The 55,004-nt window shown below is 66.1% G+C and carries 53 protein-coding genes and 3 pseudogenes; 34 read left to right on the top strand and 22 right to left on the bottom strand.

All coding sequences use genetic code 11. From position 1 onward, the window contains the following. Positions 1–26: 26 nt before the first annotated feature. Positions 27–575: a hypothetical protein gene (locus ACFFII_RS04010; RefSeq protein WP_377697609.1), complete on the bottom strand. Its 549-nt coding sequence runs from the start codon at positions 573–575 to the stop codon at positions 27–29. A 344-nt stretch (positions 576–919) separates the two neighbouring features. Here ACFFII_RS04010 and ACFFII_RS04005 point away from each other — a divergent pair, with 344 nt between their 5' ends. Continuing rightward, the gene (locus ACFFII_RS04005; protein WP_377697608.1) at positions 920–2,053 is read left to right on the top strand and encodes a recombinase family protein; all 1,134 of its coding nucleotides are present in this window, start codon (positions 920–922) and stop codon (positions 2,051–2,053) included. 69 nt (positions 2,054–2,122) lie between these two features. Further along, the gene (locus ACFFII_RS04000) at positions 2,123–2,671 is read left to right on the top strand and encodes a hypothetical protein (protein WP_377697607.1); all 549 of its coding nucleotides are present in this window, start codon (positions 2,123–2,125) and stop codon (positions 2,669–2,671) included. Between the two features lie 662 nt (positions 2,672–3,333). On the opposite strand, the gene ACFFII_RS03995 is transcribed toward ACFFII_RS04000, so the two are convergent. Continuing rightward, complete coding sequence (locus tag ACFFII_RS03995) at positions 3,334–5,892, bottom strand: GcvT family protein (RefSeq protein WP_377697606.1); 2,559 nt, start codon at positions 5,890–5,892, stop codon at positions 3,334–3,336. Between the two features lie 2 nt (positions 5,893–5,894). Beyond that, positions 5,895–7,931: an oxidoreductase gene (locus tag ACFFII_RS03990; protein WP_377697605.1), complete on the bottom strand. Its 2,037-nt coding sequence runs from the start codon at positions 7,929–7,931 to the stop codon at positions 5,895–5,897. Between the two features lie 151 nt (positions 7,932–8,082). Here ACFFII_RS03990 and ACFFII_RS03985 point away from each other — a divergent pair, with 151 nt between their 5' ends. The 4 genes from ACFFII_RS03985 (at position 8,083) to ACFFII_RS03970 (ending at position 11,817) form a co-directional block, all read left to right on the top strand. Further along, complete coding sequence (locus ACFFII_RS03985; protein WP_377697613.1) at positions 8,083–8,754, top strand: TetR/AcrR family transcriptional regulator; 672 nt, start codon at positions 8,083–8,085, stop codon at positions 8,752–8,754. 78 nt (positions 8,755–8,832) lie between these two features. Beyond that, positions 8,833–9,831, top strand: a complete 999-nt coding sequence (locus ACFFII_RS03980) for an ABC transporter substrate-binding protein (RefSeq protein ID WP_377697604.1) — start codon at positions 8,833–8,835, stop codon at positions 9,829–9,831. A 77-nt stretch (positions 9,832–9,908) separates the two neighbouring features. Further along, positions 9,909–10,799 (top strand): ABC transporter permease, encoded by an 891-nt coding sequence (locus ACFFII_RS03975; protein ID WP_377697603.1) that lies wholly within the window; start codon positions 9,909–9,911, stop codon positions 10,797–10,799. Next, complete coding sequence (locus tag ACFFII_RS03970) at positions 10,792–11,817, top strand: quaternary amine ABC transporter ATP-binding protein (protein WP_377697602.1); 1,026 nt, start codon at positions 10,792–10,794, stop codon at positions 11,815–11,817. Before ACFFII_RS03975 ends, ACFFII_RS03970 begins: the two co-directional genes overlap by 8 nt. An 81-nt stretch (positions 11,818–11,898) precedes the next feature. Here the strand turns inward: ACFFII_RS03970 and ACFFII_RS03965 are convergent, their stop codons facing one another. Beyond that, entirely contained in the window at positions 11,899–12,966 is a 1,068-nt protein-coding gene (locus ACFFII_RS03965) for an FAD-binding oxidoreductase (RefSeq protein WP_377697601.1), read from the bottom strand. Further along, the gene (locus ACFFII_RS03960) at positions 12,956–14,209 is read right to left on the bottom strand and encodes an aromatic ring-hydroxylating oxygenase subunit alpha (protein WP_377697600.1); all 1,254 of its coding nucleotides are present in this window, start codon (positions 14,207–14,209) and stop codon (positions 12,956–12,958) included. The genes ACFFII_RS03965 and ACFFII_RS03960 overlap by 11 nt, the downstream gene beginning before the upstream one ends. Before the next feature lie 146 nt (positions 14,210–14,355). Here ACFFII_RS03960 and ACFFII_RS03955 point away from each other — a divergent pair, with 146 nt between their 5' ends. Genes ACFFII_RS03955 through ACFFII_RS03940 form a run of 4 tightly spaced genes read left to right on the top strand, consistent with a single transcriptional unit; the run spans position 14,356 to position 16,979 of the window. Next, a complete protein-coding gene (locus tag ACFFII_RS03955) occupies positions 14,356–15,303 on the top strand; it encodes a LysR substrate-binding domain-containing protein (protein WP_377697598.1) in 948 nt (315 codons plus the stop codon). Between the two features lie 24 nt (positions 15,304–15,327). After that, positions 15,328–15,936 (top strand): dimethylsulfonioproprionate lyase family protein, encoded by a 609-nt coding sequence (locus ACFFII_RS03950; protein WP_377697597.1) that lies wholly within the window; start codon positions 15,328–15,330, stop codon positions 15,934–15,936. Next, complete coding sequence (locus ACFFII_RS03945; protein WP_377697596.1) at positions 15,933–16,721, top strand: pyrroline-5-carboxylate reductase family protein; 789 nt, start codon at positions 15,933–15,935, stop codon at positions 16,719–16,721. The genes ACFFII_RS03950 and ACFFII_RS03945 overlap by 4 nt, the downstream gene beginning before the upstream one ends. A 51-nt stretch (positions 16,722–16,772) precedes the next feature. Beyond that, on the top strand, positions 16,773–16,979 hold the full coding sequence (locus ACFFII_RS03940; protein WP_377697595.1) for a GntR family transcriptional regulator: 207 nt from the start codon (positions 16,773–16,775) through the stop codon (positions 16,977–16,979). A gap of 474 nt (positions 16,980–17,453) precedes the next feature. Here ACFFII_RS03940 and ACFFII_RS03935 read toward each other — a convergent pair. Beyond that, a pseudogene (locus ACFFII_RS03935) lies at positions 17,454–18,421 on the bottom strand (IS5 family transposase). Positions 18,422–18,536: 115 nt separating this feature from the next. Beyond that, positions 18,537–18,854, bottom strand: a complete 318-nt coding sequence (locus ACFFII_RS03930) for a hypothetical protein (RefSeq protein ID WP_377697594.1) — start codon at positions 18,852–18,854, stop codon at positions 18,537–18,539. Between the two features lie 472 nt (positions 18,855–19,326). On the opposite strand from ACFFII_RS03930, the gene ACFFII_RS03925 reads away from it, so the two are divergent. The 8 genes from ACFFII_RS03925 (at position 19,327) to ACFFII_RS03890 (ending at position 22,378) form a co-directional block, all read left to right on the top strand. Further along, positions 19,327–19,746: a hypothetical protein gene (locus ACFFII_RS03925; RefSeq protein WP_377697593.1), complete on the top strand. Its 420-nt coding sequence runs from the start codon at positions 19,327–19,329 to the stop codon at positions 19,744–19,746. Further along, complete coding sequence (locus ACFFII_RS03920) at positions 19,743–20,258, top strand: cupredoxin domain-containing protein (RefSeq protein ID WP_377697592.1); 516 nt, start codon at positions 19,743–19,745, stop codon at positions 20,256–20,258. Before ACFFII_RS03925 ends, ACFFII_RS03920 begins: the two co-directional genes overlap by 4 nt. Before the next feature lie 22 nt (positions 20,259–20,280). Beyond that, positions 20,281–20,709 (top strand): sigma-70 family RNA polymerase sigma factor, encoded by a 429-nt coding sequence (locus ACFFII_RS03915; protein WP_377697591.1) that lies wholly within the window; start codon positions 20,281–20,283, stop codon positions 20,707–20,709. Further along, complete coding sequence (locus ACFFII_RS03910) at positions 20,691–20,999, top strand: sigma factor-like helix-turn-helix DNA-binding protein (protein WP_377697590.1); 309 nt, start codon at positions 20,691–20,693, stop codon at positions 20,997–20,999. Before ACFFII_RS03915 ends, ACFFII_RS03910 begins: the two co-directional genes overlap by 19 nt. Positions 21,000–21,033: 34 nt before the next feature. Beyond that, positions 21,034–21,168: a hypothetical protein gene (locus tag ACFFII_RS03905; RefSeq protein WP_377697589.1), complete on the top strand. Its 135-nt coding sequence runs from the start codon at positions 21,034–21,036 to the stop codon at positions 21,166–21,168. Beyond that, positions 21,168–21,533, top strand: coding sequence for a patatin-like phospholipase family protein (locus tag ACFFII_RS03900; RefSeq protein WP_377697588.1), 366 nt, complete (start codon positions 21,168–21,170; stop codon positions 21,531–21,533). Before ACFFII_RS03905 ends, ACFFII_RS03900 begins: the two co-directional genes overlap by 1 nt. Then, positions 21,533–21,754, top strand: a complete 222-nt coding sequence (locus ACFFII_RS03895) for a patatin-like phospholipase family protein (protein WP_377697587.1) — start codon at positions 21,533–21,535, stop codon at positions 21,752–21,754. The genes ACFFII_RS03900 and ACFFII_RS03895 overlap by 1 nt, the downstream gene beginning before the upstream one ends. A 288-nt stretch (positions 21,755–22,042) precedes the next feature. Next, positions 22,043–22,378, top strand: a complete 336-nt coding sequence (locus ACFFII_RS03890) for a 4a-hydroxytetrahydrobiopterin dehydratase (RefSeq protein WP_377697586.1) — start codon at positions 22,043–22,045, stop codon at positions 22,376–22,378. Between the two features lie 101 nt (positions 22,379–22,479). Here the strand turns inward: ACFFII_RS03890 and ACFFII_RS03885 are convergent, their stop codons facing one another. From ACFFII_RS03885 to ACFFII_RS03870, 4 genes and pseudogenes are all read right to left on the bottom strand, one after another. Beyond that, entirely contained in the window at positions 22,480–23,715 is a 1,236-nt protein-coding gene (locus ACFFII_RS03885) for an RNA polymerase sigma factor (protein ID WP_377697585.1), read from the bottom strand. 196 nt (positions 23,716–23,911) lie between these two features. Next, the gene (locus ACFFII_RS03880; RefSeq protein ID WP_377697584.1) at positions 23,912–24,328 is read right to left on the bottom strand and encodes a YciI family protein; all 417 of its coding nucleotides are present in this window, start codon (positions 24,326–24,328) and stop codon (positions 23,912–23,914) included. 536 nt (positions 24,329–24,864) lie between these two features. Beyond that, positions 24,865–25,066: pseudogene (locus tag ACFFII_RS03875) on the bottom strand (transposase); the annotation flags it as partial. Between the two features lie 695 nt (positions 25,067–25,761). After that, complete coding sequence (locus ACFFII_RS03870; protein ID WP_377697582.1) at positions 25,762–25,950, bottom strand: hypothetical protein; 189 nt, start codon at positions 25,948–25,950, stop codon at positions 25,762–25,764. A 669-nt stretch (positions 25,951–26,619) separates the two neighbouring features. On the opposite strand from ACFFII_RS03870, the gene ACFFII_RS03865 reads away from it, so the two are divergent. The 7 genes from ACFFII_RS03865 to ACFFII_RS03835 all read left to right on the top strand — a co-directional run bounded on the left by ACFFII_RS03865 (position 26,620) and on the right by ACFFII_RS03835 (position 35,823). After that, positions 26,620–26,910: a 4a-hydroxytetrahydrobiopterin dehydratase gene (locus ACFFII_RS03865; RefSeq protein WP_377697581.1), complete on the top strand. Its 291-nt coding sequence runs from the start codon at positions 26,620–26,622 to the stop codon at positions 26,908–26,910. 317 nt (positions 26,911–27,227) lie between these two features. Further along, positions 27,228–27,812: an ANTAR domain-containing response regulator gene (locus ACFFII_RS03860; RefSeq protein ID WP_377697579.1), complete on the top strand. Its 585-nt coding sequence runs from the start codon at positions 27,228–27,230 to the stop codon at positions 27,810–27,812. Continuing rightward, complete coding sequence (locus ACFFII_RS03855) at positions 27,809–28,936, top strand: CmpA/NrtA family ABC transporter substrate-binding protein (protein ID WP_036719282.1); 1,128 nt, start codon at positions 27,809–27,811, stop codon at positions 28,934–28,936. Before ACFFII_RS03860 ends, ACFFII_RS03855 begins: the two co-directional genes overlap by 4 nt. Positions 28,937–29,199: 263 nt before the next feature. Beyond that, entirely contained in the window at positions 29,200–30,429 is a 1,230-nt protein-coding gene (locus ACFFII_RS03850) for an MFS transporter (RefSeq protein WP_377697577.1), read from the top strand. Between the two features lie 23 nt (positions 30,430–30,452). Beyond that, positions 30,453–32,888 (top strand): nitrite reductase large subunit NirB, encoded by a 2,436-nt coding sequence (gene nirB, locus ACFFII_RS03845; protein WP_377697576.1) that lies wholly within the window; start codon positions 30,453–30,455, stop codon positions 32,886–32,888. Next, on the top strand, positions 32,885–33,220 hold the full coding sequence (nirD, locus tag ACFFII_RS03840) for a nitrite reductase small subunit NirD (RefSeq protein ID WP_036719273.1): 336 nt from the start codon (positions 32,885–32,887) through the stop codon (positions 33,218–33,220). The genes nirB and nirD overlap by 4 nt, the downstream gene beginning before the upstream one ends. Next, positions 33,217–35,823 (top strand): molybdopterin-dependent oxidoreductase, encoded by a 2,607-nt coding sequence (locus ACFFII_RS03835; RefSeq protein ID WP_377697575.1) that lies wholly within the window; start codon positions 33,217–33,219, stop codon positions 35,821–35,823. Before nirD ends, ACFFII_RS03835 begins: the two co-directional genes overlap by 4 nt. A 202-nt stretch (positions 35,824–36,025) precedes the next feature. On the opposite strand, the gene ACFFII_RS03830 is transcribed toward ACFFII_RS03835, so the two are convergent. The 5 genes from ACFFII_RS03830 to glnH all read right to left on the bottom strand — a co-directional run bounded on the left by ACFFII_RS03830 (position 36,026) and on the right by glnH (position 40,095). Next, the gene (locus ACFFII_RS03830) at positions 36,026–36,949 is read right to left on the bottom strand and encodes a MurR/RpiR family transcriptional regulator (protein WP_377697574.1); all 924 of its coding nucleotides are present in this window, start codon (positions 36,947–36,949) and stop codon (positions 36,026–36,028) included. Next, on the bottom strand, positions 36,906–37,925 hold the full coding sequence (locus ACFFII_RS03825; protein WP_377697573.1) for a C45 family autoproteolytic acyltransferase/hydrolase: 1,020 nt from the start codon (positions 37,923–37,925) through the stop codon (positions 36,906–36,908). Before ACFFII_RS03825 ends, ACFFII_RS03830 begins: the two co-directional genes overlap by 44 nt. Further along, the gene (gene glnQ / locus ACFFII_RS03820; protein ID WP_446686931.1) at positions 37,915–38,643 is read right to left on the bottom strand and encodes a glutamine ABC transporter ATP-binding protein GlnQ; all 729 of its coding nucleotides are present in this window, start codon (positions 38,641–38,643) and stop codon (positions 37,915–37,917) included. The genes ACFFII_RS03825 and glnQ overlap by 11 nt, the downstream gene beginning before the upstream one ends. Beyond that, complete coding sequence (gene glnP / locus ACFFII_RS03815) at positions 38,640–39,296, bottom strand: glutamine ABC transporter permease GlnP (protein WP_377697572.1); 657 nt, start codon at positions 39,294–39,296, stop codon at positions 38,640–38,642. The genes glnQ and glnP overlap by 4 nt, the downstream gene beginning before the upstream one ends. Positions 39,297–39,357: 61 nt before the next feature. Beyond that, positions 39,358–40,095 (bottom strand): glutamine ABC transporter substrate-binding protein GlnH, encoded by a 738-nt coding sequence (glnH, locus tag ACFFII_RS03810; RefSeq protein WP_377697571.1) that lies wholly within the window; start codon positions 40,093–40,095, stop codon positions 39,358–39,360. A 133-nt stretch (positions 40,096–40,228) separates the two neighbouring features. On the opposite strand from glnH, the gene ACFFII_RS03805 reads away from it, so the two are divergent. From ACFFII_RS03805 to ACFFII_RS03795, 3 genes and pseudogenes are all read left to right on the top strand, one after another. Beyond that, complete coding sequence (locus tag ACFFII_RS03805) at positions 40,229–41,557, top strand: aspartate aminotransferase family protein (RefSeq protein ID WP_377697570.1); 1,329 nt, start codon at positions 40,229–40,231, stop codon at positions 41,555–41,557. Next, on the top strand, positions 41,554–42,315 hold the full coding sequence (locus ACFFII_RS03800; protein ID WP_377697569.1) for a beta-keto acid cleavage family enzyme: 762 nt from the start codon (positions 41,554–41,556) through the stop codon (positions 42,313–42,315). Before ACFFII_RS03805 ends, ACFFII_RS03800 begins: the two co-directional genes overlap by 4 nt. Positions 42,316–42,361: 46 nt before the next feature. Beyond that, positions 42,362–43,138: pseudogene (locus tag ACFFII_RS03795) on the top strand (IS5 family transposase). A 171-nt stretch (positions 43,139–43,309) separates the two neighbouring features. Here ACFFII_RS03795 and ACFFII_RS03790 read toward each other — a convergent pair. From ACFFII_RS03790 to ACFFII_RS03770, 5 genes are all read right to left on the bottom strand, one after another. Further along, entirely contained in the window at positions 43,310–44,044 is a 735-nt protein-coding gene (locus tag ACFFII_RS03790) for an MgtC/SapB family protein (protein WP_377697568.1), read from the bottom strand. Between the two features lie 388 nt (positions 44,045–44,432). Then, positions 44,433–44,711 (bottom strand): hypothetical protein, encoded by a 279-nt coding sequence (locus ACFFII_RS03785; protein WP_217330355.1) that lies wholly within the window; start codon positions 44,709–44,711, stop codon positions 44,433–44,435. A gap of 221 nt (positions 44,712–44,932) precedes the next feature. Continuing rightward, on the bottom strand, positions 44,933–45,739 hold the full coding sequence (locus ACFFII_RS03780; RefSeq protein ID WP_217330361.1) for a YsnF/AvaK domain-containing protein: 807 nt from the start codon (positions 45,737–45,739) through the stop codon (positions 44,933–44,935). 660 nt (positions 45,740–46,399) lie between these two features. After that, positions 46,400–47,134 carry an aquaporin Z gene (gene aqpZ, locus ACFFII_RS03775; protein WP_377697611.1) on the bottom strand — a complete coding sequence of 245 codons (735 nt, stop codon included), beginning with the start codon at positions 47,132–47,134 and terminating at the stop codon, positions 46,400–46,402. 162 nt (positions 47,135–47,296) lie between these two features. Then, positions 47,297–47,911, bottom strand: coding sequence for a hypothetical protein (locus ACFFII_RS03770; RefSeq protein ID WP_377697567.1), 615 nt, complete (start codon positions 47,909–47,911; stop codon positions 47,297–47,299). 1,371 nt (positions 47,912–49,282) lie between these two features. Between ACFFII_RS03770 and ACFFII_RS03765 the strand changes: the two genes are divergently transcribed. The 5 genes from ACFFII_RS03765 to ACFFII_RS03745 are packed head-to-tail and all read left to right on the top strand — an operon-like array spanning position 49,283 to position 53,056. Then, positions 49,283–49,642 (top strand): ArsR/SmtB family transcription factor, encoded by a 360-nt coding sequence (locus ACFFII_RS03765; protein WP_377697566.1) that lies wholly within the window; start codon positions 49,283–49,285, stop codon positions 49,640–49,642. A gap of 2 nt (positions 49,643–49,644) precedes the next feature. Beyond that, complete coding sequence (gene arsC, locus ACFFII_RS03760) at positions 49,645–50,070, top strand: arsenate reductase (glutaredoxin) (RefSeq protein ID WP_377697565.1); 426 nt, start codon at positions 49,645–49,647, stop codon at positions 50,068–50,070. A gap of 15 nt (positions 50,071–50,085) precedes the next feature. Beyond that, positions 50,086–51,162 carry an ACR3 family arsenite efflux transporter gene (arsB, locus tag ACFFII_RS03755; RefSeq protein WP_377697564.1) on the top strand — a complete coding sequence of 359 codons (1,077 nt, stop codon included), beginning with the start codon at positions 50,086–50,088 and terminating at the stop codon, positions 51,160–51,162. After that, a complete protein-coding gene (gene arsH / locus ACFFII_RS03750) occupies positions 51,159–51,866 on the top strand; it encodes an arsenical resistance protein ArsH (protein ID WP_377697563.1) in 708 nt (235 codons plus the stop codon). The genes arsB and arsH overlap by 4 nt, the downstream gene beginning before the upstream one ends. After that, positions 51,866–53,056 (top strand): MFS transporter, encoded by a 1,191-nt coding sequence (locus tag ACFFII_RS03745; RefSeq protein ID WP_377697562.1) that lies wholly within the window; start codon positions 51,866–51,868, stop codon positions 53,054–53,056. Before arsH ends, ACFFII_RS03745 begins: the two co-directional genes overlap by 1 nt. Positions 53,057–53,230: 174 nt before the next feature. On the opposite strand, the gene ACFFII_RS03740 is transcribed toward ACFFII_RS03745, so the two are convergent. Then, positions 53,231–53,545, bottom strand: coding sequence for a YdeI/OmpD-associated family protein (locus ACFFII_RS03740; protein WP_377697561.1), 315 nt, complete (start codon positions 53,543–53,545; stop codon positions 53,231–53,233). Between the two features lie 311 nt (positions 53,546–53,856). On the opposite strand from ACFFII_RS03740, the gene ACFFII_RS03735 reads away from it, so the two are divergent. Beyond that, the gene (locus tag ACFFII_RS03735) at positions 53,857–54,489 is read left to right on the top strand and encodes a tyrosine-type recombinase/integrase (RefSeq protein WP_377697560.1); all 633 of its coding nucleotides are present in this window, start codon (positions 53,857–53,859) and stop codon (positions 54,487–54,489) included. Positions 54,490–55,004: the final 515 nt, after the last annotated feature.

Raw genomic sequence — 55,004 nt, 5'->3', positions numbered from 1 at the left:
CCTTCGTCCTCCATCTGGCTCGAAAGCTACTTCAGGGAGGACCACTTTTCAGGGGGCAGACCAAGCCGCCGGGCCAGGCTCTCGCCGGCCATCCGCGACAGCCATGGCGCCAGTTCGCTGAGCAGCGAAAGGCCCGGCGCGTCGCAATCTTCGGCACCTCGCAGACGCCTGCCGAGGCACTCGATCGAAGGCATCAGGGCCCAGACCCACAGTGCCAGGGTTTCCCGAAGCCGAACCTCCACGGCATCGAGTTGACGACGACCACGGGGGTTGTCGGGAGCGGGACGGGCCAGGATCCCTTGAACGAAGTAGCCGAACTCCTCGAACTGCTTCCGGGACCAGGGCGCGAGGAGGGGCAGGTCGGCCAGCTGGCCCGGGGACAACGCAATCTCGCGGCGATGCGGCCGGGCCAGAAAGCGGCTGCGGACCGCGTGGGGCAATTCACGCAGATTACCGGAGATGCGCGCCGGGTCCACGAACAGGAGGCAGGGCGCCACGTCGGCATGAACAGTCGCCTTACGGCGACCATCGACTGCCGCGCGCGCGGCGGCCTCTTCCCGCCACGCATTCAGCATCTCCTCATAGCCCGGGAAAATTTTTCATTTGATTGCTGCAGGTTACAAAATGTCCGATTTGCCTCCAAACAGCGGAGACGCGCGCGCCGCACACTGCCTGCATCGAGTGTGACAGGCGAATGCACGATGGCAAGGCGGAACAGGAACAGGGGGGTTGAGGAGGGATCGCGGGATCGCGGCAGCCGGACGGGGCTTGCAGAGAGCATGCCCCGCCCCTACCCTCAGGCACTCCTCGATCTCATCCGTGCCCTTGCCCTTGCCCTTGCCCATGCTCAGGCCCGGGCGGACCATGTGGACGCCGCCGCAGACGGAATGCCGAACCGCAACCCCGGGGTGACCGCTCCATGACCTCTCGCGCCGTCCTCTACGCCCGCTTCTCCTCGGATCTTCAACGTGACGCCTCGATCGAGGACCAGCTGCGCAGTTGCCGCGACTACGCCGCGAGCAAGGACTTCGAGGTGAAGGAGGAGTATTACGACCGCGCGGTTTCTGGGGCGAGCCTGATGCGCACCGGCATCCAGAAGCTGCTGGAGGACGCCCGCGGCGGCGGCTTCGACGTGGTCATCGCCGAAGCGCTCGACCGGCTCAGCCGCAACCAGGCCGACATCGCCAGGCTCTTCGAGCAACTGCAATTTCATGGAATCCGGATCGAGACCGTGAGCGAGGGGCAGGTCTCCGAACTGCAGATCGGTCTCACCGGCACGATGAACGCCCTCTTCCTCAAGGAGCTCGGCAAGAAGACGCACCGGGGTCTGAAGGGCCGGGCGCTCGCAGGCAAGTCGGCCGGCGGGCTAACCTATGGCTACACGGCGGTGACACAGTTCGCCCCTGACAGGGCGCCGATCCGCGGCGACCGGGAGATCGACCCTGCCGAGGCGGCGGTTGTACGGCGGATCTTCGCGGATTACGCTAAGGGGATCTCGCCGAGGATGATCGCGGAAGCCCTGAACTTGGAGAAAGTCCCCGGTCCCCAAGGCGGGCACTGGGGCACCTCGACGATCCACGGCAACCGCGAGCGCGGCACCGGGATCCTGAACAACGAACTTTACATCGGCCGGCAGGTCTGGAACCGGCTCCGCTATGTCAAGGACCCGGGCACCGGCAAGCGGATCTCCCGCCTCAACCTGGAGGCCGAGTGGGTGATCACCGAGGTGCCGGGAATGCGGATCATCGACGACGAGCTGTGGGAGCAAGTGCGGAGCCGCCAAGGCGCCCTGGTGTCGAAGAACACGGGCGTTCCGGTCTGGGACCGGCGGCGGCCGAAGTTCCTGTTCTCGGGGCTGATGAACTGCGGCTGCTGCGGATCCGGGTTCTCGAAGATCTCGAAGGAGGCCTTCGGCTGCTCGGCCGCGCGCAAGAAGGGACCGGCGGTCTGCACCAACATGTCCACGATCCGGCGCCAGGACTTAGAAGGAGCGGTGCTCGACGCACTCGAGAACCACCTGATGGACGAGGAGGCGGTGGAGATCTTCTGCTAGGAATACGCGGCCGAGCGGAACCGGCTGCAGGCCGAGGGGGACGCGGGCGGGGCAGGCCTGGAGAAGGAATTGCGCCAGGTCACGGCCGACCACAAGAAGCTGGTGGACGCGATCATCGCCGGAGTGCCCGCGGAGCAGGTGAAGGACCGGATGATCGAACTCGATGCCCGGAGGAAGGAACTGGAGCGGCTGCTCTCCGCGGCCCCTGCCCCCGATCCGGTCCGCTTCCATCCGAGTATGGCGAAGACCTACCGGACCCGGGTCGGTCAACTGATCCAAGGCCTGTCCAATGCGGACGACCAGGAGGAGGCGAAGGAAGCCCTTCGCTCCCTGGTCGACAAGATCGTCCTAGTGCCGGAGGCAGGCGAGGACGACGGCACGCGGCTGGCGATCGACCTGCAGGGTGCGCTGGCGGGCTTGCTGTGCCTAGCAACGGGCTGGCCGCTCCCGCAGGTGCTGGTGTCCAGACATGCGAACGCACCCGCCGCGGCAGGTGATGAGGGCTTTGATATGTCTAAAGAAACAGTGTTGGTTGCGGGGACAGGATTTCAGAAATACTCGCCTTTGTACCAGGCTAACTGCCCAGGTCCCGCAGCCCTTACCGCATGGCCTGCCTAGCCGGGAATCTTTGCATCCGGAATGGACGAATCTTGAGAGGCAGGACCAACTCGGCTTAGGTTTTCCGTTGAAACCAGGCCACAAGAACCATCCCTTGCGGCCTGTGGACTGGGCGGGTCACCGCGATCGAACATGTGGTGGAGGGTAAACCGGACGGGAGCGCTTGGAGGATCGGGAAACAGTCGGGGGCCGTTTCCCGGCCACGCCGAACATCATCCACGAGTTCAGCAAGCCGTCCCTAAGGCTCTGCAGAGAGGCGTTCTCCCGCCCGTGCTGCCTGGAGATATGCGAGGCAAGCCGAAAGCTCACGAGCCAGAGGTGTCGAGGACAGCATGAAGATTGATGCGGCCCATTCCCTGAGGCTGCTGACCAAGAATGTGCCGACTAACAGGACCACGCTCCTGCGCTGAACTCGACAGCTACATCTGTTTGCCCTGCCTGGATTTGCGGGGCAAAGGCAGGGCAAATGTGAGAGCCAGACCAGCGTCGGCGTTCTTCACAAGGACGAAGCACTGGTTCTCTTCCGAAGAAATTGCCGCAGCAGGAGCCCGTGGATCGGTAGCGCCATGTCCCGGCGGATCAGCGCGCCGCGGTCCAGACGCTGCAGTTCAGGACCAAACTTCGCCATTTTCAGCGGTCCGGATCATCGGCGACATGGAGGTTCAGCTTCGCGGCTTTTGATTTTCAGGATCATAGAGCGCCATGTTTCCCACCGCCGCGACCTCGACCGCAAAGGTCTCGCCCATGTATTCGACCGCCAGCCTGCGGCCTTCCTGGCAATAGGACCAAGGCAGATAGGCCAGGGCGATATTCTTGCTGATGGTCGGGCCGTAGGCGATGGAGCTTGTCCAGGACCGCCGCCCGAGTTCATCCACCAGCGTCTCGCCGCTGTCGGGGTCCAGCACCGGCAGGATGCCGACGGGATAGCGGGCAATGCCGTTGCCGTCGATGTTGTCGGTCATCACCAGAGTACAGAGCATCGCCGGCTGGTGGGCCCGCGCGGCATATTCGAGATGCTTCGCCTTGCCGCGGAAATCGGCCTCCTTGACTTTGGGTCGCGCCAGCCCTGCCTCGAACAGGTTGTATTCCGTCCGCAGGTCCGCGTTCTGCAGGCGCAGGCTCTTCTCCATCCGGCGCGAGTTCGCATAGGTTTCGATCCCGACCGCGATCGCGCCGGTCGAGCGCAGGGCGTCCCAGACGGCCAGCCCGTCGTCATAGGGCATGTGCAGCTCCCACCCCTGTTCACCGACATAGGAGATGCGGAAGGCCGTGACCTCCCTGCCCGCGATCCTGACGGGGCGGATGGCGGCGAACGGAAAGGCGTCGGGTTCCAGTGCTGCCGGGTCCTCAACCACTGTCCGCAGCTTCGCGCGGGCCTCCGGCCCCCAGAAGCCGATGGTGATGCGGTCCTCGGACGCGTCGGTCAGAGTGACGTCGAGCCCCCGGTCCTGCGCCACGCGGCGCATGTAGGTCAGGTCGCGCGGCCCGGCATCCGCCCCGTTGACCAGCAAGCAGCGGTCGGCAAAGCGCAGGACCGTAAGATCGGCGCGCACATTCCCTTGGTCGTCGAGGAAATGGGTGTAGATGCCCTTGCCGATATTGGCATCGCCCCCGATCCGGGCGGCGCAGAGCCATTCCAGCAGTGCGACATGATCCGGCCCCGAGATGTCGGTGATGTGGAAATGTGACAGGTTGATGATGCCGCAGCTCTCGCTCATCTTCAGCTGTTCGGCATTGGACACGCGCCAGAAATGGCGGTTGTCCCATTCATGTTCGCGCACCGGGACGCGGTCGCCGTATTTCTCCAGCAGATGCTCGTTCGCGGCATAGCCATGGGCGCGTTCCCAGCCGCCGAGTTCCATGAAGTGGCCGCCCAGTTCCACCTCGCGCTGGTAGAAGGGCGAGCGGCGGATGTCGCGGCCGCCTTCGAAGGGCTCGCGCGGATGGACTGGCGGGGTGTAGATCGCGGCCGCCGTCTGGGTGCAGCGGGCAGTAATGTAGTCGGGCTCAAGCTGGTGGGGGTTGAAGCGAGCGTAGTCGATGCTTGCGTGGTCGATATGGGTGCGGCCATCGGTAATCCAGTCGGCCACCAGCTTGCCAATGGCGGGTGCGTCTTTGACCCAGACGGCGACCGAATACCACAGTCCTCGCACCTTCCGGCTTTCGCCGACCGAGGGCAGCCCGTCGGTCGTCGCCTGCAGCAGCCCGTTGAAGGAATGGCTCTCGTTATAGCCAAGCTCGCCCAGGATCGGGGTCAGCTCGATGGCGCGCTCCAGCGGCTCCATCAGGTCCTCGATGTCCAAATCGCGCTGCGACGGGGAGAGTCGCGTGAACTCCTTTTCCAGGATATCGCGGGGGTGGCAGAGGCGTGGCGCCGTGTCGTAGTAATAGCCCCATTCAATCTGCCCGCCCTCGGCGGTCGTCGGGTCGCCCGTGTCGCGCATGTAGGCCGAATTGCCCTGATCGCGCAGCAGCGGATAGCCGATGTCCTTGCCGGTGCCCTCGAATTCGGTGAAGGGGCCGAAGAAGGTCAGCGGGTGGTCCACCGGGAAGACCGGCAGGTCCTCGCCCGCCATCTCGGCGATGAGCCGCCCCCAGATGCCGGCGCAGACGATCACCAGATCGGCGCGGATGGTACCGCGCGGGGTGACGACGCCGCGGATGCGCCCGCCCTCGATCACCAGCGAGGTCGCCGGGGTGTTGGCGAAGGCCCGCAGCTTGCCCGAGGCCACGCCCTGATCGACCAGCTTGCCCGCCACGGTCTGCGAGCGGGGAATGACCAGCCCGGCATCGGGGTCCCACATGCCGCCCTGGATCACGTCTTCCTCGATCAGCGGGAAGCGCTCCTTGACCTCGGCGGGCGAGATCATCCGGGCGCGCGTCCCGAACGCCTTGCCCGAGGCGACCTTGCGTTTCAGTTCGTTCATGCGGGCGTCGTCGCCCACGCGGGCGACCTCGATCCCGCCGACCTTCGCGTAATGGCCGAGCTTTTCGTAGAAATCGACGGAGTAGAGCGTCGTCCAGGTGCTCAGGAAATCATGGCTGGTGGTGAAGCAGAAATCCGAGGCGTGGGCGGTCGAGCCGATGTCGGTCGGGATGCCCGACTTGTCGATGCCGACGATGTCGTCCCAGCCGCGCTCGATCAGGTGATGGGCGACCGAGGCGCCGACGATGCCGCCCAGGCCGATGATGACGACCTTTGCGTGTTCGGGAAATGCCATCGTCAGAGATCCTTCACCAGGCGCAGCGCGTCATAGATCGCGGCGTGCGTGTTGCGGGCGGATACGGCGTCGCCGATGCGGAACAGCTGGAACGTCCCCGAAAGGTTGCGCGCGACCTGCTGCGGACTGCCCGCGATCAGCGCGTCATAATCGACCTCGCCTCCGTTCGACGACTGCGGCTTGAGATCGAAATACAGCTCGTCCAGCGGCCGGGTGCCGTGGTTCACCACCACCTGATCGACGATCCGCTCTCGCCTGAAGTGGCCATAGTCGCTGCCCAGCGCGGCGCGTAAGAGGTTGCCCTCGCGCCGGACCTCCTGCAGCCGCCATGTGACGGTGAAGGTCGTCTTTCCCTTCTGCAACGCCCGCATGTAGGGGACGAGGTTCATCGCCATGATCTCGGGCGAGAAGGTCCGGTCGGGGGTCACGACCTCGACCTCGGCCCCCGTCTCGGCGATGGCCTGCGCGGCCTGTAGCGCGGCATGGTCGCCCGCGTCGTCATAGACCAGCACATTCGCGCCGGGCTTCACGTCGCCCGAGAGAATGTCCCAGGCCGACACGACCAGTTCGTTGCCTTGGGTCAGCACCTCGGTATGCGGCAGGCCGCCTGTGGCGACGATGACCACGTCGGGGGTGGTGTCCAGCACGTCGCTTGCGTCCGCGAAGCTGTTGAAGCGGAAGGTGACGCCCAGCCGCGCGCATTCCTCCATCCGCCATGAAATGATCTGTTCCATCTCGCGCCGCCGTGGCTGCAGGGCGGCCAGGCGGACCTGCCCGCCGGGCTGGTCGGCGGCCTCGAAGACGGTGACGGCATGGCCCCGCTCGGCGGCCACGCGGGCGGCCTCGAGGCCCGCGGGACCCGCGCCAACCACCGTCACGCGGCGCGACTGCGCGGCAGGCGGGATCGCGTGAGGCATCGTCTCCTCGCGCCCGGAGGCGGGGTTGTGGATGCACAGCGCCATGCCGCCCTGGTAAATGCGGTCGAGGCAGTAGTTCGCGCCGACACAGGGACGGATGCGGTCCTCCTGCCCCGCCATCAGCTTTCGGACGATATGCGGGTCGGCGATATGGGCGCGAGTCATCCCCACCATGTCCAAGAGCCCGCTTGCGACGGCATGGCGGGCGGTGGCGACGTCCTGGATGCGTGCCGCGTGAAAGGTCGGCATCTGCGACAAGGCGCGGATCTCCCCGGCGAAATCCAGATGCGGGGCCGATGGCATTCCCTGGATCGGGATCAGGTCGGTCAGCCCTGCGTCGGTGTCGATATGGCCGCGCACGATGTTGAGGAAATCGACTTTTCCGCTGTCGCGCAGGCGGCGGGCGATCTCGGCGCCGTCCTCCTTGGTGACGCCGCCCGGCATCTGCTCGTCCGGGACGACCCGCATCCCCACGATGAAGTCGGGACCGACGCGGTCACGCACCGCGTCCAGCACCTCGAAAGTGAAACGCAGGCGGTTGTCGAGGCTGCCGCCATAGGGCGGGTCAAGGTCGTTGATCGCCGGCGTCCAGAACTGCGCCAGAAGCTGGCCATAGGCCTGCAATTCGATCCCGTCCACACCCGCTTCCTTCATCCGCTCGGCGGCGTCGGCGAACTGGGCGGTGATGCGGGCGATGTCCCAATCCTCGATCCGCTTGGGGAACGCGCGATGCGCGGCCTCGCGTTCATGAGACGGCCCCACGACCGGCAGCCAGTCGCCCCGGTCCCAGCGCGTGCGGCGGCCCATGTGCGTGACCTGGATCATCACGGCGGCGCCATGATCGTGGCACTCGTCCACCAACCGGCGCATCCACGGCACGATCTCGTCCTTGTAAAGCAGCAGGTTCCCGAAGGCGGGCGGGCTGTCCGGCCCCACCACGGCGGAGCCCGCCGTCATCGTCAGCGCCACGCCGCCTTTTGCGCGTTCCACGTGATAGGCGCGATAGCGGTCCTTGGGCAGCCCGTCCTCGCCATAGGCCGGTTCGTGCGAGGTCAGCAGCAGGCGATTCTTCAGCGTCAGGTGCTTGAGGGCGAAGGGTTGGAGCAGCGGATCGTTCGACATGAGATGGCGCTCTTGCGAGGGGTGTCGACAGCAGAGTGGAACCACTGTTCATACCTGTCAAGAAAATCGAACTGGCCGAACATTCGATGTTCTATCCTGAACAATTTTCGTTGCCACATCACCTTTGGGCGCTATCATCCGATTCATGAACATGACCTCGTCCCCCGCAAAACGGCTGAAGGAACGCGGCTCGCGCGAACTGTGGATGGATGCCGCCTACCAGGCCCTGATCGAGAACGGGGTGGACAGCGTCCGCATCCAGATCCTGTCCGATCGGCTGAACCTGTCGCGGACCAGCTTCTACTGGTTCTTCGAAAGCCGCGAGGCGCTGCTCGAGGCGCTGCTGGACACCTGGGAGCAGACCAACACCCGCGGCTTTGTTGCCGCCGCTGAGGCCTATGCCGAAACACCGGCCGAGGCGGCGCTGAACCTGTTGTCCTGCTTCATCGTGGGCGAACGGTTCGACGCGGGCTTCGAGTTCGCCGTCCGCAGCTGGGCCTTGCAGTCCGACGACACCATGGGGCGGGTCAGGCGCGCCGACGAGACGCGGATGGAGGCGCTGCGCGTCATGCTGCGCCGCTTCGGTTATGACGAGATCGACGCCGACGTGCGGGCGCGCACGATCTACCTGGTCCAGATCGGCTATATCTCGATGCAGACGCGCGAGACGGTCGCCACGCGGCTGGCGCGTGTTGCGGCTTACGTCCGCATCTACACCGGCACCGAGGCCACGCCCAGCGAGATGGCCCGGTTCCTTGCCCCCTTCGGCTATCGCCTAGGGGACGACGGGCAGCCGGTCCCGGTGAAACGCGGCACGGGCTGACACCGCCGCCGCGCAGCCAGCCGGCGTCCCAGGGCCCGCCGGCCAGCACATCCAACAGGGCTCTGGACGGAGGTGGAAATGCGGAAAGTCCTGACCTTTGCTGCATTCGGAACGGCGCTGGCGGCGGTCCCGGCGCTTGCCCAGGAAGAATGCGGCGACCTGTCGCTGTCGAACATGAACTGGCAAAGCGCCGAAGTGCTGGCGGCCATGGACCAGTTCATCCTGAACAACGGATACGGCTGCAACGCCGAGATCGTGGCTGGCGACACCGTGCCCTCGATCACCTCTCTGATCGAGCGCGGCCGTCCTGAGGTGGTCCCCGAGGCTTGGATCAACCTGCTGCCCGATCTGGTGGAAAAGGCCAAGGCCGAGGGCAAGATCGTCTATGGCGCGAACTCGCTGAGCGACGGGGGCCAGCAGGGCTGGTTCATCCCGAAATACATCGCCGACGCCCATCCCGAGATCCTGACGATCCCGGAACTGCTGAAGCATCCCGGCCTGTTCCCTGACCCCGAGAATCCTGACAAGGGGGCGATCTACAACGGCCAGGAAGGCTGGGGCGGCACCATCGTCACCTCGCAAATGTTCAAGGCCTATGGTGCGGCAGACATGGGCTGGAACCTGATCGATACCGGCTCGGCCGCGGGCCTGGATGGCGCTATTGCGCGGGCTTACGAGAACAAGGAACCCATTGTCGCCTTCTACTGGGAACCGACCGCCTTGCTGGGCAAGTATGAAATGGTCCGCCTTCAGCATGGCGTGCCGCTGGACGATGCGGAATGGGAACGCTGCACCTCGAATGCGGACTGCCCCGATCCCAAGCCGAACGACTGGAAGTCCGACGTGGTCTACACGCTGATTTCCACCGACTTCGCCAACCGCGCGCCGCAGGGCGTCATGGACTATCTCAACAAGCGGTCCTGGACCAACGAGACGGTCAACAAGCTGATGGCCTGGATGACCGATAACCAGGCCACTGGCGAGGATGGCGCGCGCGAGTTCCTGCGCACCCAGCCTGAGCTGTGGGAGCAGTGGGTGACGCCCGAGGCTGCCGAAAAGATCAAGGCGGCGCTCTGATCGCTTGAACCGGCGCCGCGGGCGAACCGGCCCGCGGCCCATGTTGTCCGATCCGCAAGCACCAAGGCAGGAACCCCATGCTGGACTGGATGAACCGGTTTCCCCAGATGAACGAGGAAACCCTTCGCAACCTCAAGCGCGTCATCGACGACAGCTTCCGCGAGTTCACGCGCGGCTATGGTGCGATGATCGAGGGCTTCTTCGATCCGCTGCGGCAGTTGCTGGTGCAGGCGGAACGGCTGATGCTGGGGATGCCCTGGCCGCTGGTGCTGCTGATCTTGGGCGCGCTGGCATGGCTGGGCAGCCGCAGCGTCCGGCTGACCATCGCCAGCGTCCTGACCATGGCCGCCATCGGCTATTTCGGCATGTGGGAAGACACGATGCGGACGATCGCCATGATCCTCGTCTGCACGCTGGTCGCCATCGCGGTCGGCATCCCGCTGGGCACTCTCATGGCGCGCTCGGACCGGGTGCAGTCGGGGATGAACCCGGTGCTGGACGTGATGCAGACCATGCCCAGTTTCGTCTACCTGATCCCCGTCGTGATGCTGCTGGGGATCGGCCGCGTCGCCGGCATGATCGCCGTTGTCGTCTATGCGCTGCCGCCCATCGTGCGGCTGACGAACCTCGGCGTGCGCGAGGTGGACCGCGAGGTGATCGAGGCCGCCGACGCCTTCGGCTCCTCCGCCTGGCAGAAGCTGTGGAACGTCCAGCTGCCCCTGGCGCTGCCGACCATCATGGCGGGGGTCAACCAGACCATAATGATGGCGCTGGCGATGGTCGTCATCGCCTCCATGATCGGCGTGCAGGGTTTGGGCCAGCCGGTGCTGCGGGCGATCTCGAACCAGTATTTCACGCTGGGCGTCTTCAACGGCTTCGCCATCGTCGGCATCGCCATCATCTTCGACCGCATCAGCCAGGCCTTCGGCCGCCGGTTGCAGAAACACCGTGGAGGCATGGATGCCTGAACCGCTCGGGATCGAGATTCGCAATCTCTACAAGATCTTCGGCGCCCGCCCGCGGGACTATGTCGATGCCGTGCGGCGCGGCATGACCAAGGCCGAGCTGAACCGGAAGCACCGCCATGTGCTGGGTCTGCGCGACATCAATATCTCGGTCGAGCCGGGCACGATCCAGGTCGTGATGGGCCTGTCAGGCTCGGGCAAGTCCACGCTGATCCGCCACATCAACCGGCTGATCGAGCCCACCGCGGGCGAGATCGTGATCGACGGGCAGGACGTGGTGGCGATGTCGCCGGCCGAGTTGCGCGCGTTCCGCCGCCACAAGACGGCGATGGTCTTCCAGAAATTTGCCCTGCTGCCGCACCGGACGGTGCTGGACAACGTGGCCTACGGGCTGGAGGTGCAGGGCGTGGCGCAGGACAAGCGGCACCGCGCCGCGATGAACTGGATCGAGCGCGTGGGGCTGGCGGGCTATGAGACCCGCTATCCCAGCCAGTTGTCGGGCGGGATGCAGCAGCGCGTGGGTCTGGCCCGCGCGCTGGCCAACGACGCGCCGATCCTGCTGATGGACGAAGCCTATTCGGCGCTGGACCCGCTGATCCGCTATGACATGCAGACGGTGCTGCTGGACCTGCAGAAGGAGTTCCGCAAGACCATCGTCTTCATCACCCATGACTTCGACGAGGCGCTGCGGATCGGCGACCGCATCGCGCTGCTGCGCGACGGCTCGATCGTCCAGGAAGGCACGGGGCAGGAGATGGTGCTGCAGCCCGCCGACGACTACGTGTCGAGCTTCGTCCAGCACGTGGACCGCGCCAAGGTGGTGCAGGTCGCATCCGTGATGCAGCCGCTGACGGCCGAGGCGCAGGGGCCAGCGATCCCCGGCCGCGCCAACCTGGGCGAGGCGATCCGCATGATGTCTGCCGAAGGCGTGGACCGGCTGACGGTTCTCGATCAGGCCGGCCGCGCCATCGGGCTGGTTCCGATGACCCGTGCCGTCGCCGTTGCGGCAGGGGGCAGCTGAGAAAAATGCGAACGGCCTGCCCTGAAAGGCAGGCCGGTGGATCATCCTTTCAAGGAGAGGCCGCCCCTGACGGGAGGCCTTTCAGCGCTCGATCACCAGATCGCTGAGCGGCCGCGAGCAGCAGGGCAGGAACATGCCCGCGTCGATTTCGCGCTGGCGGATGCCGCCGCCGTGCTTCATGTCCACGCTGCCGCTGACCAGCCGCGACTTGCAAGTGCCGCAGATGCCGTTGGCGCAGGAGGACGGAATGCGGATGCCCGCCTTCTTGGCGCAGGACAGGACCGTCTGTTCGGCCCCGACCTCGATGGTGCGGTTCTGCTTGGCGAACTGGACCTTGAAGCTCGTGGTCGAGGGCGTGACCTCGAGGGCGGGAGGCTCCAGCACCGCCGCGTCGAAGCTTTCCTCCAGATACCGGCCCGGCGGCACCCCGAGGCTCGCGGCGATGGACCGTGCGGCCGCCATGAAGGGCGCGGGCCCGCAGCACAACACCATCCGCTCGGACATGTCGGGAACGGCCAAGGCCATCAGTTCCGCCGAGATGCGGCCAGTAAGGCCGGGCCAGGAGGGCTCGGCCCCAGCAGTCTCAGGCAGCAAGAACAGCCGCAGCCCCTTGATCCGGCCTGCCAGCAATGCAAGCTCATCGCGGAAGACGAAGTCTTGCGGCGTCCGGCCCGCGTGCAGGAACACCACATCCGCGACCTCTGCGGTATCCGCAATCTCGCGCAGCATCGACATGACCGGCGTGATCCCGGACCCGCCCGACAGGAACAGGTATTTCCGCGTCTCTGCCACCGGCCGCAGGAAGGTCCCGCGCGGGCCTTGCGCCCGCACGGAGGCTCCGGGCCTGAGGTTGTCATGCAGCCAGTTCGACACCACGCCGCCTGCCACGCGCTTGACCGTGATGGTGAAGCTGCCTGGCCGGGTTGGGGGCGAGGAGATGCTGTAGCAGCGGCTCTCCACCGCGTCCCCGACCGCAAAATCGAACAGGAAATACTGCCCCGCGCCGAAGCGGAACTGCTTTCCGGCGGGCGAGACGAAGGTGAAGCTGCGGACGTCATGGGTTTCCTGATGGACCGCGACGCAGCGCAGTTGGTCGTCGGTCTCGGGGTCCCACCAGCCGCCGGGGGGCGCCTGCACCTCAGTAGCCATGCGCGCGCATCCGGTCCACATACCAGCCGGCGAACCAGTTCAGCTGCGTCTCGGTGAAGGGCGAATACATCCCCGGCACATAGGCCGGGTCCGATACGCCTGCGTGCGAGCGTTCCACCAGCGATCCGTCCTGTTCATTGGTGGCGATCCAGACGCTGGTCAGCTTGTCGAAGTCATAGTCCACGCCCTCGACCGCGTCCTTGTGGACCAGCCACTTCATCCGCAGCAGCGTCTTGTCGGGGCCGAGCGGGATCACCATGGCGGTGATGATGTGGTCGCCCATGAAGTGATGCCAGCTGTTGTGGCCCCACAGGTGCATGTCGCCTAGGTCCTTGCGCCCGATCCCCAGCAGCTTGGACACCGCCGCCGTCGCATCCGGCGTCTGCGACTCGCCCGCGCCCGAGATGATCAGCCGCTGGGTGCGGAAGTTCGTGGCGCAGTTCGTCAGCTGCTCGATGGCGGCGGAAGGATGGCCCTGCGCCTCCCACTCGGCGGTCTTGGCGGCATACATCGCCTCGTGCCGGGCGGCGGTCTCGCGGTCCTCGGGCGCGAGGCTTTCCGGGTCGAAGCCGAAGTCAAGATCGATGAAGGACACGCAAAGCTCGGGATGGTTGGCCGAGCAGTGATAGCACTCGCGGTTGTTCTCCATCGTCAGCTTCCAGTTGCCGTTCTCGATCAGGTCGGTCTGGTGGGCGACGCGGGTGTTCTTGAGGTCATAGGGCAGCAGCCGCTCGCGCCCCACGGCCTCCAGCGCGGCGATGTCGGCGGGCGGATCGTCGGACAGACAGACATGGATGAGCCCGCCGATGTTGCGGAAGTTCACGGGCTTGAGGCTGTTGCAGGTCTTGTCGAAATCCTTGCCCATGTGCGGGGCATAGGCCAGTTCGCCCGTCAGCTCGTAGGTCCACTGGTGATAGGGGCAGACGAGCTTGGACACGACCGTCGTGCCCGCGTCGAGGATGCGCGCGCCCCGGTGGCGGCAGACGTTGTGGAAGACCCGGACCTCGCCGTCGTCGTCGCGCAGCATGATCAGGCTGGACCCGGCGATGTCGATCACCGTGGCGTCGCCGGGTTCCGGCACGTCGCATTCAGGGCCGACATAGATCCAGTGCTTGCGGAAGAATACGTCCATGTCCGCTTGGAACACGTCCTCGCGGGTATAAAGCCCCGCAGGCAGCGAACGGCCCTCGACCCGTTCGTCGAGCAGCGTCGAGATCGTGGAAAAGGGGGACTTGTCGAGCATCGGGAACCTCTGGCCAAGGCAGGATGGTTGTGCGCCATCCTAAGGGCCAGAAGCGGGCTTCCCTCAACTGCAATAATGATCCTTGATGACATGAACGGAAGTTATGGCAAGGCGGCGAATCGCCGCAGCGAAAGAGAGCCGGGATCATGTCGGGATTGCGCCGCAGGCTGCCGCCGCTGACCGCGCTGGTGACCTTCGAATCCGCGGCGCGGCTGCGCAGCTTTACCCGAGCCGCGGCCGAGCTTGGGGTGACCCAGGCCGCTGTCAGCCGCCAGATCCACTTGCTGGAGGACACGCTTGGTTTTCCCGTCTTCCGTCGCCTGCACCGCCGCATCGAGTTGACGGAAAAGGGCCAGACGCTTGCGACCGCCGCCAGCACCGCGCTGACGCTGGTGGCGGACGCGATCGCCGAGGTCAGCGAAAACTCGGCGCAGGACGAACTGGCCATCTCGGCTTCGGTCGGCTTCTCGCATTTCTGGCTGCTGCCACGCATCTCGCGCTTCAGCCGCGAGCACCCCGGGATCAAGCTGCGGATCGTGGCGCAGGATGAGTTCGTGGACCTCGGCCGGGGCGAGGTGGATGTTACAATTCGTTATGGAAACGGACTCTGGCCCGACGGCCGGTCGATCCTGCTGTTCCGCGACGAGGTCTATCCAATCTGCAGCCCCGACTACCTGCAGGCTCACGGCCCGATCGACCACCTGGAGCAACTGGTCCGGCATCCGCTGATCATGCACCAGTCCCATGATCCCGTCTGGACCGGGTGGGAGGCTTGGCTGTCCGCCTTCGGCGCCGAGATGCCTAGACGCGGCGCGCAGATGGTCTGCAGTTCCTTCACCGATTCCATCTACGCGGCGCTGGCGGGGCAGGGAATTTCGCTCGGCTGGGCGCGGCTGATCCCAGACCTGATCGAGCAGCGGCGGCTCGTGCGCCTGACGCCCCATGTCGCCACGACCAGCGACGGCTATCACGTCGTCCTGCCGCATCGGGGCAAGCCCAAGCAGGTGACGGAACTGTTCCTCGACTGGCTGTCCGGCATGGCGCGGGAGGCCGAGGCTGCGGATGGACGCGACCGGCAGCCGTCCCTAACGTGATGCGTGAGCGTGGAGGAGAGGACGATGACCGACACCCGCAACCCGGAACTGCAACGATTTCTTGATGTGACCCTTGAGGCCCTGGCCCGGCGCGCGCCGGGCGAGGAGGCCCGCGCCTCGCTGCGCCGGATCGCCGCTGCCGCCGGGCGGGTCGAGCCGCAGCGCGAGGATCCGGGCAGCCGCCAGCCCGTCTGCGAGCACCTCGACTTGATGCTGGACTCGCTCTCGGCCCACCCCGGCCTCGGCCCCCTGGCGCAGGCCTTCCGCGCGGTCGAGCCGGCGCTGGAGTGGCGCCCCCGAGGCACCAACGAGACGGCCAGCGCAAATTTCCCGACCTCGCATGCGAATGCCGTCTTCGTCGGCCCGGGCGGGATCGAGCAGCGCAACGACATCTGGATCGGCGTGTCGCTTCTGGCGCCGCATGTGCGCTATCCCGACCACGACCACGCGCCCGAGGAAACCTATCTCGTCCTTTCCAACGGCGAGTTCCGGCAAGAGGACAGGGACTGGTTCTCGCCCGGTGTCGGCGGGTCCTTCTACAACACGCCGGGCATCCAGCACGCGATGCGATCCGGCGATACGCCGCTGCTGGCGCTCTGGGCCTTGTGGAACGACCGCGCGATTGCGGCATGAGGGTCGGCATCATCGGGGCCACCGGCTGGCTCGGCTCGGCGCTGGGCGGGCAGCTTCTTGCGCGGGGGATACTCGGGCCGGCCGAACTGGTGCTGCTGAACCGCAGCGGTCCCCGGGCGGACTACCACGGTCATGCGGATGTGACATGGGCGCGGGATGTGGACGACCTGGTCGCGTGCAGTGACCTCGTGGTGGTCTCGGTCCGGCCGCAGGACTGGCCGGCGCTGAAACTAATGGCGCCCGGTCGGCTGGTGGTGTCCTTCATGGCCGGCGCAGAGCTTGCCCGGCTTGCTGCCTGCCGGGGAAGGATCGTGAGGGCGATGCCGAATGCGGCGGCCGAGATCGGCCGATCCTATTCCCCCTGGATCGCCGGTTCGGGTGTGACCGACACGGATCGGGCGGCGGTCCGATGGCTGCTCTCGGCGATCGGCAGCGAGGACGAACTGCAGCAGGAAAGCCATCTTGACCTGATGACCGCCGTTCCCGGTTCGGGCACCGCCTATCCGGCGCTTCTTGCAACGGCACTGGCCGACTTCTTGCAGGCCAACGGCATTGCAGAGACTGTCGCCTGGCGCGCGGCCGAAGCCGTGATCTGCGACGCGCCCCAGCTTCTGGCCGGGCGGATCAGCCAGGCGCCCGAAATAATTGAGGCTTATCTTGCCTATGAAGGCACCACGGCTGCAGGCATTAATGCAGCGCGATCTGCAGGTTTCGTCTCGGGAATTCAGACTGCTCTGGAAGCGGCTGTCATGAAGGCCCGCCACATGGATGGTCCTGAGCCCTGAGACCGGATCTTTCGAAGCTGGAACTCTCCGGCTGAAAGAGGAGCGCGGCCGATGGCCATGCATGGCAACCCGCAGATCGCCGGGAAACTGCGCGGGATTGATGGCCGGATGTGCGGCGTCGAGACCGATCAGGACACCAAGGGCTACCTGAAGCTGAACCAAGAATTCCACTTCACGATCTTCAACGAAAGCGGCAACGAGGACCTGGGGTCACGTCCGTCAATGTGGTTTAATTCCCCAGATGGCCTGAGGTCATGATCAGGCGGCCTTGGTCGTGAGACTGGGAATGGAGTCGATCTCCTCCTTGTCGATCCGGACAAAGGCCTCGACCATCATGTAGCGGCTCGAGGTCTGCCACTCGTCGTTCTATTCGAACAGCACCGCACCGATCAGACGCATGATAGAAGCCTCGTTCCGGAGTGAGGACCATCACCCGTCCTCCGCCCCAGGGTGTTGATTTCCACGCGGAACTGACCCGGGTTTGGAGTGACCCCCCCGGGCTGGACCACATCGCGCCATCCGAACTAAGCCGCCTTCCGGGCGAACAGGATTTCGAATTCCTCGGGAGTTCGGTAGCCGAGGGCTGAGTGTAGTCGTTTCGCGTTGTAGATCTGTTCAATGAGCATCGGCAAGCGAGCGCCCACGTCGGCGAAGGTCTCGTATCCTGCCCTGTGGACCTGGCGTTATTGCACAACTTGGGCTGAGGGCAAGTTTGCCCCTTTCCCCTTGGTTTCAGGCGACGCGCACGATCTCGGCCCTGCCGAGGGCCGAGAAGCGGTTCATCAGGGCGATGCGGATGTGGATCTCGGCTGTCTGGCGGTCGGGGTCTCGTGAGGCGATGCGCTCGCGGAAGGCTTTGAGCCGGCGCATCTGCGCTTCGATCCGACTTCGGACGTGACACCCCGTCCAGCGCTTCCGAGACAAGCGCGTCCAAAGCGCTTGGACGCGCGCAGGATCTCGTTTCTCGCCTTGGCGGCGGGACAGTCCTCTTTCCAGGTTCTGCCGTTGCGGCGAATGGGGATGATGGTCGTGGCGACCCGCTCGACGATGGCGGTGTGGCAGCGACGGGTGTCGAAGGCCCATCGGCCGTCATGCTGCCGATCTGTTCGCTCCGTGGGATCTGCTCGAGAAGGTCCGGGAGCACGGGACTGTCGCCCGCGCGGCTGGGCGTGAACTCGACCGCCCGGATGTCCCCGGTGGCCGCATCCATGGCCAGATGCACCTTGCGCCACTGCCTCTGGCGACTGGGCCCGTGCTTGCGGACCCGCCACTCACCATCGCCGCGCATCTTCACGCCGGTGCTGTCGATCAGCAGGTTCAGAGGCTCCCTGAGCGGCGGCAGGGGATCTGAACGGTGACGGTCTTCTGTCGCCGGCACAGGGTGGAGTAGTCGGGCACCGGCCAGTCCAGACCCGCCATCGCCAGCAGGCCCGCCACCATACCGTTCGCGGCTTGCTCAGACCGATGGCGCAGCGCCGCTCACTCTGCCGCAGCGCCAGGCCAAACAGAACCTTGATGCTGAGACAGAACTGGATGGCGGCATCGGAGAAGATCTGCGGTCGACCCGGCCGGCGGCTCGCAGCCGCAAGCCACTCCATCTCGCGGTCCAGCCAGACCAGCAGCGAGCCTCGCCGGCGCAACGCGGCATTGTAGGTGGACCAGTTTGTCGTGCGGTAGCGCGAAGGTGCAGGCTTGCTCATGCCCAGGCAGATAAACAGCCAGAGCCCCTACGCGAGGCCCCCAGCTCGGTCGTTGTGCAACAACGCCCCGCGCTCCAGTGCGTAGCCCACCGGAACCGATGCGCTGTCGTGCTGCTTAACGATCGAGCGCATCGATGTTCAATCCCAGAATGACACGATCTACCAAGCGGTCGTATTGGCGCATCAGCGAAGTAATCGCCTTTTTCGAGTCCGGCCATTTATTCTGAAGCAGCTGTTCGATGACGGCATTCAGGAGAAATCCGACTTCTCCAAGCCTGCGCTCGACATCGGCGAACGTCCGGCCTCCCCCGGAGGAAAGGACACAGGACAGGATATAGCTGTTCTGCGTCTGGCCAGATGCCGCCACAAGGCGATCCAGCTGTTCGCGCTGTTCCTTGGTCAATCGGAAGGTGACACTTTCCCGGGCGCTCATGCCGAAGATCCTTGTTGCTCTCTCAAGGGCATCTTGTCGACGGCGGCGGAAAACCAAGCACTTTGTGAAGCGCATCCCTGTCCGTGGCGCCGGCGCAATAGATTGGGAGCCGAATCCCGCAAGATTGTGGGAAATTTCCGGGCTACGGCGGCATGGGAAGCGCACCAGCTGCGAGCAGCCTAGATTCTTTTTTAAAGCCAGCACGAAGAAATTTTCGGAACATCCGGGAAGCCACACTCTGTTAGTCGGGGATCGGGGGCGAGCACATGACGCGGAGCGCATTGGCGAAGGACAGCCTCGGTCAGCGCCCCGGTGCCGCAGCCGAGGTCCAACCTTTATCCCCAGAAATCTTTCCTGCCCGTTTGCAGACTGCGTCCCAGACAGCAACCCATGAACGCGAACCTTTCCGGCCGAACTGCATCCAGTGGAGTGAGGCCGGGCGAATCCGGCCCGCAACGGAAAGGTAACTCCTATGTTCCGGTCCTTCCCTGTTCTCGCCGCCTCCATCCTTCTGGGCGCCCTGCCACTGTCGGCAGCCGCCCAGACGGTGACCGATACTGCCCGCCCTGCCGCGCCCTTCCAGAAGGTCAGCGAGCTTGTCACGCTGCCGGACTTCCTGCCGGGTCTCGGCACGCTCTATGTCGATCCGGCCAGCCTGCCGGCCGGGCCCTTCCTCGGCTACGATCATGACGGCAAGCTCTCGGCCAAGATTTACATGACGCCGATCGAGGACCTGGAGGGCGGCACCGCCTTCAACGACCTCGCGGTCGGGAACGGCACCGTCACCTCGGTAGACGTCTATTACAACGCCGGCCATCCCGGGGTCGAGAAACCGCATGCCCATGTTGTGCTCTACCATGACGCGGAAGCCAAGGCGCGGCTGGCGGAATGACCATGAACCGCCGATGGCTGATCCCTGGAGGGGCGGCCATGTTGTTGGCCGCCCAGGCACCGCGCCGTCTCGGAGGGGCGGCCCGGCCGCTGCTGATCGAGATGAAGGGCAGTCCGCGAGGCGAACGTGTCGCCTTCGTGCCGGTGGGCCTTGCCGTCGCGCCGGGCGCGACCATCCGCTTCGTCAACCGCGATGCGGGCAACAGCCACGCCGCGACCGCCTATCACCCCGACATCCTGGACCGGCTCCGGCGCATCCCCGATACGGCAAGGCCCTGGGACAGCGGCCTGCTCCTCCCCGACGAGGAGTTCGAGGTCACGTTGACCATACCGGGGTCTACGACCTCTACTGCCAGCCGCATGAGCATGCCGGCATGGTGGCCCGGATCGTTGTCGGCCGACCGGACCGCGATCCAATGTGGCAGGGCCCGGCAGCAGATGCAGGGGATCTGCCCGAAGCCGCCTTGGCCGCATTTCCGCCAGTCGATGCTATTCTCGAGCGTGGAGCAGTAATGCCGCAGGAAGGAGGCTGGACATGAGCGAACCCGGCAGATCGATGCCTCTTTCCGCCGAGCGGCAGCTGTCCGAGGCCGCGCTGGTGGCAGCGGCCCGGGAGCACGACGAGACAGCGGTGCGGGAACTGATCCGGCGCCTGAACGGGCGGCTGTTCCGGATCGCACGCGGGCTGATGCCCAGTGACGCCGAGGCCGAGGAAGTCGTGCAGGATGCCTGGCTGGCCGCCTTCACACATCTCGACAGCTTTCGCGACGCGGCCCGGTTCTCGACCTGGATCACCCGCATCACGCTGAACTGTGCGGCCATGCGGCTGCGCAAGCATCGGGCAGGGCAGGAATACGACACGGTAAATGAAACCGACCTGAGCAACGCCAACGTGCTGCCCTTTCCCGGCACCGAGCACGAGCCGACCGACGCCGCATTGGCCGGATGCAGACGCGGGCCCTGATCGAGGCCGCGGTCAGTGAACTGCCTTCCGATCTCCGGCTGGTGTTCCTGATGCACGAGGCGGCCGGGCTGAGCCTGGGCGACATCGCCCTCGACCTGTCGCTGCCGCTTGGCACGGTCAAGACGCGGCTGATGCGTGCCCGCTATCGCCTGCGGCGGATCATCACCGGCCGGATCAGGGGCGGCTTCGACACGATCTTTCCCTTCGACGGGAAGCGCTGCGTCGGCATGGCGGATCGCGTGGTGGCCTTGCTGAAGGCGGATCCGTGCTGGTCCGACCCTCCGGTTTAGATCGCCGCAGCGAAGCGCTTGCAAGGAGGAGCCGATGAACGACGACGACATTGCTGCACACGACATCTGCGTCGGCTACCCCTTGCATGGCACAACCCTTGCCGCCGCCACAATCGGCCGCGATGTCGAGGCCCTCAAGCAAAGGCCGCATTCCGCGAGCTGGATCTGATGGCCGGTGAGCATTCAAGGACAGCCTTCGTCCTCGCCGATGGCGGCAGCCTGAGAGCAGTTCAGATCGGCATGCCGCTGGCGCTGACCGAAGCGGGGCTGAGGCCGGACTTTGTCATCGGCTCATCGGTCGGCGCACTTAACGCCGCCCATTTCGCGGGGGCGCCGGATCTGGCGGGGGTGAAGCAACTTGCACAGATCTGGTGCGGATTGCGCCGGGCCGACATCTTCCCGCTGTCGCCGTCGGGCCTGCTCGAGGTCGTGCGCGGATCGGGGAGCATTGTCGACCCATCCCAGCTGCGACGCGTGCTGGAAGCCCATCTCTCCTTTGCACGGATTGAGGAGCGCGCCTGCCCTTGCATGTGATGCCGACGGATCAGCAAGGCGCGAGCGTGCGACTTTCCGAAGGGCCCGTCGTGGAGGCGATCATGGCCAGTTCGGCTGTGCCGGGAATACTTCCGCCGGTCACCATCGATGGCAGCCAGTTAATGGACGGGGCGATCGCCGGGAACACGCCGCTGCGGGTCGCCGCCGAACTGGGCGCTGGCAGATCACCGTGCTTCCCACCGGCTATGCCTGCGCCTTGAGCGAGCCTCCACGCGGCGCCATCGCGCGCATGCTGCATGCCGTGACGCTGCTGATCGCGGCCCAGCTGAGACACGAGATCGAGATGATGCCCGCGGGCGTAATGGTCCACCTTGCCGCACGCTCTGCCCGCTGGCCGGGTCCTCAAGCGACTTCCAAGGCCGTTTTCATGCCTCTCTCTGAAGATCGCCGCGACCATGACTGATCTCAGCTGCTCAAGGCACGCCCCAAGGCATGCAGCCTTCCACAGCATCCTTGCATTGACCTCATCTTCGACGTGACATGGAGGCATGAGCGATCTTGCGACCCGCACCTGCACCTCCTGCACCGGCGCCCTGTCGCCCATGGACTTGGGCGCGGCGGCGCAGGCCCTTGCCGGGTTGCCCGGCTGGACCCTTGCCGCCGACGGTCGCGCGCTGACCCGTCGGTGGGAGTTCAAGGGCTTCGCACGGGCCGTGCAGATGGCGAACCTCGCCGCATGGCTGGGCGAGACCCAAGGGCATCACCCGGACGTGCGCTTTGGCTGGGGTTACTGCGAGGTGACCTTCACCACGCATGCCGCGGGCGGGCTGACCGAGAACGACCTGATCTGCGCGGCCCGGCTGAACGCCATCACCGCTTCCTGATAGTTCAAGAGCTTCGGAACTGCCTACGGGAAGGCACGGGTATGGAGCTGTTCGTGGCCTTCCTGACTGAAGGCACTGCCCCAACGCACTCCGCGAGATGATCAAAGCTGGTCCAGTTGCCGGCGGATATGCGCGGCTTCTGCGGCGGTGCTGGCCAGCGCGATAGCGCGGCCGAATGCTTCGCGAGCCTCACCGCCGCGCCCAAGCTCGCGCAGCAGGGTGCCCCGCAGCCCGTGGAGGTAGAAATAGCCGTCCAGTGCTGCCGCCAGCGACTCCACGATCTCAAGTGCTGCTTGGGGCCCCTGCAGCTTCAGGATCGCGACGGCCCGGTTCAGCGTGACGACAGGAGACGGTGCGCGCCTTTCCAGCGCCTGATAGAGGCGCTCGATTCCGGCCCAGTCAGTGTCCTTGGGACAGGTGGCACCGGCATGCAGCGCCGCGATCGCGGCCTGGATCTGGTAGGGGCCGGGTCGATGGTGCGGCATCGCCTTGCCCAGCAGGGCGAGTGCCTCACCAATCATCCGGCGGTCCCAGCAGGAGCGGTCCTGATCCTCGAGCAGGATCACGGCCCTGGCAGCGTCGAAGCGCGCCCTGTGCCGGGAGTGCTGGAGCAGCATCAGCGCCAGCAATCCCATCAGCTCCGGTTCGGCCGGAAACATCCGCAGCACGAGGCGTGCCAGCCGGATCGCCTCGCCGCAGAGGCTCGCGCGTTCGCTGGAGGGGTGAGCGTCGGTATAGCCCTCGTTGAAGACCAGATAGATCATTGCCGCGACTGCCGCGATCCGCTCGGCACGCTCGGCGGGACCGGGCGTCTCAAAGGGGATGTCGGCCTTGGCGATGCGCGCCTTGGCACGCGTGATCCTTTGTTCCATGGCAGCCTCGCTGACAAGGAAGGCCGCGGCGATCCGAGCGACCGGCAGCCCCGAAACGATCCGCAGCGCCAGCGCGATTTGCTGCGTCATGGACAGTTCTGGGTGACAGCAGACAAACAGCAGCCGCAAAATGTCATCACGGCAATCGGCCGCGTCAAGCCGCTCGGCCAGATCGGTTTCGGTCGCGCGGTCGAAGGCCGGATCGTTGGAAGGAAGCTGCCTCAGGCGTCGCGCCTTCCGCACCTGATCCAGTGCAGCGTTGCGCCCCACCATGATCAGCCAGGCCGCCGCATCCCGAGGCGGGCCTTTCTCGGGCCAGTTCTTCAGGGCGCGCAGGCAGGCCTCCTGGAAGGCCTCCTCGGCAAGATCGAGATCGCGGAACCAGCGCAACAGCGCGGCCAGCACGCGCGGACGCGCCCCTACCAGGCGAGCCTCGATCCAACTCGGGTCAGGTGTCCGTGTCATCAGTCCCAATTCCATTGGATAGGTGATCGAGGGCATTTGACAGACCGCTGTCGCGCCCAAGGGACCGCCACTCGGCCCGGGTCCGGCCTGCTGCATCCGCAAGCCGGACCGGGCGGGTATGGCGGCCTCCTTCCTATGGGAAAGGAGCGCGTGGAGCACTTCGCCCTCGACCCTAGAGAGCCGCCCTCCTTCCTACTCACCTGTCCTTTGCCAGCTTCCCGTCCGTCTGGCTGAACAGTTCCACGAGTTCCGGCGTCAGGCTCTCGGCGAAATCCTCCATCTCGTAGAGAGGGCGTATTTCCAGTTCGCTGGGGCCGGGCATCGGATTGGGGCAGCGCTTGGCCCAGGCGATGGCCTCGTCCATGTCGCGCACGTTCCACAGCCAGTAGCCCGCGATCAGTTCCTTGGTCTCGGCAAAGGGGCCGTCGATGACCAGCCGCGACGGCCCATCGAACGCGATCCGCTTGCCCTGCGAGGAGGGCTTCAGCCCATCCCCATCAACCATGATCCCGGCCTCGGCCAGCTCCTCGTTGAACTTGCCCATCGCCTCCAACATCTCGGCCGAGGGCATCACGCCCTGTTCGCTGTCCTCGGTCGCCTTCACGAATACCATCACGCGCATCGGTCTTCTCCCTTGGTGGTTCCGGCAATAGTCGCCTTCCAGAGATAAAGACGTAGCACGGCCGGTGATCCCGACATCGCAGAAAAGGTTTTTTCGCCCGGGCCATCTGCACCATGGCGCGCTATGCGTAGCCGTTTAAGCCCCAACCAATTTGACGACGTCGACCATGCGACATCTGCGAAAAACGCCCTTCGCGCGGTGGACCCGGAGCGCGGCTGATTTTGATCTGCTCGGTAGGGCGACGAGGGGGAGAGGTTGACTGGCAAGAGCATGCGCCTTGCTCGCCGTTCTCATCCGAAGCCCGCGTCCGGGCGCCCTGCGTAAGTAGCTGTATTCGGCCTTCGGCGGACGGTCAAAGTGTGCTGGGTATTGCAGTGCGACCTTCTCAAAACGGGCGTTCGACCGGGTTGCAGCGAAGCAGGATGGCCAACTGCCGCTATGCGGACGAAAGCTGCCGTTCGCAGCACATGGGGAGCGGCACCTTGAGTGCAGATGTGACCGCTTTGCCTCCAAGAGGCTTAGAACACCTAGCAAAACCTTCTCGCCTGGTTGAGGCAGATGAGGGCGCAGCCGAGGATCACGAAAGCCTCGTGTATGTCGGTGCGTCGCTCATGAGCCAGATGGCGAGGCGGCGAAAGCGGTTGAGCCATGCCGGCGTTCGCTCGACGACCCATCGTGCCGGCCCAGCCTTTCGCTGCTGTCCATGCCTCGCTGTGCGATGCGAGGCGTGGGGCACCATCTAACCGCAACCTGGACGGCAGCAATGGCTCGAAGCCACCTTGTGGCACCGTGAACGCCTGAACCTTCTGGTCGATGGGGAGCTGGGTTGCGCTCTCAGGTCACACTTGTCGTGAAGTTCATACCACGCTCCACGGTCAACTGAAGATTTTGCTACCTATGAACGCGGCGCCCGGCTGATCGTAAGGGAGCATCTGCAAGACGGAGTCCCGAGAAGGTCAGGCGCGGCGCCGGGCAACCGGCCGTGAGAGACCGCGCTCCATGGGGGAGGGAAGCGTAAGCGATCGGCACCACTGCAGGGTTAGGGTCTCCCCGGTGCAAGCTCGAGAACAGATCGGGTGCCGACTACCCGCGCAATCTGGCTCATAGGGGCTGCCGGAACGAACCCGGCGCCCGGCTTCGATTGATGCCATGCAGTTCACGGCGACCTCCAAGTGCTGGAGGACCGCCGTCGAACCCCGAGATCAAACGCCTAGTTTCCGCCCTTCGTGTCGGGATCATGCGTATGGTGACTGTCGCGCACGCCACCTCCGCCCGAGACATCTGAGTCCGGGCCGTTGGTCGGCTCGCCTGGCTTGGGTCCACGATCCTTGGTTGGATCGGGCAGATCGCTGCGCTGATGACTGCTGCCGGGACCGCCGTGATGGCGGTTGGCGGCCTCGGTTTTGTCGGATGTGGACATTGCTCTACCGGTCCTGCTGGAGACCCTGGTTGGTCGTGTTCTGCTTGATGTTGCCCTGCCGTCCCTGCTGGTCCAGGTTGCGGTGGCGCGGGTCGGGGATGTTGGCATCCGTCCGGTCATTGCCGGCGGCAGGCTCGCTTGGGCCCTTGTCGCTGCGGTTCTCCGGCGGGACGGGTGGAAGTCGCTGGGACATGATACTCCTCCTGTGACACGGGAAGAACGGCTGGAGCAGGATTTTGTTTCATAAGCCCGCGAAGGCTGCCGGTGCTACGCCCTCATGACCCGGCCGATCGCATCGCCCACGTCACCGGCCCTAGGCCGAAAGATGGCCGGGTGTCCCACGACCACACGAAGATGGACAGCACGGTCCATTACCTCGAGACCGAGGTCGCGCTGAGCCTCTCCGAGCATCGACCTTTGAACACCTGCCGACCGGCCCACCGAGCCGGTCGGCCCATAGCAGCCGTTCGAGCCCGGCACCGCGAAACGGCGTAGCTCCCCCAAAGCGGTCCTTCATGTGTGCTGCAGCATCTCAGACAGGAACTTTTCACGGTGGCCCGCAACGCAATCCAAGCCTCTGAGCATCGATCTCCTTCTGTCGGTCCGTAAATGGTAGGCGCTTGGTTCAGTAGGATCAACAAGGGCTCGGCAGACGAAGCAGGCCCCGATCCTCAACCGACGTCCAGGGCCGGTTCCACGCCGCGCGTCGAAGATCGCCGGGCTCATGACTGATCGCTGCCGCTCCAGGCACGCCGGCGGGCATGGAGGCTTCGGCAACATCCTTGCATTGCCCTCGCCTTTCGTCGTGGCATTGCACCATGAGCGTCTTGCGACCCGCACCTGCACCCCCTGCACCGGAGCCATGCCGCCCATGGATGCAGGCACGGCCGAAAAGGCCCTTGCCACGCTGCCCGGCTGGACACTTGCCGCCCACGGCCGGGCGCTGACCCGTCGATGGGAGTTCAAGGGGTTCGCACGGGCCGTGCAGATGGTGAACCTGGCCGCATGGCTAGGCGGGACCCAAGGGCATCACCCGGACGTGCGCTTCGGTTGGGGTTACTTCGAGGTGACCTTCATCACACATGGTGCGGGCGGGCTGACCGAGAATGACCTGATCTGCGCCGCACGGCTGAACGCAATCTCTGACCATTGACTCGCTAACGCGGCCTGCTCGGCGCGATCGCTGATTTATCCATTCGCACCGAGATGTTGAGCCGCATCTCCGAACGATTGCGGCGGAAGCAGTAGAGGATCAGACGCTGTGTTCAGGACAGCTCCGTCTTGCCGTTCGCAAGAAGGTCAAAAGACCGCGTTGCCCTGCCTGCACGCCGGGCAGCATTCTTTTGGTGGCTCCATGTGGCGGCACCATTGCCCAAGATGTCGGCAGGCGGTTGCCTTGTCGACAGGCTTGCGTGCCGCACATGCGACGACGAGTTGCGTTCGCCGCTTCCAGATGCCTTGGCTTTTCCCATGGACAGGCAGCTGAACATCCTCGTGATCGAATCCGACGAGACGCGCGCACATTCCGTTGCCGAAGCGCTGGCCTCGGATGGCACCTGCCGGGTTGTGATCCTGGCCGACACGAGCGGTCTTGACCGCCGGATCGCTGAGATGGACCCCGATGTCGTGCTGATCGACGTCGCCCATGCCTCGCGCGACGTGATCGAGGAAATGGCCGTCGCGACCTCGCCCAAGGAACGCGCGGTCGCCCTGTTCGCGCCCGGCGGCGACACCGCCTTCATGCGCGCGGCCATCGAGGCGGGCGTCTCGGCCTATGTCGCCGAGGATGTCCGTCCCGAAGTGCTGCGCCCGGTGATCGACCTTGCGATCGCCCAGTTCGCCACGGTGCGGCGGCTGCGGCTGGAACTTGAGGCCACCCGCCGCGCGCTGGACGAGCGCAAGGTCATCGACCGCGCCAAGGGCATCCTGATGCGGGCGCGTGGCCTGCCCGAGGAGGAGGCCTATGCGCTGCTGCGCAAGACCGCCATGGACCAGAAGAAGAAGCTGGCCGAGGTCGCCGCGGCGCTGGTGACGGCGGCAGGGCTTCTGGGATGAGCATCGGAACCCTCCGCGTCGCCTGGGTGCCGCTCACCGATGCCGCGCCTGTCATCATTGCACGGGAAATGGGATTTGCGGCCGCCGAGGGCATCGCGCTCGAGCTTGTGCAGGCGCGGTCATGGGCGCTGCTGCGCGACTTCCTGGCCGCCGGGGCGGTCGAGGCGGCGCATATGCTGGCGCCGATGGCAGTGGCGCGGGCGATGGGGCTTCTGCCCTCGCTGCCGCCGGTCGAGGCGCTGATGGTTTTGTCGCATGGTGGGCAGGTGATCGGGGCCTCGGCCGCGCTGGCCCGCGACCTGCCGCGGCTGACGGATGCGGCGCAGGCGGCCGGAGCCATCCGGTCGGCGGCCGGGCCCCGCCTGCGCATCGGCGTGCCCTTCACCTTCTCGACCCACGCGCTGCTGATGGCGCGCTGGCTGGGGCCGGGGATCGAGATCCGCACCGTGCCCCCGCCGCAGATGGCTGCCGCCCTTGCGGGAAAAGAGATCGACCTGTTCTGCGTGGGCGAGCCATGGGGCACCGTTGCGGCCGAGGCGGGGGTGGGCACGATCCTTGCCTCGGGGCGCTCGATCTGGGCCGCGCCCCCGGAAAAGGTGCTGGCGGCAAGGGCAGGATGGGCCGAAGCGCGCCCCGAGGCGGCCGGGGCGCTGATGCGGGCGGTCTGGCGGGCAGGGCGCTGGCTCGACGGGCGAGGCAACCGGGGCATCGCCGCCGAGATCCTGTCGCGCCCCGAATACCTGGGCCTGCCGGCCGAGACGCTGGAAGCGTCGCTGACCGACCGCACCGCCTTTGTCCTGGCCCCCCCGCCGGGACCGTTCTTCACCTTTCACGACGGCGCCGCGAGCTTTCCCTGGCGCAGCACCGGCGCGCTGATCGCCGCCCAGCTTGCCCGGCGCTTCGACCTGCCGCAGGAACCGGCCGGCCGCGCAGGCGCCGCCATCTTCCGCACCGATCTGTATCGCAAGCACATGCGCGCGGCGGGCGCGGACCTGCCCGGCGCCTCGATGAAGGTCGAGGGGACGCTGGCCCACCCGACCGCCGTCGCATCCGAGCGCGGAACGATGATTCTCGCACCCGACAGGTTCTTCGACGGCTGGATTTTTGATCCTCCGGTGGACTGACTGCCCAGCGTTTGCGCAAAGACGCGGCGCGGGCGGGCAGGACGATCCTTAAGTCCAAGTTTTTCCACCCTCGCGCTTGCGGCAGCGCAGCAAGCCTGCTGTCCTGCAGAACAGGAAGCCTGCAACGGCGCAGCCTTCCGGCACCTCGGGTGCCACCCTTCCGCGACGCCGCGGACCCCTGGACATTCACCGCCGACATGCCGGCCCGTCGCGGCCCCCGCATGCCCGCTTTCTTCGATGCCACGCCATCCGGAGCCCGAAGTATGGCCGATCCCGCCGTTTCCCCCGCCATCCACCCGACCCGCGCCCTTGTCCTCTCGACCGGGGCCTTCACCATCTGCTTCGCCGTCTGGACGATCTTCGCGATCATCGGGCTGCAGATCCGCGAAACGCTCTCTTTCTCCGAAACGCAGTTCGGCCTGCTGGTCGGGATGCCGATTTTGACTGGGTCGCTGATCCGGGTCCTCCTGGGCGTCTGGACCGACCGCCTGGGCGGCCGCACCGTCTTCACCCTGACCATGCTGGCCGCCGCCGCGGCGACATTCCTTCTGTCCTTCGCGCAGACCTATCCGCAGTTCCTGCTCGCCGCGCTGGGCGTCGGGATCGCGGGCGGGTCCTTCGCGGTGGGAGTGGCCTATGTCTCGCGCTTCTACCCGGCCGGGCGGCAGGGCACCGCGCTGGGGATCTTCGGCGTCGGCAACGTCGGTGCCGCCGTGACCAAGTTCGCGGCACCCTTCCTGATGCTCGCGCTGGGCTGGCAGGGGGCGGCGCAGGTCTACGCCGGGGTGCTGGCCGCGACCGCCGTGCTCTTCTGGTGGCTGAGCGAGGAAGACCCCGTCACCGCCGCCCGCAGCCGCGGCGAGGCCCCGGCCCGCAGCTTCGCCGCCGAGTTCGCGCCGCTGTCCGATATCCGCGTCCTGCGCTTCTCGCTTTACTACTTCTTCGTCTTCGGCGGCTTTGTCGCGCTGGCGCTGTGGCTGCCGCGCTATCTGGTCGGCGTCTACGGCTTCGACGTCGCCGTCGCCGGCCTGATCGGCGCGGCCTATTCCATCCCCGGCTCGATCTTCCGGGCCTGGGGCGGGGCGCTGTCGGACCGTCACGGCGCAAGGGCCGTGCTTTACTGGACCTTCGGCGTCTCGGCGCTGGCTGCCCTTGCCCTGTCGCTGCCCACCGGCCAGACGGCAATGGCACCGGCCGCCTTTATCGCGCTGGTCTTCGTCCTTGGCCTGTTCATGGCCATCGGCAAGGCGGCGGTCTTCAAGCACATCCCCGTCTATTACCCGCAGAACGTGGGCGCGGTCGGGGGCATGGTCGGCATGATCGGGGGCCTCGGCGGCTTCGTCCTGCCCATCGTCTTCGGCTGGCTCAAGGACGCGACGGGGCTGTGGTCCAGCTGCTTCATGGTGCTGTTCCTGATCGTCGCCGCCTGCTTCGCCTGGATGCACCTGACCGTGCGGCGGCTGGACCGCGCGCCCGCAGGCCAGCCGGCATGACCCCCCTGATGCGAGGACTTCCCGTGACACAGCGACTTGTCGTCATCGGCGCCGGCATGGCCTCTGGCCGGATGATCGAGCACCTGCTCGACGGCGCTCCCGAGGGTTGGGACATCACCCTCTTCAACGCCGAGCCGCGCGGCAACTACAACCGGCTGATGCTGTCGCCGGTGCTGTCGGGCGAAAAGACCTATGCCGAGATCGTCACCCATGACGACGGCTTCTATGCCGCCCGCGGCATCGCCTGCCGCTTCGGCGAGACGGTGACGCGCATCGACCGCGCCCGGAAGGTGGTGGTGTCGCAGGGCGGCGAGACGCCCTATGACAGGCTCGTCATCGCCACCGGCTCGGCCCCCTTCATCATCCCCGTCGCGGGCCGCGACCTTCCGGGCGTGGTGAGTTACCGCGACCTCGAGGACACCAACGCGATGATTGCCGCCAGCCGACCCGGCGCGAAGGCGGTGGTGATCGGCGGCGGCCTTCTGGGGCTGGAGGCCGCGGCGGGCATGGCCGCGCGCGGCGCCGACGTGACGGTGATCCACCTGATGGGCCACCTGATGGAGCGCCAGCTCGACCCGGCGGCGGGCTACCTGCTGCAGAAGGACCTGGAACGGCGCGGCATCCGCGTCCATTGCAAGGGCGCCACCAAGGCGATCCTTGGCCGCGACCGGGTCGAGGCGGTGCTGCTGGAGGACGGCACCGTCTATGGCGCCGACCTCGTCTGCATGGCCGTGGGCATCCGCCCCGAGGTGCGCATCGCCACCGACGCCGCGCTGGACGTCGAGCGGGGCATCACTGTGGACGCCCGGATGCGGACCTCGGACCCGTCGATCTTCGCACTTGGCGAATGCGTCGAGTTCGAGAGCCAACTTTTCGGCCTTGTCGCGCCGCTCTACGACCAGGCGCGGGTGCTGGCGGATGTGCTGAACGGCGGCGACGCGGCCTTCCGGCCGGTGCAGACGGCGACCAAGCTGAAGGTCACGGGCTGCGACCTGTTCAGCGCCGGCGACTTCGCCGAGGCCCCCGGCCGCGAGGAGATCGTCTTCCGCGACCCCGGCCGCGGCATCTACAAGCGGCTGGTGATCGAGAACGACCGCCTGATCGGCGCGGTCATGTATGGCGACACCGCCGACGGCAACTGGTTCTTCCAGAAGATCAAGGAGGGCACCGACGTCAGCGCCACGCGCGAGACGCTGATCTTCGGCCCGGCCTTTGCGGGGGGCGTCCAGTCGGACCCTCTTGCAGCCGTTGCAGCATTGCCGCCTGAGGCGGAGATCTGCGGCTGCAACGGCGTATGCAAGGGCAGGATCGTGCAGGCGATCGAGGGCGGTGCGACCGACATCGCGCAACTGCGGGCGCAGACAAAGGCCTCGGCTTCGTGCGGGACCTGCACGGGGCTGGTGGAACAGGTTCTGGCGCTGACGCTGGGCGATGCCTTCCAGAAGCCTGCGGCCCAGCCGATCTGCGGCTGCACCGACCTGACGCATGAGGAGGTCCGCCGCCTGATCAAGGCGCAGGAGCTGAAATCCATGCCGGCGGTGATGCAGGAACTGGGCTGGCGCACCTCCTGCGGCTGCCCGTCCTGCCGCCCGGCGCTGAACTTCTACCTGCTGGCGGACTGGCCGCTCGATTATCGCGACGACGCGCAGAGCCGCTTCGTCAACGAGCGGCTGCACGCCAACATTCAGAAGGACGGCACTTTCAGCGTGGTGCCGCGCATGTGGGGCGGTGTCACCAACGCGCGCGAGCTGCGCGCTATCGCCGACGCGGCCGAGAAATACGACGTGCCGATGGTCAAGGTCACCGGCGGCCAGCGCATCGACCTGCTGGGCGTCAGGAAGGAAGACCTGCCCGCCATCTGGGCCGACCTGAATGCCGCCGGGTTGGTGTCGGGCCACGCCTATTCCAAGGGTCTGCGCACGGTGAAGACCTGCGTGGGATCCGAGTTCTGCCGCTTCGGCACGCAGGATTCGACCGGGCTGGGGATCGCGCTGGAACAGCGGCTGTGGGGGTCCTGGACGCCCCACAAGGTCAAGCTGGGCGTCTCGGGTTGCCCCCGCAACTGCGCCGAGGCCACCTGCAAGGACGTGGGCATCGTCTGCGTCGATTCCGGCTACGAGATCGGCGTCGGCGGCGCGGCCGGCATGGACGTGAAGGAAACGCAGCGGTTGCTCAAGGCCGGGACCGAGGCCGAGGCGATCGAGATCACCGTGGCATTCGTCCAGCTTTACCGCGAGCACGCGAAGTATCTCGACCGGCCCTACAAGTGGATCGCCAAGGTCGGGCTGGACTGGGTGCGCGACCAGATCGCCGATCCCGCCACCCGCGCCGGGCTGATCGAGCGCTTCGACCTGTCGCAGCGCGTTTATCAGAAGGACCCCTGGGCCGAGCGTGCCCGCCCCGACGCGGCGCGCCGCTTCCGCCCCGTCGCCGATCTTTCGCTGGAGGCCGCCGAATGACCATCTGGATCGACATCGCCGCGCTGGACGACATCCCGCAACGCGGCGCCCGCACCGTCAGGACCGCGCAGGGCTGCGTGGCGGTGTTCCGCACCTTCGACGACCGGGTCTTCGCGCTGGACGACCGCTGCCCCCACAAGGGCGGGCCGCTGTCGGACGGGATCGTCCACGGCCATGCCGTCACCTGCCCGCTGCACGCCTGGGTGTTCAGCCTGGAAACCGGCATGGCGCAGGGCGCCGACACAGGCGCGGTCGCGACCTATCCGGCGCGGGTGGAGGCCGGCCGGGTGCTGATCGACGCCGAGCGCCTGATGGCGAGGCGGGTCGCATGATCCGCTCGACCTGTCCCTATTGCGGCGTCGGCTGCGGGGTGATCGTGAGCCCGGCCGGGAGTGGCCTGACGGTCAAGGGCGATCCCGACCACCCCGCCAACCGCGGCAGGCTGTGCTCCAAGGGCACGGCGCTGGGCGAGACGGTCAGCCTGTCGGGGCGGCTGGTGTCGCCCGTGATCGACGGGGCCGAGGCGGGTTGGGACACCGCCCTCGACCATGTCGCCGCGCGCTTCCGTCAGACCATCGCGGCGCATGGGCCGGACTCGGTGGCCTTCTACCTTTCAGGGCAGATGCTGACCGAGGATTACTATGTCGCCAACAAGCTGATGAAGGGCTTCATCGGCAGCGCCAACGTGGACACGAACTCGCGGCTCTGCATGGCCTCGACCGTCGCGGGGCACGTCCGCGCCTTCGGCGCCGACACGGTGCCCGGCACCTATGAGGACCTGGACGAGGCCGATCTGGTCGTCCTCGTCGGATCTAACCTTGCGTGGTGCCATCCGGTGCTGTGGCAGCGGGTCGAGGCCGCCCGCGCCGCGCGGGGCACGCGGGTCGTGGTGATCGACCCCCGCCGCTCGGTCACGGCCGAGGCCGCCGGCCTGCATCTGGCCGTCACGCCGGGGGCGGATGTCGCGCTGTTCAACCGCCTGCTGGCCGCCATCGCCGAACGGGGGCTGACCGATGCGGGTTTCCTGTCCCATGTGACAGGCGCCGATGAGGCGATTGCCGCGGCCCGCACCGAAAGCGGCGAAACCGGCCTTTCCCCCGCCGATCTGGCGCGCTTCATCGACCTGTGGTGCCGGACCGAGCGCGTCGTGACCATCTTCTCGCAGGGCGTGAACCAGTCCAGCAGCGGCACCGACAAGGTGAACGCGATCCTGAACTGCCATCTGGCGACGGGCCGGATCGGGCGGCCCGGCATGGGGCCCTTCAGCGTCACCGGCCAGCCCAACGCCATGGGCGGGCGCGAGGTCGGGGGGCTTGCCAACCAGCTCGCCTGCCACCTGTCGCTGGAGAACCCGGACCACCGTGCTGCCGTGGCGGGCTTCTGGAACGCGCCAAGGATGGCCGAGCGGCCCGGGCTCAAGGCCGTCGAGATGTTCCGCGCGGTGGGTGACGGACGGATCAGGGCGCTGTGGATCATCCACTCGAACCCCGCCGTGACCCTGCCCGAGGCCGATGCCGTCCGCGCCGCCATCGCCAGTTGCGACTTTGTGGTGGTCAGCGACGTGACCGGGGCTACGGACACCGCGCGGCTCGCGCATGTGCTGCTGCCCGCCGCCGCTTGGGCCGAGAAGTCGGGCACCGTCACCAACTCGGACCGCACGGTCAGCCGCCAGCGCGCCGCCCTGCCACCGCCGGGGCAGGCGCAGCCCGACTGGTGGGCGCTGGCGCAGGTCGCACGGCGGATGGGCTTTGGGGGCTTTGACTGGGACGGGCCGGCCGCGATCTTCCGCGAGTACGCGGCGCTGTCGGGAATCGCGGGCGGGCTCGGGCGCGACTTCGACATCTCGGGCAAGGCCGGGATGCCTGACGCCGAATACGAGGCAATGGAGCCGTTCCGCTGGCCCTTCACCGCCACCCGGCAAGGCGGCCGCTTCTTCGCGGACGGCCACTTCCTGACCCCCGACGGCCGCGCCCGCATGGTTCCCGTGACCGCCCGCGCGCCCGCGGCGGGGCTGACGCCCGAACGGCCCTTCCGCCTGAACACCGGCCGCATCCGCGACCAGTGGCACACCATGACCCGCACCGGCCGCGCCCCTCGGCTGAACAGGCACCTAGGGGAGCCCTTCGTCGAGGTGAACCCGGCGGATGCGCTTCGGCTGGGCCTGGCTCCCTTTTCACTGGCCGAGGTCACCAGCGACTCCGGCCGGGCGATCCTGCGCGTCGTCGTCACCGATCGCGTCGCCAGCGGCCAGCTTTTCGCGCCGATGCACTGGACCGGCGAAACCGCCCCCACCGGCCGGATCGACGCGGTCATCGCCGCTGCGACCGATCCGCTCTCCGGCCAGCCTGAATCCAAGGCAGCGGCCGTGACTCTCGCGCCGTGGACTGCAGGCTGGTTCGCCTTCGCCGTCAGCGACGACGTCCTTGCCCCGTCCACGCCCTACTGGGCGCGCCGCAAGACCGAAACCGGACTTGCGGCCGAACTGGCCGCGCTCACCCCTCCGTCCGAGGGCGCCGAGGCCATCGCCCGTGTCCTCTTCGGCCTGCCCGACGCCGAACTGATCCGGTCCGACGACCCGGCGCGTGAACTGACGACGCTTTGCTTCGTCAGGGATGGCCGGATCCGGGCACTGCTGTTCGCGGGGCCGACGCCGGTGAGCCTTGCCCGGGAGAGCGTCATCGCGCGGATCGGCGCTCCCGTCGGACGGGAGAGCTTGGCCCCGCGTGCCGGGACGGATCAACCGGACGAGGGCCCGATCCTCTGCGCCTGCATGGGGGTCGGCCGCAACCGCATCGCCGCCGCCATCGACGCGGGCGCCCGCGACGTGGCGGCGGTCGCCGCCGCGACCTGTGCGGGCACCGGATGCGGCGCCTGCCGTCCCGAGATCGCCGCGCTGATCGCCGTTGCCTCCGTTCCCGCCATGGCGGCGGAATAGTCGATGAAGACATCCCACATGGTCCTGAACGTCTCCCGGCGTGCATTGTTATCATGAACGGCGGCGAGCAGGTCGTCCGGAACGGCCCTCACACCGCCGCCCCGGACGCACGATCCCTTGCGGCCCGAAGCGGTCGTTCGCATGGTGCCGGCATGCAGCGGTGCAACATCCCGCAAGCTGCCATTCAGTGATTCTCCTCTCCTCAAGGAACCTCCATGCTCAGCCGCTCGATCATTCCGTCACGGGCCCGAAGGGCTTCGCGGGCCGAGTCCGGGCGAGCCGCGGCACAAGCGTTGATCAGGCACTCCACCGCCACGATGAAGGCGCCGACGCTGTTCGACAGGAAGCTCGTCTCGTGTGGGACCAGAATTGCCGCACGCGCGCCGCCTGCAAGCGGTGATGTCGCGCGGTCGGTGATGGCAATCGTTGTCAAGCCAAGCCGGTGCGCCTCGGCCGCAACCCGGACCACCGGGGCAGAATAGGGCGCGCAGCTGGTGGAAATCAGCACACCTTTGGCCCCGAGCATGGCAAGTCCCTCGGCCACGCCCTGATTGTTGGAATCCAGCAGCGCCACATCCGAGCGGATCATCCCCAGCCCATAGACAAGGAAACTTGCCACCGAATGGAATTGACGGATGCCGTGGACCATGACGCGGGGCGCGGCGATGATTGCTTCGACGGCAGCTGCGAAACTACCTTCATCGAACATCTCGATAAACCGTTCGATGTTCGCCTGGTTTTCGCGACAGAGCCGCGCTGCGCAGGCGCCCTGAGAGCTTCCACCCTCCAGCGCGGCATGGGCATGGCGCGAATAGAAGCTGCTTGCCCCAGTTCCCAGCGAATCCGACAGCAGCACCTGTTGGAAGGCGGGGTAACCTGCATAGCCAAGCGAGCGTGCCAGCCGTGTCAGGGTCGAGGGACTGACCGACAGGCTGTCGGCAAGCGTGGTGATCGACAGAAGCGCGGGATCACTCCCCATTTCGATGATCCGCACCAGCGCAGTCCGCGCCTTGGACCCGAGTGCGACAGGCCCGTCGCCTCTGGCAACCGCTACGGCTAGGGCGCGCAGTTCCGCCAGCGTCCTAGGCGGTTCCGGTGTAACGGGCAGCACCTTCGGCGCGGTCATGGATGCTCCATTCCAGCCCGGCATCCGTCAGCCGCAGGACGGCGGTGCCGAGCGTGTTTTCCTCATCAGGATCGTCCGCCGCATCGCGCCGGATCGGAAGCCCCCGACAGCCAGTGTCGCGCAGGATCTCTAGCGGGTCGCGGCCCTCGGCCACCAGCCTGCTTCCCCACTCCTGACGATCACGGGATGAATCCGTGACGATCTGCCCGGCCAGCCCTCGGGGCAGATGCAGGGCGTGGTTGGCATGGACCTCGGGCGTGCGGACTTCGCGGATCGACGACTCGCCGCCGCCGAACTCGACCGACAGGATGCGCCGGTCGGCCTTGTGCATTAGCGAGAAGTGGAAGCCGCCCGAGGGCGCGTCGCGCAGGATCTCCAGCGCGGCGTCCAGCGTTGGCGCGGTCAGCACGGCGCGGCCCAGCACCATGCGGGGGATCTCCGCCTCGACGCCGGTGAGCCGAAGGTTGTTGACCGTCTGCACCAGCCCCGCCCCGGTGAAGGCAAAGGTATGGCCGGGAATCGAGCCTGGATAGCAGAAGGCGTGGAAGCCCGGCTGATCGTCGGGCTGCGCCTCGGCGATGAAGCAGTCGCCGCGGAAGAAGGGCAGGCCGTCCTCGTTATGCGCCAGCAGCGGGTTTTCGCCCGGCATCATGACCGTGGTGCAGCCGTCGGGTGCCGAGGCCAAGAGGTCGCCCCGGCAGTTCCAGGCAAAGACCTGGTCCACCGGCAGGGCCAGCCCCTCGGCCAGCCCCTCGATCTCGGCCCAGATCAAGGGAAAGCGCGCGCGCGTCGCTGCGGCCGTGCGGGCCACGCGCGCGGCGTGGTCGGGGCCGGTCAGCGTCCGCCACAGGGGATGGCCGACCAGATCGCGCGCGACGGTGGCGCGACCCGCCTGCCCGAGGGCCAGTCCGATCCGGTGCGGGCTTCCGGAAGCCCTGAGCCAGCCCAGACCCTCGTCGCGCATTTCATCCAACATGCTGCAGAAAATCCTTCAGCCGCTCGCTCGGCGGATTGGTGATGACCTCGGCCGGATGGCCATCAACCGAGATCTTGCCGTGTTCCATGAAGATCAGGCGGGTGCCGACCTGCCGGGCGAAACCCATCTCGTGCGTGACGACGACCATGGTCATGCCCTCCTGCGCAAGTTCGCGCATGACGGTCAGCACCTCCTGCTTCAGCTCGGGGTCGAGGGCCGAGGTCGGCTCGTCGAACAGCATCACCTTGGGCCGGATCGCCAGCGCACGGGCAATGGCGACGCGCTGCTGCTGGCCGCCCGACAGCGCCGAGGGAAGGTGGTGGGCGCGTTCCTTCAGCCCGACTTTTTCCAGCAGCGCCATTGCCTGCCGTTCGGCCTCGCCCCGGCCTAGGCCGCGCACCTTACGCGGGCCGAAGGCCACGTTCTGCAGCGCGGTCATCTGCGGGAACAGGTTGAACTGCTGGAAGACCATCCCGGCCTCCTGCCGGATCTGGCGCAGCTGCCGCCCCCCCTCGCGCACGGAAATCCCGTCCACCACCAGGTCGCCGCCGGTGATCTGCTCCAGCCCGTTGATGCAGCGCAGAAGCGTGGACTTGCCCGAGCCCGAGGGGCCGATCAGCACCACCACCTCGCCCGTCTCAATCGCCAGGTCGACCTCGTCCAGCACCTTCAACTCGCCAAAATGCTTCGAGGTCTTGCGGAACTCGATGATGCTCACAGGATCCTCATGCGTTTCTCGATCAGCCGAAGAATGGCGGTCAGCGTGCCGGTCATCAGCAGGTAAAGCACCGCGACGGCGGTCCAGATCTCGACGGCGCGGAAGTTCGAGGCCATGATCTCCTGCCCCGTGCGCGTCAGCTCGCCCACGCCGATGACGATGAACAGCGAGGTATCCTTGAGGCTGACGATGAACTGGTTGCCGAGCGGCGGGATCAGGCGGCGGAAGGCCAGCGGGCCCACGATATGGGCAAGGACCTTCCAGTGCGGCAGGCCCATGGCCAGACCCGCCTCGGTCAGCCCGCGCGGGATCGACAGGAAGGCGCCGCGCACGATTTCCGCGATATAGGCGCCGGCGTTGACCACGATGGCCAGGATCGCGGCGTTCATCGGGTCGATGCGCAAGCCGGTCAGGACCGGCAGAGCGAAGTAGAGGAACATCACCTGCACGACGATGGGCGTGCCGCGGATCAGTTCGATATAGACGAAGGCGATGGCGTTCAGGATGGGGCCGCCATAGGCGCGCATCAGGCCCGCAATCAGGCCGAGGATCGTGCCGCCCACCAGCCCGGCCAGCGCGATTAGGATGGTGACGCGAGCGCCTGCGGCAAGCTGCGGCAGAAAGCTGGGGATGACGGACCAGTCGATTTCCACGAAGGCCTCCGTTCAGGGCGGAAAGGGACAGGGGCGGCCGGGCCGCCCCCTTGGAGGCAGCTCAGCTGTTCGGCTTTTTGCCGAACCACTTTTCATAGATCGCGTCGTAGCGGCCGTCGGCCTTCATCTTCGCCAGCGCTTCGTTGACCTTCGGGGTCAGTTCGCTGCCCTTGGGGAAGGCGATGCCGTATTGATGCGCCATCATCTGTTCGCCCACGGCCTTCACCGCGCCGCCCCCTGCGGTGGCGATGTAGTAAAGCACGTTCGGCGTGTCGTGCATCGCGGCATCGACGCCGCCGGTGCGCAGTTCCAGATAGGCGTTGTCGATGTTGGGGAACTTGCGCAACTCGGTGTCCTTGAAGTTCTCCTCGGCATAGTCCGAGGACGAGGTCCCGGTCTTGACCGCCAGCTTCTTACCCGCAAGGTCCGCGTAACTGGTGATCGGGCTGTCCGCCGGCACCATCAGCATCAGGCCGCTGTCGTAATAGCCGTCCGAGAAGTCGATCACGGCCTGCCGTTCCGGCTTGATGGTGATGCCAGCCAGCGCGACGTCGACCTGGCCCGTCTGCAGCGCCGGGATGATGCCGGCGAAATCCATCGGGCGCAGCTCGTAAGTCACGCCGATGTCCTTGGCGATGGCGTCCCACATGTCGATGTCGAAGCCGACATACTTGTCCCCCTCCTTGAACTCGAAGGGCACGAAGGCGGTGTCGGTGGCGACGATCAGATCCTTGGCCTGCGCTTGAGCTAGGCCCAAGGCCAGGCTGGCGGCCGCGGCAAGTGCGAGCAGCTTCTTCATGGCTTGAACTCCCTGTGTGCGGTGGCAGGTCGGGCCTGCCCCCCTTCTCCTCACGCAAAAACAATTGCGCAGTTCAGGGCGTGGTGCAATAAAATTTGCGCAAGTTCATCCATGAGAAAAGGGGCGGCGCGCCATGCCGGGACACGTTTTCGGACGATCAACCAAGGGGACGCTGCCTGTCGCCGCGCGGGGCGATGGCTGCTACATCATTGATTCCGCAGGGAAGCGTTATCTGGACGGCTCTGGCGGCGCAGCGGTGTCCTGCCTTGGCCATTCGGATGCGGGCGTGCGGGCGGCCCTGCACGAGCAGCTGGACGCCTTGGCTTTTGCCCATACTGGCTTCTTCACCTCGGAAGCCGCCGAATCGCTCGCCGACCGGCTGGTGGAACATGCGCCCGAAGGCATCGGGCGGGTCTATCTGGTGTCCGGCGGGTCCGAGGGGGTCGAGGCGGCGATCAAGCTGGCGCGGCAGTATTTCATGGAAATCGGCCAGCCCCGGCGGCATCGGGTGATCGCCCGGCGGCAAAGCTATCACGGCAACACCCTCGGCGCGCTGGCGGCGGGCGGCAACGAATGGCGCCGCGCGCAATTCGCGCCGCTGCTGGTCGAGACGAGTCATATCGCCCCCTGCTACGAATACCGTGACCGCCTCGAGGGCGAGACGCCCGAGGCCTATGGCCGCCGCGCCGCCGACGAGCTTGACGCGGAAATCCGGCGTCTCGGCCCGGAAACCGTCATGGCCTTCATCGCCGAGCCGGTGGTGGGCGCCACCGCGGGCGCGGTCCCGGCGGTCCCCGGCTATCTCAGGCGCATCCGCGAGATCTGCGACCGCCACGGCGTGCTGCTGATCCTCGACGAGGTCATGTGCGGTATGGGGCGGACCGGGCACCTGTTCGCCTGCGAGGAGGACGGCGTCGCCCCCGACATGATCACCATCGCCAAGGGGCTGGGGGCGGGCTACCAGCCGATCGGGGCGCTGCTGACCTCGGGGAAGATCTACGACGCCATCGCGGCGGGCAGCGGCTTCTTCCAGCACGGCCATACCTATATGGGCCACCCGATGGCGGCAGCGGCGGCGGGCGCGGTGCTGGATGCAATCCTCGGCCGCAGCCTGCTGGCACGGGTGCGCGCCCAGGGGGAAAAGCTGGATGCGGCGCTGCGGGCCGAGCTGGGCCAGCATCCCCATGTCGGCGACATTCGGGGCCGCGGACTGTTCCGCGGGATCGAACTGGTCGAGGACCGAGACAGCAAGGCCCCCTTCGATCCGGCCCGCAAGCTGCACGCGAAGATCAAGGCGATGGCCTTTGAGGCGGGTCTCATCTGCTATCCGATGGGCGGCACCATCGACGGCCAGCGCGGCGACCACATTCTGCTCGCGCCGCCCTTCATCATCGAGGATGCCCAGATCGACGAGCTTGTGGGCAAGCTCTCGGGCGCGATCAAGGGCGCGCTTGCGGCATGAGCCTGCCCCGGATCATGGTCGCCCCGAACGGCGCCCGGCGCGGCAAGGCCGACCACCCTGCCCTGCCCGTCACCATCCCCGAGATCGTGGCCTGCGCCGCCGAGTGCTTTGCCGCAGGCGCGGACGGCATCCACGCCCATGTCCGCGACGGCCAAGGCCAGCATGTCCTGGATGCCGGGCTTTACCGCGAGTTGATCGCCGAGATGTCGCGCGCTGTCCCCGGCATGGCGGTCCAGATCACTACCGAGGCCGTGGGCCGCTATTCCCCGGCCGAGCAGCGCGCACTGGTCGCGGCGGTGCAGCCCGCCATGGTCTCCGTTGCCTTGCGCGAGATCATGTCAGAGTCCGACCTGCACCTGACCCGTGCCTTCTTCCACGGCTGCGCCGAGGCAGGCATTGCCGTCCAGCACATCCTTTATGCGCCCGAGGAGGTGGACTGGCTGGCAGCGCTTCAAGCCGACGGCATCATTCCGACCGGTCAGTTGCAGCTTATCCATGTTCTCGGCCGCTATACTGCGGGCCAGACCTCGGCCCCTGCCGACTTGGATGCGCCCCTGGCCCGCCAGCGCGCGCTTGGTCCTGCCGTTGACTGGGCAGTCTGCGCATTCGGACCGGCCGAAACGGATTGCTTGGTGGCCGCCGACCGCCAAGGCGGAAAGTCGCGGATCGGGTTCGAGAACAACCTTCTGAATGCCGACGGCCGGCCTGCCATCTCGAACGCAGACCGAGTTCGAGAACTGGTGGGGTGCCTTGACTAGGTATAGAACCCATACAAGCTTCTGATTTCCTCTGCTATTCTTTGCCATGATTGGGTTCGGTGGGGAGCCGAGATCATGGCACATCTGGCTTTCGGACAAGGCTTGGGCGGCCCTCGAGCCGCATCTGCCGCGGGGATTGCCGGAGAAGCCCCGGGTGGACGGCCGTCAGGGATCTTAGGCATTCTGCACGTGCTCAAGACCGGGTGCCGCTGGCGGGATGTGCCGGCGGCCTATGGACCACCCACCACGATCCACAATCGCTTCACGCGCTGGTCGCGGCGGGGCGTCTGGCAGCGCATGTTCGAGCCCATGGCTGCCGCGGGGCCTGTGCCGGAGGAGCTGTCGTTGGACCGCACCCACGTGAAGGCCCACCGCTCGGCCCAGATCACAAAAGGGGGGGCGTGGTCGGAAGCTATCGGCATCACGCGGGGTGGGCCGACCAGCAAAATCCATGCATTGGCCGATGCGTCACGGGCCGTCCCGTCGCATTCGCTCTGCCCCAGGCAACATCCCGGACATCCATATGGCCCTTCCCCTGCTGGAAGGCCCCCGACCCAGGAGGCTCATTGCCGACAAGGCCTATGACGCGATGAGCCTGCGCCGCTGGCTCAAGCGACGGCGGATCAAGGCAGTGATCCCGTCCCTGGCAACGCGCACCTTCCCGTTTCCGCCCGACCGCAAGGCCTACGCCAGGCGCAATGTGATCGAGCGTCTCTGGGGCCGCCTCAAGAACTGGCGACGCATCGCTACCCGATATGATCGCCTTGCCCGCAACTGCCTCTCGGCCTTGGCGCTGGTTTCTTCAATCGTGGCATGGGCCTGAACGAGTCCCCTACCTAGAATCCTCTCGCCGCCCTCGTGGTCATGCTTCGGAAAGGCGCTGGCGGCCCATAGCTGCCATTCGCTGAGGAGCGGTGCTGCACAGCACCTTTCCCGATAGCTGCCAATCGTGGCAGGACTTCCTGTGGCTTATCTCGCCAGCGGACGGTTTGCCTCAGCCGCCGACCTCGGGTGCTCCCGCATCTTCCGCCAGCAGCAGGGTGAACCCCAGCACCGCCGGATGGGCGCGCAGCGCCTCGGCCAGCCGGTCGCGATTGGCAAGGCCGGGCCCCCAGGTCGCAGCGCTGAAGGTGGTGCTGCGGGCCTGCGCGTCGTAACGCTGACTCAGTGGCTGATCGGGCAAGCCATGTGCCCGCAGCAGGCGGCGCAGCCCGGCGGCGTCGAGCCCGTCTCCATCGCGGATCACCACTGTCAGCCGCAGGCCTCTGCTGCGCGGCAGGACGGCATAGAGGATCCGCAGCGCCACCAGCACCAGCAACGTCGCCGCCGTGCCGATCAGGGCCAGACCGAACATCCCCACGCCATAGACGATCCCGAGCGCCGCACTGATCCACAACGAGGCCGCGGTGGTCAACCCGTGGACCGACGGGCCTTCGCGGAAGATCACCCCCGCGCCCAGGAACCCGATCCCGGTCAGGATGCCATGCGCCATACGGGTGGGGTCCGACACGATCTGGGTGCCCGGGACAAGCTTCAGCGTCCACAGTTCCTGCTGCGCCGCGGCGAGCGTGAGCAGCGTTGCGGCGAGACACACCAGGGCATGCGTCCGCAGCCCGGCGGGCTTGCCCTGCACCTCACGGTCTATGCCGATCAGCATCCCGGTGATCAGGCTGGCCAGCAGTGGCAGGCCGATGTCGGTGGTCAGGACCGGGGCGAGGAAGTCGGGCAAGGCAGGCTCCGTTGCGTGATGGGCGGGCGCTGGCCTCACCCGCTCATGTGATGCCGAAGCCTGCGCCGCGCCTGATGGTTCCCGCATTTTGGTGGATCAGCCTACCCCAGCAATCTCCCCATTGCGGCGAAAGGAGACTGGTTGCGGTCCAAGCTCATCGAGGCCTCTCAGGGGGCCGGGGCCAGCTTGCACCATGCTGCGGATCCGACCTATGCAGGCAGGCATGCAGAGGCTCTTCCGCACACTCGACATGATTGCAGGCAGCGTTGCGATGTCGTCGCCCCTTAGCAAGGGTCGACAACTCTCAGCCGTCGAGTAAATGCGCTCGGATCATACGGCCGCCTCCGCGATCTCAAGAGAGAAGCCCCCGCCCACACTTGAAGTGTCTCTAGGCATGCAGACACATCTCGACGCGCAGCATCGCGAGATCGTTGCCGTCGGGCAGAAGGTGTCCAGGAATGATGTCGAGTTCGCCCAGCAGGAACACCTTGTCTCCGGGCTTGGCAAACTCCCCCTCGGGCGGATGAATGCTGGCAGGCAGAAAGGCCTGGATGATGGCTTCGTGAGCTGAACTGACGGGGTTCTTCTGGCGGAGGGCAACAAGGCTGCCCGACGGGGTCGTGGAAACGGCAGTGACAATTCCGCAGGCGTTTTCTGTAAGGGACATGGTCGTCTCCGGTCGCCGAATGCTCCTTCTGCATTCCCACGAAACCAACACCTCTGAAGATGGCCGGTTCAGGAGATGCCCTGCGATCGGCGGATTTCCGACCACCGTCTCGGCTCCATCCGCATGGCTGTCGACGAGTTCAGGTGCGTGTGCCCCCGGCTCTTCGCAGCAAAAAGGGGCGGTCAGCCCGCCCCTTTTCAACCTTGCCTCAGGCGCAGCTGTTACCGGCGATCGAGGTCACTGTCCCGATCAAGGGTCCGGCCACGCTCGTCCTCGATCTCGACCTCGGTCTTGCGGACGGTGTCGCGGACGGTTTCGGTGTGCGATTCCACGTCCTTGTTCAGCCCGATCTCCTCGACGACCCGAGCTTCCTTCTGGACGACCGGTGCCTCGACATACTCGCGCGCCTCGAGGCTGCGCTCCTGGAAGTCGCCGCTTCCAGCGGGCCGGTCCACCGGCCGACGCTCGACATGGACGCGTTCGCTGCGCAGCTCGACATCCTGTTCGACCGGGGTCTCGACCACATAGGAGCGCACGCGAACCCGGCCGCCTTCTGTCTGCCGCTTTCCGATCGACACCTGCTCTTCCACGATGTCGATCTTGCCTTCGGTGTCGAGATCAGCGTCCAGGGCCGCGGTGCGGTCACCCGCATAGCTGGACGCCGCAGCACCGGTCGCGGCGGCTCCGGTCGCGCCATAGCCGGTCCAGCCCTCGCTGCGCCACTCAGCTTCACGGGCATCCAGATCGACTGCCCCTTCATCGTCCAGGATATCGAGGGCCGTCTCATACTGATGATCGGGAATGTTCCGGACCGTCACGAGATAGCCGCCACGGTTCAGCCCCTCGGCATAGGCATGGCGATCTTCCTCCGGGAAGAAGAGGTCGCCAATGGACTCGAAGAAGCCGCGGTCCGAGCGGTCCTCGACCGAATATTGGCGGGTGCCGTAACCTTCGTTCTCCCCGCCCGTCAGCACGACATCGGCGATGCCGGCCGCCTTCAGGGCGGAGACGGCGCGGTCGGCCGCCATCCGGCTGTCGAACATTGCCGAGAGACTGCGCATCGCACCAGTGTTCATGGTTTCCAGAGCCATTGTCGTGTCCTCACAGGTTACAGACTGCGGTCAAGATGACCGGCTTGCCCCGGGGCGGGGCCAGGAACAGCCGGGCTGTGGCCCGGCGGCGCTGCCCAAGAACGTGGTTCCGGTCGATCCGGTTTCGGCAAAGGCCAGACAAACATATCCAAGCTCAGTTGTCCTTTGCGGAACCAACCCCAGAACCCTCAACGGCATCTCGAGGAAAACCCCCTGTAATCTCCCCCGAGAAAGCCGATGCGGATGTGCTGAAAATAAAGTGCTAATTCGGCGCATCCGATTGGCCAGTAACACAGTTGAGAACAGGTGAGTGCAAATGAGGAGTTTGCGAGAATGGCCAACTTCCTTCTCTCGGCTGCCGTCATGCTGATCGACGCCGTGATCATGTTTGGCCTCGCCCTGGCAGCATTGCCGTAAACGGACAGCCGCCGATACTGAGGCTTTCGCGTCAAGGTCATGGCGCGGCAGGTCACGCGTGCAAGTTACCCGCTCCCGCTCTCTGAAGCTTGGGGATGAGCCGCAACCGATTTGGCGCCGGTTGCGTCAATGTCTCCGTGCATGGCCCGGCAGATCTCCGGGCCATGCCGCACGCCCTTTTCAGCCCTTGCTGCGGACGCCGCCCACTACGGGTTCGGCAGGATCCGGGCTGACGAAACGGTAGAGTGCTCCGCCCAGGGCGCCTCCGATCAGGGGCGCAACCCAGAACAGCCAGAGCTGGCCCAGGGCCCAGCCCCCGACGAAGAGAGCGGGCCCGGTGCTGCGCGCGGGGTTCACCGACGTATTGGTCACGGGGATGCTGATGAGGTGGATCAGCGTCAGCCCAAGGCCGATGGCAATCGGGGCAAAGCCCACCGGCGCCCGGCCATGGGTCGCGCCCATGATGATGAACAGGAACATCATGGTCAGCACCACTTCGGCCACCAGGCTCGCGCCGAGCGAGTAGCTGCCAGGGCTGTGCGTGCCATAACCATTGGCCGCAAACCCGGATGCCACCGCATCGAAGTCCGGAACACCATTGGCGATGAGGTAGAGCACGAATGCGCCCAGAATGGCCCCGATCACCTGTGCCACGACATAGGGCAGGATCTGGGAGGCAGGAAAGCGCCCGCCCACGGCAAGACCTACTGTCACTGCGGGATTGAGGTGGCAGCCGGACACGTGACCAATGGCATAGGCCATGGTCAGCACTGTCAGCCCGAAGGCCAGAGACACGCCAAGAAGGCCGATCCCGACCTCCGGAAAGGCGGCGGCCAACACGGCCGAGCCGCAGCCACCAAAGGTAAGCCAGAAGGTGCCGATCAGCTCGGCCAAGAGTTTTCGAGAGTTATCCAACGCTGTGGCTCCTCGCTCCAGACAGGATATCTCCACCTTGGCCGGGATCGGCAGCCAAGGATACGTGCCAATTTGTGCAGGATCAGGGCAGCGCCCGATCAGCCGCCATAAAGGCAGCAACACTCCAGTCCGGCAAATGGCGAAGTCACGTGCTGGTGGACGTCAGCCCTCGGGAGCGTTTGCAACAGAGTCGACGATTGCACCCGCGTCGATGCGGGCACGCTGCACCAGCTCTGCAGGAAGCTCGGTGGCATCTGGCGAGACCAGATCGCCGATCTGCACGTTGAGGGCGCGTCCATGGATATCGGCCACACAGAAGGTGTAACCGAGTTCACCTACCCGCGACGTCATGCACTGCATCTCGGTGCCGGCCGGGGTCGTCACGGTCTCGCGGGTCACCGGGATCTCGCCGGCTTCAAGGTAGGTCTGGGCGCGCGCGACATTGCCCTCGATGCCGCGGTCATCAAGCGCATAGAGCAGCACCTGCACGTTCCGGTCATCCTCCGGGGTGCCGTAGATCGCCATGATCCTGCCCTCCTGCGGCCGGCTCTGGATGGAGGAGCGCGCCAGGCCGTCGATGTCTTCGGGGAACCCGGGCAGGAAGGCATTGGTGGGATAGCCCGCGATCTCGTTGGGCCCACCGGTCCCTGCAGCCGTCTGTGCGGTTGCCGGCACCGCAAAAACGACCGCCAGCATCGTGGCAAGAAGAGGTGTCTGGCGCGAGCCGGGGGTCATCTCGTTGTCCTTCTGCAGTCCGGGTATGAACTTGTCCCGCATGGACAGGCCTCCTTGGGTTGGTGTCCACTGGCCGAGAAGCGTCCGCACCAGGATATTGACGGATCTGGCATTCGCAATGCGGCCTGCCGAACATCCGCCGACCCTCGGCTTGCTCCGCTGTCAATCGGCCGACGCGCTGACGGAGAGTGCGAGGTGGTCCTCCAAGCTTGCCAATCTATGACGAGCGCATCATGCTCTCCAGCGCGAGTTGGACGACTTCTCCATAAGGAATGCACATCCATCTACAGCATAGCCTGCCCTCGCCGGCGGCTTTCCATTTTGCACATTTTGCTCGCCACACTCGCCTCACGCGTGTATGACGCAGCATAATCAAGAACCAACCTGAGACCACTAGGCCCCGCTCGCTGAACCGGCGGGGCCTTTCTCGTTCACCGCCCCCTCCAGCGGCTTCTCTATGCCTGGAACCCGGTTGCCTCGTCCGCGTTGGCACTCTGCAGATGATCCAGTGGACTGGCTGGCCTCGCCCGGTAAGGGCGAGGCCTTTCTACACGAAGCGTGCGGAACCGAGTCCTGGAGCCTGCGTTTACTCGACAGATGCCTCTTGGCCCGCCCAGGCGCGCTGCACGTGCGGCCGGGCTTTTATTTGGGCGCCAACGTTCGTGGGCCGTGAGGCTAGGCGGCTTTGGCCAGGCACGGTTCGGTAACGAGTGTGGTGTTCATCTGAGTGTCAACGGGTCCGGTGTCCTGTTGACGCTCTGTTCTCCGAAGCATGCACCGCCCGCCCTCACTCGGCGGCTTTTTCCCATCGCTCCGCCACCGACGAGGTATGGCTGCCTTAACATTCGTTAAGACGGCTAGTTGTTCTGGCATGTAGCGTTGCCGAAACTTCCCGCTAGGCTGGTCTTGTAAAACGAGGATGAGTGTTGGTCTCCCATGGGGTGCCAGCGGGGTTCTGAGGGGTTCCTCGCTGGCACCTCCTGAACAGCCATCCAGGTGCCGTGGGGTCTGCATTGCGCCCGTGAGGTGCGGTGCGGCAGGATGAACCGTTGCCCGCGACAGGCGTTGGCGACGCGTCAGGGCACTTTTGCTCGACCGAAGGCCCCGCCACCAACCCCTCACCCACCGGCGGGGCCTTCTCTATTGGGGGCCTTGGTGTCAAGCTTCAGGCGCACGGGCGCTCCGTGGCTGCTTTGCGGCCCAAACCAGACGTTCGAGCCGGCCGCGATGCCGCGACGCCGATTCCTCGAAGCGGACGTTGGCCGCGGGGTCGGCAGCTTTGTGCCTGCAACGTCTGCAATGCGGACGAAGCCCCCGTTCGCTGCGCCACCGCATCGACGATCCAAGCTGGAAATTCGTTGACACTCCCGCCATTTTACCTCAACGTCTCATCATTTGTTGAGTGGTTGATTCATGAACGAGCCTCAAGCTCTCGCCGCCTTTGCCGCCCTGTCCCAGGACACGCGCCTGCGCATCGTGCAGCGGCTGGTGCAGGCCGGTCCTGATGGCATGGCGGCCGGGGCCATCGGGGAAGCTCTCGGCGGCGCCAGCAGTTCGCGGCTTTCGTTCCATCTGACCCATCTCGAACATGCCGGACTGATCCAGTCCCGGCGCGAGGGCCGATTCATCATCTACAGCGCCGTTTATCCCGCCCTGGCCGGGCTCGTCGGCTTCCTGATGAAGGATTGCTGCCAGGGTCATCCCGAGATCTGTGCCACTGCCGTGGCGGCGCTGGACTGCGCCTGCGATCCCAACCTGACCGAAAGCGCCTGACCATGGATGTCGTCATCTACCACAACCCGGACTGTGGCACCTCGCGCAACACGCTGGCGATGATCCGCAATGCCGGCATCGAGCCGCATGTCATCGAGTATCTGAAGACGCCGCCCACCCGGGCGCTGCTGGTGCAGCTGATCACCCGCATGGGGATCACGCCGCGAGACCTGCTGCGCGAGAAGGGCACGCCCTATGCGGAGCTTGGCCTGGACGACCCCTCTATGTCCGATGAGGCGCTGCTCGATGCGATGATGGCGCATCCGGTCCTGATCAACCGGCCCATCGTGGTCAGCCCGAAAGGCGTGCGGCTCTGCCGTCCCTCGGAAGAGGTGCTGGATCTGCTGCCGCCGCAACAGGCCCCCTTCAGCAAGGAAGACGGCGAACAGGTCGTGGATGCCCAGGGCAACCGCACCCGCTCCGCCTGAGCAAAGGATATCGCGATGACCTCTCCACGTCCGGCGAGCCGGCTTTCCTTTCTCGACCGCTACCTGACGCTCTGGATCTTCGCGGCCATGGCGCTCGGCATCGGGCTCGGCACCGTCTTCACCGGCCTGCCGGATGCCCTGCACGCCATGTCGGTCGGATCGACCAACATCCCGATCGCCATCGGCCTGATCCTGATGATGTATCCGCCGCTCGCGAAGGTGCGCTACGAGGCGCTGCACCAGGTCTTTGCCGACAAGCGCGTGCTCCTGCTGTCGCTGGTGCAGAACTGGATCATCGGTCCGGTCCTGATGTTCGCCCTTGCCGTGATCTTCCTGCGCGACCAGCCGGAATACATGACCGGCCTGATCCTGATCGGCCTCGCGCGCTGCATCGCCATGGTGCTGGTCTGGAACCAGCTTGCACGCGGCGACAACCAGTATGTCGCGGGGCTGGTGGCCTTCAACTCGATCTTCCAGATTATGTTCTTCTCCACTTACGCCTGGTTGTTCCTGACCGTGCTGCCGCCGCTCTTCGGGCTGGAGGGCAGCGTCATCGACGTGGGCTTCCGGACCGTGACCGAGGCCGTGCTGATCTACCTGGGCCTGCCGTTCCTGGCCGGGTTCCTGACCCGCCGCATCCTGATCGCCCGCAAGGGGGCGGAGTGGTATGGGCAGGTCTTCCTGCCGAAGATCAGCCCGATCACCCTGCTGGCGCTGCTCTTCACCATCGTCGCGATGTTCAGCCTCAAGGGCGGCGACGTGCTGCGCCTGCCACTGGATGTGCTCCGGATCGCCATCCCGCTGGTGCTGTATTTCGCCATCCAGTTCCTGGTGAGCTTCGCCATGGGCCGGCTGATCGCCAGGGACTATCCGCGCACCACGGCCATCGCCTTCACCGCCGCCGGCAACAACTTCGAACTGGCGATTGCCGTGGCCATCGCGGCCTACGGCCTGGCCTCGCCGGTGGCCTTCGCCGCCGTGATCGGTCCCCTGGTCGAGGTGCCGGTGCTGATCCTTCTGGTGAATGTTGCCTTGTGGCTGGGGAGCCGCTGGTTTTCCGAAGATGTGGCGCTGAAGGAGGCCCGCGCATGATCCCCGATCTGCCGAACCTGTCACCGGCGGCCGTCCGCCCGCCGAGCCTGCCACCGGTTTCCCCTGCGACCCATCCCCCGCGCATCCTCCTGCTCTACGGCTCGCTGCGGGAGCGCTCCTACAGCCGCTTCGCCACGCTTGAGGCCGAGCGCCTGCTGCGCCACTTCGGCTGCGAGACGCGCGTCTTCCATGCGAATGGGCTGCCGCTGCCCGACGATGCCGAGGCCTCGCATCCGAAGGTGCAGGAACTGCGGGAGCTGTGCCTGTGGTCCGAGGGCCAGGTCTGGACCAGCCCCGAGCGGCACGGCGCCATGACCGGCGTGATGAAGTCCCAGATCGACTGGATCCCGCTTTCGATGGGGGCAATCCGGCCGACCCAGGGCCGCACGCTTGCCCTAATGCAGGTCTCGGGTGGGTCCCAGTCCTTCAATGCCGTAAACCAGATGCGCCTGCTTGGTCGCTGGATGCGGATGATCACGATCCCGAACCAGTCCTCGGTCGCCAAGGCCTATGACGAGTTCGACGAGGCCGGCCGGATGCGGCCCTCGAGCTACTACGACCGCATCGTGGACGTGATGGAAGAGCTGGTGAAGTTCACACTGTTGACTCGCGACGTCTCGGGCTTCCTGACCGACCGCTACAGTGAGCGGAAGGAAACCGCCGCGAAGCTGGAAGCACGGGTGAGCCTGAAGGCTGCAACCTGATGACTGCTGCCCGTCGTTGGCCAGTGATCTCCGCCCTCGGCATTGTCCAGATCCTGGCTTGGGGCAGCAGCTACTACCTGATGGCTGTCCTGGCGCAGCCCATCGTCGATGACACGGGCTGGCCGTTGCCCTGGGTGGTGGGGGCCGTCTCGGTCGCGCTTGCCTGTGCCGGGCTGGCCTCGCCCTTGGTCGGACGCCTGATCGCCCGGCATGGCGGGCGCCCGGTGCTGGCGGCGGGATGCACCCTTCTGGCGGCAGGTCTCCTGATCTGCGCGGCGGCGCCGAGCCTGCCGACCTTCTATCTCGGTTGGTGCGTCATCGGGCTTGGCATGAGCGCCGGTCTCTACGATCCGGCATTTGCCACACTCGGGCGGCTCTACAAGGACCAGACCAGGAGCGCGATCACGGCCCTGACCCTGTGGGGCGGGTTTGCGAGCACCGTGAGTTGGCCCCTCTCAACCTGGCTGCTGGGGCAGTTCGACTGGCGCGACACGGTGGCCGTCTGGGCAGCCCTGCATCTGCTGGTCAGCCTGCCGCTGATCCTGTGCCTGGTTCCAAACGAGCCACGGGCCACTGGCAAGGAAGGCCATGCGGCACTGGACGGCACACACCTTGTCGGAGCCGAGAGAGGGGCCTTCCTGGTCATGGCGGCGATCCTCGTGCTGTCCGGCCTGGCCGTCACCATGATCTCGGTGCATCTGCTCACGTTCCTGCAGGCACAAGGATTATCGCTTATGGATGCCGTGGCGATCGGCGCGCTGCTCGGCCCTGCCCAGGTTGCCGCGCGCGTGATCGAGATGGCGAGCCGTGGGCGTCATCATCCGATCTGGTCCCTGCTCTTTGCCTGCGGCAGCGTTGCGACCGGCCTCCTCCTGTTGGCGCTGGATCTTCAGGTCCCGGCACTCGCCATGATCCTCTACGGCGCGGGCAATGGCGTTTTCTCGATTGCACGTGGCGCGTTGCCCCTGGCCCTGTTTGGTGCCGAGCGTTATCCAGCCCTTATGGGCCGGCTCGCGCGTCCCGCACTTCTGGCACAGGCTGCGGCCCCGGTGCTTGGTGGAGCCCTGGTGGGCATGCTCGGCCCCGGCACGACCCTCAACGTCGTCGCGGCCCTTGGGCTGCTCACCTTCGCCTTGGCGATCATCCTGACAAGAACTTGTCTCAGCGGCTCGAGACGCGCACTTGGCTGAGTCTGCGCTTTTGCCGCTGCAAAGTTTCTGCCATGATGCACCAGACTGACCGTCGGCAGCGCGGGACGGAGCGGACCTTTACTGCGGCGTCGATCAGTGTCTGTCTTGGAGCGGAAAGCGGTCCGGCAGCTATTGACCGGATGCAGTGATGGCGGCGTTCACTGACAGATCTGTCTAGGGGCGGCTCTTTCCCTGCTTGTCGACCAGGACTGCCTGTTGCCATCGGCCCGGCTTCTTGTCTGTGCGGTGAATGCAGCCTGCCCAGCAGCAAGGTCGCTTCCTTCCTGCCAGCAATTCGTCACAGGTCCGCTCAATGCGACGTTGGCGCGTCCTTGCCTGTTTCGCATCATCGACCCAGCAGATGAACTCATTCCGTCCGAGCGGCGTGAGGTTTTCCCACAGCGCCAGGACTTTCGGATTCGAGCGCACTGCTGCTTGAAGGTCTTCACTCGCTTCGTGGACAGTTCCATGGAGAAAATCTTTTGTCACCAGACCTCCGGGCAAGCTCATTGGGGCCGAGTTCGTGGGCGCCGCAAAGAGCGGCAACTTTCGAGGCTGCCCATCGGATCGAAGAATGTCCACCGAAAGGTCGCAAGTGGATATAAAGCGGGAAGAAGCTGAGTAATGACAATGGGCTCGGAGCAGACGTCAGACGGTCCGGAGGCGGGCAATAGATCTTATCAACTCCAGCGGGGCGACAAGGATGCCCGCGGGTAAGGACGGCACCGCTGCTCTATGGTATCGAGGCCGCTGTCGGGAACACCGAAGAAGGGCGGGATCGGTGGAGAGGAGGTCACTCCATGTCCATCGATCAACTCCCCGCTCTTCGTCCGCCACGGCCCGCCTGGAACAAGGGCCGCCTTGTCGGGCAGAAGCGGCCGCTCCTTCCCAGGCACGTGTGGTCCATCCGCGTCCGCTTGGAGCTATCGCGCAACACGCGCGATCTTGCCCTGTTCAACATGGCCGTCGACAGCAAGCTCCGGGGTTGCGACCTCGTCTGCCTTCGGGTGCGCGACGTCTTCGCAGCAGGGCATGTGAAGGAGCGTGCCGCGATTATACAGAGCAAGACCGGCAAGCCTGTCCGCTTCGAGATCACCGACATTACGCGCCAGTCCCTGGAACGTTGGATTGCCGACCCCGAGATGGTCGGTGTCGAGTTCCTTTGGCCCAGCCGACTGCGTGACAGTCCGCACCTGTCGACCCGGCAGTATGCACGCATCCTCCGGGGCTGGGTGGCGTCGATCGGCCTTGAGCCGAGCGCCTACGGCACTCATTCAATGCGACGAACGAAGGTTACGCACCTCTACAAGAAGACCGGCAACTTGCGTGCGGTCCAATTGCTACTCGGTCACACGAAGATGGACAGCACGGTGCGTTATCTCGGCGTGGAGATCGAGGACGCGTTGAGCCTCTCCGAGAGCATCGACCTTTGAGCACCAGCCGACCGGCACGCCGCGCCGGTCGGCCCATAAGGGACGGTTGCGCCAGCGACAGTGCTGCAGTGCAGCTTTCTCGAAGCGGACGTTGGCCGCTTATGGACACTCCTTCTGTGTGCAAGGTCCGCTATGCGGGACAAAGCTGCCGTTCTGCATCGCGGGTGGGCAACCTGCGGTGCAGAACGGCCTAGCCGCCGCGCTTGTAGTCGCGCGGAATGCCATCGGGCGGTCGTTCCCATCGACGCCGAATGCCCGCTCAACGCGTGGCACCTTGACGTCTGCCTCTCCTGGATTTTAGCTTATCGGAATGGGGCCCGCGACCGCCCCACGAGGCGCCAGCCGAAGTTCGCGTTCCGGATCGATCATGATCAACCTCTCAGGGGAGGAACGCCTATGCCGGCACCCAATGCGATATCGCCCGATAAGCTGGCGCGGTTGATCGGCACAGCCCGCGCACCGGTCATTCTGGACGTCCGATCGGATGAGGACTTTGCCGCCGATCCGCGGCTTCT

Source organism: Paracoccus niistensis (assembly GCF_042432925.1).
GTDB classification, from domain to species: Bacteria; Pseudomonadota; Alphaproteobacteria; order Rhodobacterales; family Rhodobacteraceae; genus Paracoccus; species Paracoccus niistensis.
Note: the sequence above shows the minus strand (reverse complement) of the source record. Positions and strands in the feature narration are given on the sequence as shown.

Coding starts and splice junctions, on each gene's coding strand:
- ACFFII_RS04010 (WP_377697609.1), bottom strand. CDS start 575: ATGCTGAATGCGTGGCGGGAAGAGGCCGCCGCGCGCGCGGCAGTCGAT.
- ACFFII_RS04005 (WP_377697608.1), top strand. CDS start 920: ATGACCTCTCGCGCCGTCCTCTACGCCCGCTTCTCCTCGGATCTTCAA.
- ACFFII_RS03995 (WP_377697606.1), bottom strand. CDS start 5,892: ATGGCATTTCCCGAACACGCAAAGGTCGTCATCATCGGCCTGGGCGGC.
- ACFFII_RS03990 (WP_377697605.1), bottom strand. CDS start 7,931: ATGTCGAACGATCCGCTGCTCCAACCCTTCGCCCTCAAGCACCTGACG.
- ACFFII_RS03985 (WP_377697613.1), top strand. CDS start 8,083: ATGACCTCGTCCCCCGCAAAACGGCTGAAGGAACGCGGCTCGCGCGAA.
- ACFFII_RS03980 (WP_377697604.1), top strand. CDS start 8,833: ATGCGGAAAGTCCTGACCTTTGCTGCATTCGGAACGGCGCTGGCGGCG.
- ACFFII_RS03975 (WP_377697603.1), top strand. CDS start 9,909: ATGCTGGACTGGATGAACCGGTTTCCCCAGATGAACGAGGAAACCCTT.
- ACFFII_RS03970 (WP_377697602.1), top strand. CDS start 10,792: ATGCCTGAACCGCTCGGGATCGAGATTCGCAATCTCTACAAGATCTTC.
- ACFFII_RS03965 (WP_377697601.1), bottom strand. CDS start 12,966: ATGGCTACTGAGGTGCAGGCGCCCCCCGGCGGCTGGTGGGACCCCGAG.
- ACFFII_RS03960 (WP_377697600.1), bottom strand. CDS start 14,209: ATGCTCGACAAGTCCCCCTTTTCCACGATCTCGACGCTGCTCGACGAA.
- ACFFII_RS03955 (WP_377697598.1), top strand. CDS start 14,356: ATGTCGGGATTGCGCCGCAGGCTGCCGCCGCTGACCGCGCTGGTGACC.
- ACFFII_RS03950 (WP_377697597.1), top strand. CDS start 15,328: ATGACCGACACCCGCAACCCGGAACTGCAACGATTTCTTGATGTGACC.
- ACFFII_RS03945 (WP_377697596.1), top strand. CDS start 15,933: ATGAGGGTCGGCATCATCGGGGCCACCGGCTGGCTCGGCTCGGCGCTG.
- ACFFII_RS03940 (WP_377697595.1), top strand. CDS start 16,773: ATGGCCATGCATGGCAACCCGCAGATCGCCGGGAAACTGCGCGGGATT.
- ACFFII_RS03930 (WP_377697594.1), bottom strand. CDS start 18,854: ATGAGCGCCCGGGAAAGTGTCACCTTCCGATTGACCAAGGAACAGCGC.
- ACFFII_RS03925 (WP_377697593.1), top strand. CDS start 19,327: ATGTTCCGGTCCTTCCCTGTTCTCGCCGCCTCCATCCTTCTGGGCGCC.
- ACFFII_RS03920 (WP_377697592.1), top strand. CDS start 19,743: ATGACCATGAACCGCCGATGGCTGATCCCTGGAGGGGCGGCCATGTTG.
- ACFFII_RS03915 (WP_377697591.1), top strand. CDS start 20,281: ATGAGCGAACCCGGCAGATCGATGCCTCTTTCCGCCGAGCGGCAGCTG.
- ACFFII_RS03910 (WP_377697590.1), top strand. CDS start 20,691: ATGCAGACGCGGGCCCTGATCGAGGCCGCGGTCAGTGAACTGCCTTCC.
- ACFFII_RS03905 (WP_377697589.1), top strand. CDS start 21,034: ATGAACGACGACGACATTGCTGCACACGACATCTGCGTCGGCTACCCC.
- ACFFII_RS03900 (WP_377697588.1), top strand. CDS start 21,168: ATGGCCGGTGAGCATTCAAGGACAGCCTTCGTCCTCGCCGATGGCGGC.
- ACFFII_RS03895 (WP_377697587.1), top strand. CDS start 21,533: ATGCCGACGGATCAGCAAGGCGCGAGCGTGCGACTTTCCGAAGGGCCC.
- ACFFII_RS03890 (WP_377697586.1), top strand. CDS start 22,043: ATGAGCGATCTTGCGACCCGCACCTGCACCTCCTGCACCGGCGCCCTG.
- ACFFII_RS03885 (WP_377697585.1), bottom strand. CDS start 23,715: ATGACACGGACACCTGACCCGAGTTGGATCGAGGCTCGCCTGGTAGGG.
- ACFFII_RS03880 (WP_377697584.1), bottom strand. CDS start 24,328: ATGGTATTCGTGAAGGCGACCGAGGACAGCGAACAGGGCGTGATGCCC.
- ACFFII_RS03870 (WP_377697582.1), bottom strand. CDS start 25,950: ATGTCCCAGCGACTTCCACCCGTCCCGCCGGAGAACCGCAGCGACAAG.
- ACFFII_RS03865 (WP_377697581.1), top strand. CDS start 26,620: ATGCCGCCCATGGATGCAGGCACGGCCGAAAAGGCCCTTGCCACGCTG.
- ACFFII_RS03860 (WP_377697579.1), top strand. CDS start 27,228: ATGGACAGGCAGCTGAACATCCTCGTGATCGAATCCGACGAGACGCGC.
- ACFFII_RS03855 (WP_036719282.1), top strand. CDS start 27,809: ATGAGCATCGGAACCCTCCGCGTCGCCTGGGTGCCGCTCACCGATGCC.
- ACFFII_RS03850 (WP_377697577.1), top strand. CDS start 29,200: ATGGCCGATCCCGCCGTTTCCCCCGCCATCCACCCGACCCGCGCCCTT.
- nirD (WP_036719273.1), top strand. CDS start 32,885: ATGACCATCTGGATCGACATCGCCGCGCTGGACGACATCCCGCAACGC.
- ACFFII_RS03835 (WP_377697575.1), top strand. CDS start 33,217: ATGATCCGCTCGACCTGTCCCTATTGCGGCGTCGGCTGCGGGGTGATC.
- ACFFII_RS03830 (WP_377697574.1), bottom strand. CDS start 36,949: ATGACCGCGCCGAAGGTGCTGCCCGTTACACCGGAACCGCCTAGGACG.
- ACFFII_RS03825 (WP_377697573.1), bottom strand. CDS start 37,925: ATGTTGGATGAAATGCGCGACGAGGGTCTGGGCTGGCTCAGGGCTTCC.
- glnH (WP_377697571.1), bottom strand. CDS start 40,095: ATGAAGAAGCTGCTCGCACTTGCCGCGGCCGCCAGCCTGGCCTTGGGC.
- ACFFII_RS03805 (WP_377697570.1), top strand. CDS start 40,229: ATGCCGGGACACGTTTTCGGACGATCAACCAAGGGGACGCTGCCTGTC.
- ACFFII_RS03800 (WP_377697569.1), top strand. CDS start 41,554: ATGAGCCTGCCCCGGATCATGGTCGCCCCGAACGGCGCCCGGCGCGGC.
- ACFFII_RS03785 (WP_217330355.1), bottom strand. CDS start 44,711: ATGTCCCTTACAGAAAACGCCTGCGGAATTGTCACTGCCGTTTCCACG.
- ACFFII_RS03780 (WP_217330361.1), bottom strand. CDS start 45,739: ATGGCGGCCGACCGCGCCGTCTCCGCCCTGAAGGCGGCCGGCATCGCC.
- ACFFII_RS03770 (WP_377697567.1), bottom strand. CDS start 47,911: ATGCGGGACAAGTTCATACCCGGACTGCAGAAGGACAACGAGATGACC.
- ACFFII_RS03765 (WP_377697566.1), top strand. CDS start 49,283: ATGAACGAGCCTCAAGCTCTCGCCGCCTTTGCCGCCCTGTCCCAGGAC.
- arsC (WP_377697565.1), top strand. CDS start 49,645: ATGGATGTCGTCATCTACCACAACCCGGACTGTGGCACCTCGCGCAAC.
- arsB (WP_377697564.1), top strand. CDS start 50,086: ATGACCTCTCCACGTCCGGCGAGCCGGCTTTCCTTTCTCGACCGCTAC.
- arsH (WP_377697563.1), top strand. CDS start 51,159: ATGATCCCCGATCTGCCGAACCTGTCACCGGCGGCCGTCCGCCCGCCG.
- ACFFII_RS03745 (WP_377697562.1), top strand. CDS start 51,866: ATGACTGCTGCCCGTCGTTGGCCAGTGATCTCCGCCCTCGGCATTGTC.
- ACFFII_RS03735 (WP_377697560.1), top strand. CDS start 53,857: ATGTCCATCGATCAACTCCCCGCTCTTCGTCCGCCACGGCCCGCCTGG.